This is a genomic window from Brenneria izbisi (assembly GCF_025840185.1).
GTDB lineage: Bacteria > Pseudomonadota > Gammaproteobacteria > Enterobacterales > Enterobacteriaceae > Brenneria > Brenneria izbisi.
On sequence record NZ_JAMPJU010000016.1, the window covers coordinates 1 to 56,395 of the forward strand.

Sequence of the window (56,395 nt, forward strand, 5' to 3'; positions counted from 1 at the left end):
TTATTATTGAGTTCGGTGACCGCCTGAGCGCTCACCTTTAATACGATGGCAGTTACACAGAATTACGGACAGGCTCGTTTTATGCGTTATTACCATCTTTTTTGCGATGGTTTTTATTGCTATTCCGTCCAGCCAATAGCCGAAGAATATCTTCTCATTCGGTGATAACGATATCGTCTTGCCTTTTATTTCCCTGAATGATGACAGGGCAGAGATCACTTTTTTAATCGTGCTCATCGGTGCGTGCTTTGATAACAGCAATACCTTTTTAGCCACCATCACCGGTGCATGTTTGCGGTTGTTGAGAATAATGATGAATGTCCAGTGTTCAGTGGTAATGATGTGGGTTAATAGCGCCATGTCGATACCGTGTTCAATATCAACAACAGTGATGGGTACATTACCGCTATCCCTATTTCCCAGACAGGTAAACGCTGCCTTGGTGAAAGGGCAGCGGCTGAATATTTCAATGCTCATGACGATAGTGATTCAGTAGAAAAATAGCAAAGTGGTACTCCTGACGGCGCATCATCCCTGTAACAGCTTTAATACGTTTCCTGACTGCTGATTGGCTTGGGACAAGACGGCCATCGATGCCTGCTGTAGGATCTGGGATTTTGTCATTGCGGAAACCTCAATGGCGTAATCCGCATCCAATATGCGTGAGCGGGCGGTAGCGGTGGCAACCTTCTCCTGTGACAGTACGGTAGTGATGGATTCAAATCGGTTCATCTGGCTGCCGTATCCACTGCGGTAACCGTCCAGTTTTTTCAGCGCATCATCGAACGTAGCTAATGCCGCACAGGCCTGTTCAGGTGTACCCAGCGTGACAGCGGAAAGCCCCAATGACTGGCTGTCTGCGGGCGTTGGGCTGATGGTGACCGTTTGCAATTCATCACCAAAATTCGCCCCGACGACAAACGTCGTTTCTTTGCTGATCGGCACTGAGGGCGGCAACGGCGGGGCTGGCTCTGTCGGTGTGGGAAGTTCATCCCAGCTTGCGTTGCTAGTAAACACACCGCTGCCAACCACAATGACAATCAGATCTTCCGTCACCTCATCAATGTGAATTTTTTCCAGCCAGTTTGCTGCGCCCACATTCCCATCGTTAAATCCCCCGGTGTTGGCATCTTCAAAGCGGTCACCATCACCACTGTAGGTGATGGTCATGCCCTGATAAGTGGTCTGCGCCCCTGTGTTTATATTGTATTCCCCGGCTTGAAGCAGTGAATCTGCCGAGTAGGTAGCGCTAGATAAAAAACCGTTATTTTGCGTAATCACGTTGGTATTCATGGCGCTTTCATCCGTTACGCCATTTTTTGACCAGACGATATCGGCATCTGTGCCTTCTGCGGGCGTACCGGCAAGGTGTTTACCGTCCCGTGTAAAGAGCTGGATATCGTCATCGGCACCTAATGAGTCGATGGTAATAGTGATATTTTTTGCGCCAGCAGGAATGTAAGCCAGCGAAACCACACCTGAAGGGAATTGATACTGGGTATTGGCATCGGGAAATTTTTCAGCCAGCGGCAGGGTATCGCCCAGCTTGACCGGCTGAGGACCCGGCTCAGTGGGTGCCAACGGGTAGCGACCAAAGATTTGTGTCGAGGAAGCGATGAGGTCGATTTCTTCCCTAATCTGCTGATATTCACCATTCAGGCTGGTCTGATCGGTATCGGACAGCGTGCCGTTTGCCGCCTGCACCGCGAGTTGCCTGGCGCGTTGTATCAGGTTATTGATGGCATTTAGCCCGCTCTCGGCCGTTTGCATCAGGCTGAGACCGTCTTTCATGCCGTTGGTGATGACGCTGTTGGCATTCAGATTGGTGGTCATCCGATTGGCAATAGCCTGATCGGCGGCATCATCCTTCGCGCCATTGATGCGCATACCCGATGAAAGCCGTTCAATCGCCTGGCTCAATTGGGTAGCCGATTTACCCTGTTGATTCAATATCGTTAAATAATTTTTATTAAGCGAAACCATGGCGCACCTCAGAGAGCGACTGGGTTACTTTCTTACCGTCGACCAGAACGGTATGGCGAATTGCTATTGTGTACATGTGATCTTTTATATTTTTTGGTTGTGATATCTTGAATAATCTATATTTCAACCTTCACGCGACATTCTGTGTCGTTTTATCTGAAAGTATCGTCATAATGATATTCAGTGTGTATTTATCAAGGATTAGCCTTTTTCATTATTTAATTGCCTGCAAACTGACAAATTTAACGCCACAAATTCTTCCCATGAATAAAGGTGGATATAGTTGAGTTGATATTGTAAATCCACTCGGCAAATCGCCGGGCGTTGGTGGTAAATACGGCATCCTTTACTCTCTGGGTCATAATGTCGGCAAGTCCCGTCTCCCCGATCGAGATAACGGGTTTCCTGTGCCAGATTAACGCGCTGGCAGCACAGCCCGCACTGCGTGCAGGGAAAGGCGTTCTCGTTACAGTGCGTCATCATTTCACCGGTCAGGCTCGCTTATTACCGCGAGCCTTTTGTGAGTATTAGGCTGCCGGTGTATCCAGAGTCGATTTTTTTCCGCTGGCAACGGCTGAAATATCCAAAACACGTTTTTCTGTAGAGAGCACCAGATTACCGTCCTGATCGAGGATAGGCGTATCAATCATGGCCTTAACTAGCTGGGCATATTTGACTGAGAGGAAAACGGCCTCCTTACTTTCCTGAGGAAATAAGGGGAAATCTTCTCCGTGAATGGCAATGGCTTCTTTCATCTGACGCACGGCACCGCGCAGGCGGCCACTGGCTAGGCTGAACGTTTTGTTTGCCAGCGTCGTGACTTGCTCAATGGCCTGGAGTTTTTCCACTATCACTATACCCTGAGCGTTAATGGTTCTTGCTTGCTCCATATTGCTGTATGCGTTGTTTAACGCTTCTTCAGCTTTATTCCCCAGAATATGGCCGAAAATTGCCAGCGCCGGACCGGCGACAATTCCACCCAGCACCATCATGCCGCCCGCCATACCGTAACCACCCGTGGCCAGCGTGCCGCCGCCTAGCCATGCCAGGGTCGCATTGGTTGCTGCGGCACCTGAAAGAGAGGATATGGCGGTGCCGGTGCTGGCCGTTGCCAGCAGCATTGTGCCGTTGTAGGCACCGAAAGCGAGCGCTGCACCGCTGCCCATACCGGCACCAAGACCCAGACCGGCATCTTTGAGCATCTGATAGTCCTGCTGCAAGGCTGTCAGCGTTGTGGTTGAAAAATCACCGGCATTCAGCTTTTCCAATTCCGGACTTTCGACCAGATTGACATTCTTTAAGCGGCCAAAGGTTTCGATAAAGTCGCTAATCGCGCCATTAAATGCTCGCAATTTGCGCTGACCATAATCTTCGATGGCGTGGTTGGTAGATTGGCGGTGGCTATTAACGTTCTGGTTGGTCTCGTCCACTATAGTTTGGGCGCTGCCGTTAATATTTTTAGCATTCAGGTGATCTTTAACACCGATGGCACCTTTAGCGACACCGTATAAACCCGCCGCTGCGGCTACGGTACCAACAATAATTGGAATGGGCATAATCTATCTCCTTTATTCAAGAACGAGGGCAAGGGTTTTACTTATTTCACTATTCAGTGCTTCGGCACGCTCCAACAGGTCTTTAAAGATAAAATCCTGTAGTTGATAGTGCAGTTGGATTTCCTTAAGCAATAACCATTCAATATTGGAAATATGGCCATCGCGCAGTGCGATCAAAATAAGTTGCAGAAGAATGATTTTCGGAATACTGGGATCGTCAGATCGTTTATCTTTAAGCAATGTTTTTAAAACCGCGCTGGCGGCTTGCACTCGGGTTTCCACCGCGTCTATTTTAAGCAGCGGAAAATTTTTCAGCTTTTCGGTGAGCTTGCTTTCGATTAACGCAGTAGGCGCCCCCATTATCGGTAATTCGAATGTTTTGATGGATTGTTCCAGTTCGGACAACAATTCTTTTTCCAACGCCCCGAGCTGAATAGACAGAGCATTAAGATTGTAATCGGTTCTCAACTCATCCGTGGTTTTACCGTCCCACAGCAACGGCTTATCAGAAAGCGCCAACAGTGTGGCGAGATCAAGGAGAAGCGTTTTTTCACTATCCGGCAATAATTTAATGAGCATATGTATCCTGATTTTTCTCTTACAGCGTCAAAGGGCGGTCTGAGTCCATAAATGCCTCGAACTCCGATATCGTATGAAATTGCAGTTGTTTACCTAACAGCGTGGCATAGTCATTAATGGCAAGCGTCAGGCTATCAATGTCATGAGCGCCAGTTGCGACGGCTTTAAACAGATGTTCTGTCTCTCGGTGTAATTGCGGCATTTCCCGGTGGGTAAACTCATCCAGCATGGCTTGTTCTTCCGCTATACGGGCACGAGCAACGGTTTGGATGGCACGGATATGTTGTAATCTTTCTCGTGAAAGCGCGACTCCCCGCGCTGCGTCCAACGCGCTTTGGTAGAACAGGGAAGAAAGCGTGTAGCCAATCATCCCGCCGATAGCCGCACCGACAACAGGAATAGGAATGGCGAGTTGTCCAAGCGCGGCCATCATGCCGCTGGAAAGCATGCCTGCCCCTTTTTCCCCGACTTCGTTGAGGAATTCAACTTCGCTGATTTCGTCGTTGACGTAGCGTTTGACGGAAATACCGAGAGACAAGCAAATATTGACGGCCAGTGCCGGGACGCTGGTGCCTGCAAGGGCGCGTAATGTTTGTTTTTCGGATTGTTGCAGGCTGGCTTTAAGGGCTGAGCCCGCAAAGGCGGTGCTGTAGCCCAGTGCCGCCGCCTTGGTGGTATCGCTGGCCACAGCCTGCACGGCATCACCCAACGATTTATCGCGTTGCGCCACGTTGAATGCGTTGGTTAATAACGAGATGGCTACCCCAATCGCTGCACCATATTTGGCACCTTCGATACCGGCCCGGTGGCAGGTGCGTGCAATATCCATTGCAGTAGCCAGTTTAGGGTGTTGACGGTAATAAATAGCTTGTTCGGTGGTCAGGCCGCTGTCAGATACATTGTCGGCAAGCTGGTCGTAGTTATCGGCTTCGCGGCGGAGTTTTGCAGCAACATCCTGCTTACCGCGTGCTTCAACTTCATTGGCCTGATCGCAAAGCTCCTGGGATTTCTGACGGCAAAATATCTCTGCACCTTCAAATTGTTCTGACGGTAGCTCAAGTTTGACGCCACGATAACGTGCGAATTTTCCGTCTTCTTCTGCAATTTTGCTGAAGAGTTTATTGCGGTTACCGACAAATTTCATCTGTCTTTGTGAGCCGTCAATAATCGTGCCGTCGAGTAGCTGTACGCGATCCACAACGTTATGATTTTTGCCATATTCCGGCAGATCGTCGCTGCGTACTGTACGCACGGAATGACGATGAATAATGGCTTCAGTATTGTCGCGGCTGGTTGCTGCGATCTCTGCGGAGAAGCCTGCCTGTTGTTTGATATTTTGTGCGGCATAATCGGGATGGACTTTGTGTTTCGCCACATCAGCCAGACCTTTAGCAAACCGTTGACCGGTCTCATTATCGATGCCGCGATACCCTTTCAGATACTCGGCGCTGGCGCTGCCAAAGCGCTGCACCACTTCGTCACTCGCCAGTGCGGTTGCGGTGCGAAAATTATCCTGCTGTATTTCGTCGTTGCGATGATGACTGTCATCGTCCCTGAAGGAAGATGGCGTGTCGCTATCACTGTTGTTCATAACAACCTCCGAAGTAGATGGGTTTACTGACTCTTTTGTTCATGCACCGCATGCCTGTTCTTTATACATTTGCCTCAGCCTCTCTACCCTTTTCTTAATCTCCTGCGCCCACACATCGGGTTCATACACCCGGATGTTGTCGTTCAGTCCAAAGATCCACCACAGTGTTTCTTGATCCTGCGGGACGCGGGCGTGAAGTCGATACCAGTCGCTGTCCGGCACTGGCTCCAGGCTTTGCTGGTGGCTAAGTGGCGTTTCTCGTAACAGCCAGGCGGTTTGCGGATGGATATCGGCAACCAACTCCACCTCTTGTTCACGCTGTCGCGAGGAGAACGCACCGGACTTGATGTAACGGTCTATATCAAAACCGTCCTGCTGGCTGGCAGGCTCTTCCAGCAACGTGGCCTGCTGGATGCGATGCAAGGCAAAATGGCGTAAATCGTTATAACCATCGACGGTGCCAATCAGGTAACTTACGGAGTGTCGTGCCACCAATCCGGCAGGGTGGATGCGTAAACGTTTGGACTCGCCTTTGCTGCGGCTGAGATAAACAATCTGTAGCTGGCGCTGCTCCATCAGTACGGTGGACACCTGCTCCCAAACCTCTGCATTCACGTCGGCGGGATGCAGCGTTTTGCCATTAGGTAATGCACGCACGCGCTCTGCCCACAGCGCCAGATTGTTATGTGTCATCCCCTGTAACCGCTGCTGAGCCATGGAAAAATGGGGCTTCAGCCGCGATAACACACTGGGTGGCAACAGTTTTTCCAGATAGTTCTCCGCAAAGACGAAAGCCAGCGCGGTAGGCGTATCCAGTGTCGGTAAATCGAACTGCGGCGTATCCTTGAGAAAACTCCAATGATAAGGACGTCGGTTTTCGTCACACAGCAGCGGGAAATACAGGCTGATGCCGACAAGATCCCGCTGTAACGTACGTAAGTCGACTTCAAACTGTTGTTCTTTAATCTTTTCCAGTAATTCGAGAGTAGAGATGCTTTTCGGCTCACGAGGGATCAGGCGAAGAAGCGTCAAGTGTCTGAATAATCTGTCTTTGGGATCGGACATCGTGTCCCTCTCAATCGGCCTGATAATATTTACTGTGTGTTTACGCTTTAACCGCGTCTGCGTAGTCGCTACGGGCGCGTTCGCGCTCCAATTCCTTTTTCAATTCATCGGTGGCATAGCGGTTTTTTATTATTACTGCGCCAACAACCAGACCAATTGAGAAATAGATAAGTTCTTTCATACGGGATTCCTTTGTATAGCGATAAATAATGTCTTCAACGCTATATTCCGGTCATCGCGCGACATTCCGTGTCGCTTAACGCTATTTTTTTATTTTATCTGTTGCCGTATTGCTGACAGGATCCCATCCGCTTTTTAACAGCGAACGGTAAGACGGTATTTTGATAAAAGCTATTATCGGCTAATTGAAATGATTTTTGTGATCGTTTATACAGATCAATTTTATTATATTGATCGGTTATAACGATTGAACGTGATTTTGAATGTTGCCTGTAATAGACGCCAAGTAGAACTAACGGTAAGCCAACCAGTTACTGAAACAGGAAAAGAACACATAATCCTCAATATGCGTAAACACAATCGGGTGGTTCTTCTTCCAGTGATGAATGTAATCGTCGATGCCGGAGGAGGGTTTATTCGTCAGTTGAGGCAGATCATCCAGGCTGCTCCCATCAAGCAGGTTATACCAGCAGATTAATGTCAGTAGCTCTGTTACACCGGGTTCGAGGCAAGACTGTATTAACTGCCTCAGAGCATGGCTGAACTCATACAGCTTCAGTCGCTTGCTTTCGCTCAGTATGTAGTGGCACACTGAATTTGGCCACCTGTATAGCGGTGATATCATTGCCTCATAGTCAAAAACAGGTGACATTATACCGGACGTAACAGCCGTAATTTTAGCCCCGAGTTTCGCCTTGAAGCTGCCCAGCTTGTTCTTGATCAGAACTACACCGTCGCCGCTGCTGCCACGGCAATGAATGTCGGTAAATCCACGATGGATAAGTGGGTCCGGCCGTTGAAAGAAGAGCGAGCGGGAAAATCACCTACAGCATCGCCGATGACACCTGAGCAAATTGAAATACGCAAACTGAAAAAGAGACTGCAACGCGTTGAAATGGAAAGAGATATATTAAAAAAGGCTACCGCGCTCTTGATGCCAGATTCCCTGAACAGTTCTCATGAGTTGAGAAACTCAGGGCGCGGTTTCCTGTTGCCGTCATGTGCAATGTGTTTGGGGTTCATCGTAGTAGTTATAAATACTGGCGGCAGCCAAAGAAACCTGATGCTACAAGGGTGGAATTACTCAGCCTTGTTCGTGAAAGTTATCGCGAGAGTAATGGTTCTGCAGGCGCACGTCATATCACTGCCATGGTCACCACGAAAGGCGTAAAACTGAGCCGCTGGCGGGCAACAAAGTTGATGAAAGAGCTCAATCTCATCAGCTGTCAGCAACCCGGCGATCGATATAAGAAGGCGTCTAAGGAACATGTTGAGCTCCCCAACTACCTGGAACGCCAGTTTGCTGTAACAGAGCCCAATCAGGTGTGGTGCGGAGACGTCACGTATATCTGGACAGGTAAACGTTGGGCTTATTTAGCTGTCGTGCTTGATCTGTTTTCCCGTAAACCGGTTGGCTGGGCGATGTCATTTTTCCCGGACTCTGCACTGACAGGGAAAGCGCTGTCCATGGCCTGGGAAACGCGAGGGAAACCAGCTAACTTGCTGTATCACTCGGATCAAGGTAGCCACTATACCAGCAGGAATTTCAGGCAGTTACTGTGGAGATATCAGAGAAAGCAAAGCCTGAGTCGTCGGGGAAATTGTTGGGATACTCAGTTTACTATACTCCTGAATACCGGATCGGACTGACCCGTGCTGGGATTGGCTGAACTGCCTTTGTGTTGACCTGTCGTCCGATTCAGGTATTTCCCGTGCATAGCCGGGCCCAGAGTTTGTGACCTGATAGGAGCCTTGTGCTGCAACTTGAGTGTCCTGTCCTGCAATGGGGATGGCTATTCCATGCTGACAGGGGTAAGCCATGAAAAATCATCCTTCATTCAATGACTCTGTAATTTTAGGTGTCGATACGCATCTGGATATTCACGTTGATGCGGTTCTCAGCTACGACGGAAAGTTGCTCGGAACGAAAGTTATACAGACTAACAAGGCCGGCTATGAGGAACTGTTCGACTGGGTACTCTCTTTTGGCTCGGTGGAGCGTGCAGGAATAGAAGGAACCGGCACTTATGGCGCAGGACTGACCCGCTTTCTCATTAAAAAAGGGCTCGACGTCCTTGAAATCAATCGGCCTGACCGTTCTAAACGCCGTCTGGAGGGAAAATCTGATCCTCTTGATGCAGCGAATGCCGCCAGAACAGTCCTTTCCGGGCGTGCCAAAGCCGTTCCCAAATTGCAATCCGGTGCCTGCGAAGCGTTGCGGATCATCAGTGTTGCACGCCGTAGTGCTGTTAAGGCGAAAACTCAGGCAATCAATCAGCTGCGCGCACTATTGGTAAGCGCCCCTCAAGATATACGTGACAGGCTGTGGAAATCAAAACCACACGAATGCGTTACTGCATGTATGAGTTATGAATCTGCTAAAAGATCTCCACTACTCCTGGCTCTTAGTTGCACACTTCAAAGTCTAGCTAAACGATGGATATCACTTGCGGAAGAACTCTCGCAACTGGATGAGTTATTAGATAATTTAACTCGTGAATATGCCGGAAGTTTACGAAGACAGTTTGGGGTTGGTCCCCAAACCGCGGCCATCTTGCTGGCGGTAGCAAGTGATAATCCTGAGCGGTTAAAAAACGAAGCTGCACTTGCGTCACTTTGCGGTGTAAATCCGTTGCCGGCATCCTCAGGTAAAACCATCAGGCATCGCCTGAATCGCGGTGGTTCACGTGAGGCGAATAATGCGCTGTGGACAATCGCCTTGGTACGCATGAGAAGCGCTCCGCGCACCAAAGTCTATGTGCAGCGTCGAACAGGGGAAGGACTGTCGACAAAAGAGATTTTACGTTGCCTTAAACGCTACATCGTTCGAGAGCTTTATCCGCTTATTTTAACTGATTTGGGGCGAGTCCAACTTCGGCCGTTGACATAGGAGCGTCAACAGTCCAATGGAACGGTTTTTCAGAAGCCAGAAAACAGAGTGGGTGCCGGATAATGGATATGCTAATTTTAGCGAGGCCAGCACAGCGATAACGAATTACATAACAGGATATTACAGCCAGCTCAGACCTCATCAATACAACGGTGGTTTGACGCCGAATGAATCAGAACGATTGTTCTGGGAAAACGCTAAAGCCGTGGCCAGTTTTTGTTGACCACTACAGGTCGCATATCCTCCAGTGAGCTATGCGGGCGTACCTCGTTATATTCTGTGCGCCAGTCTTCTGCTAGTACGCGTACTTCAGACAACGTCCTGAACAGGTAATCCCCCCGAAAAAGCGGAGTGTTCATAAGTAGAATTTTCTCGTAATCTGAACGCAGGAGATTCGCTATGAAAAAATCACGCTTTACCGACAGTCAGATCATCGCCATCCTCAAACAGGCCGAAGCAGGAACGCCTGTGCCTGAACTGTGCCGCGAGCATGGCATCAGCAGCGCCAGTTTTTATAAGTGGCGGGCTAAATTCGGCGGAATGGATGCGTCCCTTATGACTCGCCTGAAAGAACTGGAAGATGAGAACCGCCGCCTCAAAAAGATGTATGCGGAAGAACGGCTTAAGGCTGAAATCATTCAGGAAGCCATGCAAAAAAAGTGGTAAAGCCATCTCAGCGTCGGCAGATGGCAAAAGCGGCAGTGGAAAACAGGCACATCAGTATTCGTTTTGCCTGTCAGATATTTTCGGTCAGTGAAAGTTGTTACCGCTATGTGCCAAAATTTGATGAGGAAAATCAGCAAATTGCCGACTGGTTATTGCGCATTACCGATAGTCAGCGAAACTGGGGTTTTGGCCTGTGCTATCTGTACCGCCGCAATGTAAAGGGCTTCGGCTGGAACCCTAAAAGGGTATACCGGATTTACTGTGAGCTTTCGTTAAATATACGCATTAAGCCGAAAAAAAGATTGAAACGGGAAGAGCCGGCGCCGTCGAAGGTACCGGAACAAAGCAATGAAAGCGGGTCGATGGACTTTATGCATGACCAGCTAGCAGATGGCCGCTCAATCCGGTTATTGAACATCATTGATGATTTTAACCGTGAGGCACTGGCAATAGAAGTGGACTTCTCGTTACCGTCGGTTCGGGTAAAGCAAACACTGGAGCGTCTGATTGAGTGGCGAGGGAAACCGGTTTCAATACGTTGTGACAATGGTCCGGAATATACGAGTAGCGAGTTGATGCAATGGGCTAAAAACAACGACATTGAACTAAATTTTATCTAGCCGGGTAAACCGCAGCAAAATGCCTATATCGAGCGTTATAACCGGACAGTGCGTTATGACTGGCTGGGGCAATATATATTTTCTTCACTGGACGAATTACAACGGTACGCAACAAAATGGCAGTGGTTTTATAATCATGAAAGGCCGAATATGGCGTTGGGCGGATATACCCCCAAACAGCATGTGTTACGTGCTGCATAACTCTACTTATGGCATCCGTTAAAAATGGGGGGATTACCAGCGGACCAGCTACTGAAATAGACAAAGAACACATAATCCTCAATTTGTGAAAACAGAATAGGGTGATGCTTCCTCCAGTGCTGAATGAAGTCATCGATACCATCTTGCCGCTTTCCCTGCCGGACAGAGAATGTCATTCGCGCCATCTCCGTTAATCAGGCCATGCCAGCAGATTAATGCCAGTTGTTCTGTTACACCGGGGACGATGCAGGATAGTGTCAACTGACGATTTGCGAAATGGCAGGGAATACGCCGCTACGTTATGACGACAGTTTAATCGGGCTTGGCGTTATTGCCTTTAACGGCTGTCGCGCAGTTCAACAGGCGGGTGATGCATTTTTGCTGTGCCGTTTACGCCAGGCTTTAAATCACGCACGATGCCTGACATATGGTCATCCCTATGGCTTTCTGGTCAGGGTGGTTTTGCTACTGGCGGATCATCACTGCCCGAATACATGGAGGATCGACATGGATGTACCGTTCGACCAGTGGCAACAGTCGGTGGATTGGATTGCACAATATCTCGAACTGACAATTCTGTTGCCCGATCACATTGAGAAGGCAATGTAGCGGGAAATGTCATGATACATACAACCTATTCGTAAATCTGGTGTATTAATTCGCGAAATAGATAGCTTCTCTTTCCATACTTATTCGCCGCCATTGATTTAAACTGAATGGAACAAGCCCGTTGTGCAATGTCTTGAGACGCCGATAGACAAGGTTAAGCGAGGACCGGGCGTGTTGATGAATAAATATTATGGCTGCGGGTGGTTAGCTGATTCGGCGACATAAAAATTTGTTTTTTATTACGCCATCGAAGAAACGGCCTTTTGATACCACTGCTTCAGAAATGAACTTCCCATAAATGCGCTCAGAAACACCAATATATTGATAGATTTCTTTATTATGAAATTCTATTTCAAGGGTACGAGCCTTTGAGTCATAGCCAATCGAACGAATCCTTGATGATGAAACGGGTTGCCGCTGCAATGATTGTCCCTCCATTGAGTTAATTAAACACCGTATGAGACTATATAGGATTTTAAGCATGCTGTGTTATTAATGATCATGCTTATGTGTTGGTATGTGTACCAGAAGTTTTGGCTTGTGGGTGAATAAAACTGATAGCCGCCGCGTATTTCTGGTGTGAGTTTGAGCAAATTTGAACCAGGCCGCGGACGCGGCCATTTGAGAGGGAACTGGTTTTTCAGCAAACTATCATTCTGATGCGCACTCAATCCGGTTTCGACCACTGGCTTTAGCTTTATAAAGTGCGTCATCGGCGGATTTAATCAGGTACTCATAATCAGGATGCCCATTGTAGACTGCAATGCCTGCGCTGATTGTGGTTGTTATGGTTTCGCCACTTTGCAGATGGATTTTGTGATCCTGAATTTTTTTCCTAAGCCTGTCGATCAGCGCGTAAGCCATCGCTTTTGGTGTTTCTACCAATACCACCATGAATTCCTCCCCCCCGTAGCGAAAGATATAATCACTGTTTCTGGTATTTCCGTACAGAATTTCTGCGATGCTTTTCAATACGCTATCGCCGATGGTATGGCCATAGGTGTCATTGATTACCTTGAAGTGGTCAATATCAAGCATCGCAACCGTCAGCGCTGAATTTGAGTGCATTGCCAGTGAGGTTTCATGTCGCAGAATTGTTGGTAGAAAACGGCGATTCAATAATAATGTCAGCGTATCCTTGCCGCTTTCCAGTTTCTGTATATCGTCAAATAATGATCCAAGCAACGTTTTGATTTTATAGATTTTACTTCTCACCGTTTTTAGTAAAGGCGAGTAGTCGCCTGGCGATAGCGGACGGGCTTTGCTGAAATGACTAATATAGTGATCGGTTTCAACAATCAACTCGCCAATGACTCTGATCCCCTGCGCATTGCTGAAACTGGATTTTCCTTTATGGTTGAACCATAAACCAAACTCCGATCCGCTTAGCTCGGAAATGTTGGTCAAAGGGACGCCCGTGGCAACGCTGAAAATGAACGCATTTTCCCAATTTAGCAATGCGGCATTTTGGCGCTCTCTCTCCATGCCCGCATTTTCCAGAATAGAAAACAATCGGTAGGACTCTTCATTTTTAGCCGCCCGACCGTATGACAGAGAATAGGTTCTGCTCATGATCTCGATTGCAATATCTATCGATATTGAAACAAAACGCATGGCTTCAAAACAGGATGGATTGTTACCCTCTTCTGGCAATATGTCTTGGGACAGTTTCCATTTTAAACGCCGCGCTCCTCGCGCGACCAATTCGACAGGAATGCCAATCCGTGCATGGATTTGCCCGATTTTTTTCTGATGTTCAACGAGTGTGGGCAGATGTTCTCCGGTGTTGGACAGAATGCTGGCGATCCAATTACGCATTGAACCGTAAAGGCGGTCGTAGACTTGCTGACGAGAGAGAAAGAAAGCCGCTTCTTTATCTTGCAGCATGTAAGAATAGAAGGCCCCCGCGAGGCTGGCGGATTTTTCCTCAGCCAGTTTTTGCAGCAGATTAAAAGCGTCAGATGAGGTGTTAGCCAGCAGTTCTTGCCACTCTGATGTTATCACCTGATTGTAAGTCGTTTCGCTATTCTCTATTCGGTTATTTGAATCCAGGGGCTCGTTCAATATGTAATCTCTTTATGCGAGTACGCGTTACGCACTTGTATTAAAACTAAAAACAATTAGTTTAACGTAATTGGTCGCTTTAGGTTGGGAGAGTTTGTCTAATAATCGTTGGTAGAGGGTGGGTAAACCTAACGGGGTTATTCGGAAAGAATGAGGGCGGCGTTTGTCCTTTGATGCGGTTTTTTGAGAAAAGATAATGAAAGTCAATGAGTTGGTAACGGTAAAAACAGATGGCGAAGTCAGACGTGAAGGGGTGATCCTGGCGATTGAAGAGTTTCAGGAAGGAACCATGTATTTAGTATCGCTTAAGGATTATCCTGCTGGTATTTGGTTCTTCAATGAAGTGGAGAGTAAAGACGGAACATTTGTCGAGCCAGTCAATCCTGTTAAAAAATAACCGCTTGCAGGTATTGGTTTCATCCGATGTGGCCAATACCTGTGGCGGTTGATGCTATCTTACTGAATTAAAACGTTTCCCAGTCATTATTACCTTATTTGGCGCCTTGATCCGATAGCGTCAGGGAGACATTTGATTTTGCGGTTAACATTGATTGGGCTGTGGGAGCCATGGCGTACCGTTGAGATTGTTGGCTGGATAACTGAAATGTTGCTACCGCCCGAGTCAACACGGCAGCTTGTTCTTCCAGCGATGCGGCAGCAGCGCTAGCTTGCTGGACTAGCGCGGCATTCTGTTGCGTCACGCTGTCCATTTCGGCGATCGCCTGACCAACCTGAGAGATACCTCGACTTTGCTCATCGGATGCCGAGGCAATTTCTCCCATAATATCGGTAACGTTGGTGACGGCATTCACAATTTCCCGCATTGTCTGGCCCGCATTATCAACCAATACCGAACCACTGTTAACTAAATTGACGGACTCCGAGATAAGCGTTTCTATCTCTTTCGCTGCCTGGGCGCTACGTTGCGCCAAATTGCGGACTTCACCGGCAACGACGGCGAAACCTCTGCCTTGTTCACCCGCTCTGGCGGCTTCTACTGCGGCGTTCAGCGCCAGAATATTGGTCTGGAACGCGATGCTGTTAATCACGCTGGTGATTTCAGATATCTTTCTGGAGCTACCCGAAATGTTATTCATGGTGTTGACCACATGGGCAACAATATCGCCACCTTGCCTGGCTTTACCTGATGCATTCGCCGCAAGCTGACTGGCGTGGTGGGCGTTCTCCGAGTTTTGCTTCACTGTCGCCGTCAACTGTTCCATGCTCGCCGCTGTTTGTCCCAGCGCGGCGGCTTGTTGCTCTGTACGTGAAGATAAATCGGTATTGCCAGAGGTAATTTCTGTTGAGCCCTGATAGATGGAATCTGCGCTTTCCCTGACGGTGGTGACGGTGGTTACCAGCGAAGCCTGCATTTGTTGAACATTCTGGCCCAGCGTACCGATTTCATTTCTGCCATATTTGTCAGGTGTCTGAGTGAGGTCGCCTTGCGCGATTCGTTGAATCCGACTGACTAAGTCATTTATTGGTTTAATGAGCACGCGTCTAAGAAGCATGAAGGTCAGAAGAGCTAATACAGCAGCAATACCGAAGCTGCCCCCCATCAAGGTATACCCTAACAGGGAGTTGGCTTGCGCCGTATTATTCAGATCGTTTGCGCGTTGTGTTCGATAAGCCATCGCCTCCAGCAACGGCTTGTTGTAGGTCAGATCCAAGAGGCGGGTCTCTTCCGATTCCAGCGTAATCACTTCTTCAAACAGCCCCTCTTTTGCGGATTCAAGCATTTGCATGATGCCTTGATTGACATAGGCATCGTAGGTTTTGCGCAAGTCGGCATCTAACGCGGATTCCTGGGGCGTTTTAACCGGGCGTTGCTCATAAATCAGAAAAGATTGCTTTGATTGCTCCACACTGCGTAGAGCCTGCTTCAGGTTGTTATTAAAAACATCCGAATCACCAATACGCGCAGCAGCAGCGGCTTGTATCAATAATAAACGTGCGGTTCGGAGATGGCTGGAGCTATCCGATATCCCCATTCGGATATCAATCTCTTGAGTAACATCCGCCAGCGACTGATTGCTGCGTTGTAAAAAATAACTGGACGTCCCTATGGATAAGGCAAATAGCAGCATGATGCCGCCTAAAATAATGACGAATAAAGGAACAAGCCGTAAGTCACTCAACAAGCCAGTGTTACCCTGCTGTTCAGACCTTGATGTTATTTTCATATCCATTCGCTCATATTCAGGAGAATAATTATGTTTACCGTACCGCCGGCAGGCGATATTGGTGTCCTGGTTTAAAAATCATCACAGATGACATGTCATTATCTAAAACGCTAACCAGAATACAATCGGCATATCCTGGTAAACCTTAAAGCTATTCAGCGAGATCTCGATCACGTTTTTAAATGTTTAAAACACCAATAAAATTTAACTGTTGTTAAAATATACAAAGCGAAGGTCGTTAGATGAGAGTAAAAAAGAATAACGGTTGATTGATATCATCTTTTTTATCTCTCTAATTTTGAAAAATAGAATTATCCTGGTGATAGGGAATTCATTTTCATTGTAAGAATGATCTGCCTTTATTTGGGTGTGTCTGGTGTTAATAGATAGCATCTGAAGATTGCCGAACTTAGGCCGCGCGGTGATGACGGTTTACCTGCTGAAATCGGCAAAGCGCCGTGATCGTATCAGGCTATAGCGGTGAAGTGAGTTATCATCAATCTTGAAAGACTACTCTGATTGGGTTATTCGATGCTTTACGTATTACATTTTTTTGAGTGAAAGTTTCTTAGATGGAAATAATTTCTGGTATTCAATTTTTCGACAAGATAATTCCCGACTTGCTATCAATTTATTTCTATATGATAGCCTGTGCATAAATCTAAAGATTATTATACCTGTCATATTTCTGATCGTGGATACAATGACTATGCTCAGGTAGCGGTTATTGTTTAATGGTATTATCCGGGAGAGCATAATTTCTATTCGGCAATCTAATTGGGTAATAGCCCTTTCGCTCTGCATCAGGTAATCATTTCCCTTTTTCTTCATCCGCTGGCTGTGAAGGTCAGTAATGCCGACAGAAAAAGTCGCCTATTTTTTCCGTGCCGCTACCGCTATGGATAACCAAAGGCTTGATATTGTCATTTTTTTGTGATCTTAAATATCGTTTATGTTCGAAAAGGGTAAGACCAGGAGATATTTGGTTAAAAACATTAGTTTTAAGTAAGTAAAGTAATCATTATGTTAGTGCGTGTATTGATGGAGGGGATAAAATTTATTTACCTATCATTTAGATAGCAAGCAAACTGTTCCCGGGATATATTATTTATAACGTTTTTTGTAACGTTTAATACGTTTTTTTGAATAAAAATTGCATATCAAAGAGCTCTTACCAGATGAAAAATTGCACACAATTCTTCCAAAAGCGTGATCAATATCACATAATGGTCAAAATCACTCTTCGCTCGCGTTGTATGTGCTAGGGATTAGGCGGTACAGTTGCGCTGTTTTAGGATTAATCCTATACTTGGTCAGAGGGCAATAAATATGACGTCGTCTGACTAGCAAAAGGCGAATGGATTCGAAGCGATATAGAGAAAGTTGGTAACAGTAAGCAGCATTACTGTTCTAATAAGAAATTAAATTAATGTAAATATAGTAACCGATATCTGGCGCTAAAAGTTTTTTATGCCATCAATGGAGAGTGATTTTTGAACTGGGCGATATGATCTATCACCTAACTTATGTTTTAAACATAGCCTGTCGGGATGGGAAATATGGGTACCTCTGAATTACTCAAACACATTTATGACATTAATCTGTCTTATTTGTTACTGGCTCAACGTTTAATTAATGACGAAAAAGCGTCAGCGATGTTTCGTTTGGGCATTGATGAAACAATGGCCGATGTGCTGATGCAGCTAACTTTGCCGCAGATGGTGAAATTGGCGGAAACCAATCAATTGATATGTCATTTCCGTTTTGATGATCACAATACAATCAAACGCTTGACTCAAGAATCACGGGTGGACGATTTACAACAGATTCATACGGGAATTTTGCTGTCGAGTCACTTATTACAACAGTTAACTTCGAAAGAAGAGAACCTGCCTAAGAAAAGGGCGTAGTAATGGCGGAGAAAAGTATTGTTCAGGAAGCAAAAGACATTCAGTTAGCGATGGAGCTCATTTCTCTTGGGGCTCGTCTACAGATGTTGGAAAGTGAAACGCAGTTAAGCCGTGGACGCTTGATTAAACTGTATAAAGAGCTTAGAGGAAGTCCGCCGCCAAAGGGAATGCTGCCATTTTCAACTGATTGGTTTATGACTTGGGAACAGAATATCCATTCATCAATGTTTTATAACGCCTACAGTTTTTTACAGAAAAGCGGGCAATGTAGCGGTGTTGAAGCAGTCATCAAATCTTATCGCCTTTATTTGGAACAATGTTCACCACGAAGTGACTCTCCGTTACTGGCGTTGACACGAGCATGGACATTGGTTCGCTTTGTCGACAGTGGTATGTTGCAGCTTTCAGGCTGTAACTGCTGTAACGGTATGTTCATTACCCATGCTCATCAGCCTAAAAACAGTTTTGTTTGTAGCTTATGCCAGCCGCCTTCCAGAGCGGTAAAAAGGCGTAAACTTTCACAAAATCTTGCCGATATAATACCTCAACTGCTGGATGAACAGGTAAAACACGCAGTCTAAGCCTAGCCTGTGGTAGCGATTTGTGAATCTATCACTGTTTGTAGTAAGGACAGTGGTAGGTTTCTCCTCATGTATCCCTGGCTGCATACACTGCGCTTTTTCTCACTCTCCGCCCACCCTTTTATTATAAGGATTTATTGTGCTGGTTATATTGGGTTATATCGTAATCGTTGGCTCGGTACTTGGCGGTTATCTCATGGTCGGTGGGGCCCTGGGTGCGCTTTACCAACCATCGGAACTGATCATTATTGGTGGTGCGGCGCTGGGGGCCTTTATCGTCGGCAACAACGGCAAGGCAATCAAAGCGACGGGACGCGCCTTACCAATGCTGTTCAAGAAGTCAAAATATAGCAAAGTACTGTATATGGACCTGATGGCGCTGTTGTTTCGTCTGATGGCCAAGTCCCGGCAGCAAGGCATGTTGTCTCTGGAATTTGATATTGATAATCCTAATGAAAGTGAAATTTTTTCCAGTTATCCCAGCATCCTGAACGATAAAAATCTCGTTGAATTCATTACCGATTATTTGCGTTTGATGGTAAGTGGCAACATGAATGCGTTTGAAATTGAAACGTTAATGGATGAAGAGATTGAAACGGTAGAGCATGAGAGCGAAGTGCCTGCAAACAGTCTTAACCTGATGGGGGATGGACTTCCCGCCTTTGGTATCGTTGCTGCGGTAATGGGCGTCGTGCATTCGTTGGCTTATGTTGATCGTCCCGCTGCCGAGTTGGGAATGATGATCGCGCATGCGATGGTGGGGACATTTTTGGGTATATTACTGGCGTATGGTTTCGTGTCGCCGCTGGCTTCATTATTGCGCCAGAAGAATGCTGAAAAAATCAAGATATTACAATGCATTAAGGTGACATTGCTTTCCAGTCTCAATGGTTATGCTCCGCAGATCGCCGTAGAGTTCGGCCGCAAAACCTTGTACTCCACGGAGCGTCCTTCCTTTACCGAATTGGAAGAGCACATTCGCCGTGTGAAATCACCGGTTCAACAGGCGTCGGATAGTGACGCATGAAACATCAACATCCGATTATTCGCAAAAAGCGTAAGTCTGGACACGGCGCCCATCACGGCGGTTCGTGGAAGATTGCTTATGCTGACTTCATGACCGCGATGATGGCCTTGTTCCTGGTCATGTGGCTGATTGCCATTTCCACGCCATCGCAATTGGCGCAGATTGCCGAATACTTTCGTACACCATTAAAAGTTGCATTAACGTCAGGGTCTAAATCAAGCGAAAGCTCAAGCCCGATCCCTGGGGGCGGGAATGATCCGACCCAGCAGGAAGGCGAAGTGAGAAAGATCATTAAAATGGATACAGAAGGCAGATTGGATGAGGAGCGTCTGAAAAAGTTACGGGAAAGGCTCGATCAGCTTATTGAGGCCGATCCCCGCTTGCGGGCGTTACGTCCACATCTGTTGATTGAAATGATTGATGAAGGTTTACGTATTCAAATCATTGATAGCCAGAATCGCCCGATGTTTCAAACCGGCAGTGCGCAGGTCGAGCCTTATATGCGGGATATCCTGCGTGCCATCGCCCCGATTTTGAATGATATCCCGAATAAATTGAGCATTTCCGGTCATACGGATGATGTTCAGTACGCGATGGGCGAGCGCGGTTACAGTAACTGGGAACTGTCCGCCGATCGTGCGAACTCCTCGCGTAGAGAATTGATAACCGGTGGCTTGGCGGAAGGAAAAGTGCTTCGTGTCGTTGGTATGGCGGCAACGATGAATTTGAAACATTCTGTCACTGGCAATGATGCGGTCAACCGGCGTATCAGTTTGTTAGTGCTTAATAAAGAAGCGCAAAAGAGTATCGAAGACGAAAATGCCGAGAGCGTATCGACTAATATCGATGGGGCGGAGGATTTACAAAATTTGGAGTTGGAAAAAGCTAAACCTACCACTCCGCCTGCCGAAAACAGTAATAATATGAGTGGTAGTGGTGAAGAAATTCCGCCGCAACCCGATAACGGAGTTGCTGCTCCAGAGCGTCAACAGCCGACTACTGCGTTGCCTGCTGCGCCGGATAGCCAGGCGACGCCTTCACAATAAGCCGCGATTCACAGTAGAGGTGACCACGTGAGCATGGATATGAGTGCTTTCTATCAAACATTCTTTGATGAAGCAGACGAATTACTGGCGGATATGGAACAGCATCTGTTGCTGTTGGATCCTCAGACACCAGATACGGAACAAATGAATGCCATTTTTCGTGCCGCCCACTCGATAAAAGGGGGCGCAGGGACATTTGGTTTTACTGTTTTACAGGAAACGACTCACCTTTTAGAAAACCTACTTGATGGTGCGCGGCGCGGCGAAATGCGCCTTAGCACCGATATCATTAACCTGTTTCTGGAAACAAAAGACATTATGCAGGATCAGTTGGACGCTTATAAAACCGCACAGGAACCCAACGCCGAGAGCTTTGAGTATATCTGTCAGGCTCTGCGCCAACTGGCATTAGAGTCCCAGGCTGAAAACGGTGCGGCCCAAGACCAGGCTGCGGCTCAAACTGAGCAGGGGGCCGCATCCTCTAAGCAGGTGGCTTCTGCGGGAAAAGGTGAGATGCGAATTGAACTCACCGGACTGAAATCTCAGGAAATTCCGCAGATGCTTGAAGAATTGGGCAATCTGGGGACGGTGAAAGATCCCCATCAGACGGAAACCAGCGTTGAAGTTACTCTGGTTACATCTGAAAGCGAGGATGATATCAGCGCGGTGCTGTGTTTTGTGCTTGAACCGGAGCAGATCCATTTTCATCCTGTTGAAGAAAGTCAGCCTGCCGCTCCCGCGGTCAACGTTTCACCACAGCCTGATGTGCCGGTGGCAGCGGTTCCGGCGCCAGAAAAACCGGCGGCTACACCAGCAGCGGCGCCAAAAGCGCATGCCGCGCCAGGGGCCCCCAAGAAAAGCAAAACAGGTGATACCAGCATTCGCGTAGCGGTAGAAAAGGTGGATCAGTTAATCAATCTGGTTGGCGAACTGGTTATTACTCAGTCTATGTTGGCGCAACGCTCCAGCGAGCTTGATCCCGTTGCCCACGGCGACTTGCTGAATAGCATGGGGCAGTTGGAACGTAATGCCCGCGATCTGCAAGAGTCGGTGATGTCGATTCGTATGATGCCAATGGAATATGTGTTCAGCCGATTCCCTCGTTTGGTTCGCGATCTGGCGGCCAAGCTGGATAAGCAAGTCGAACTTACGCTGTCGGGAAGTTCAACCGAACTGGATAAGAGCCTGATCGAACGCATTATTGACCCACTCACGCACCTGGTTCGTAACAGTCTGGATCATGGCATCGAGTCGCCTGAAAAGCGAATTGCAGTAGGTAAACCCGCGGTAGGTAATTTGACGTTATCTGCTGAACATCAGGGTGGCAATATCTGCATCGAAGTTGTGGATGATGGCGCTGGTCTTAATCGCGAAAGAATTTTAGCCAAAGCGCTTTCCCAAGGGCTTGCGGTAAGCGACAGCATGTCTGATGAAGAAGTCGGCATGTTGATTTTTGCGCCGGGCTTTTCAACCGCAGAAAAAGTGACGGATGTTTCCGGTCGCGGCGTTGGCATGGATGTGGTTAAACGTAACATTCAGGAAATGGGCGGTCACGTCGAAATTCATTTCCAGGCCGGTAAAGGCACGACTATCAGGATCCTGTTGCCGTTAACACTGGCCATCCTCGATGGTATGTCCGTCAAGGTGAATAACGAAGTGTTTATCCTGCCGCTCAATGCCGTAATGGAATCATTACAGCCACAGGCGGAAGATTTGTATCCCTTGGCTGGTGGTGAGCGAGTACTCCAGGTGCGTGGCGAATATTTACCACTGGTTGAGTTGTATCATATTTTTGATGTTGACGGCGCCAAAACCGATGCGACTCAAGGCATCGTTGTTATTTTACAAAGCGCGGGACGTCGCTATGCCTTGCTGGTGGATCAATTGATTGGGCAGCATCAGGTGGTCGTCAAGAATTTAGAAAGTAACTATCGCAAGGTGCCAGGTGTTTCAGCCGCGACTATTTTGGGCGATGGTAGTGTTGCGCTGATCGTGGATGTTTCAGCGTTGCAGGCGCTTAATCGAGAGAAGCGTGTGGTTGAAACTGCTGCTTAATAACAAAACAGATAATTGAAAGGGTGAAAAACATGACTGGACTTGCAAGCGTCACGAAACTAACCGGTGAGACTGTAGGACAGGAGTTCTTAATTTTTACACTGGGTGACGAAGAATACGGTGTTGATATTTTAAAAGTGCAGGAAATACGCGGCTATGATCAGGTAACGCGTATTGCTAATACGCCTGGTTTTATCAAAGGGGTAACCAATCTGCGCGGTGTCATTGTGCCGATCGTTGATCTGCGAATTAAATTTGCTCAACAAGAAGTTGATTATGATGACAACACGGTCGTTATCGTCCTGAATCTTGGACAGCGAGTTGTTGGGATCGTCGTCGATGGTGTATCTGACGTGCTGTCATTGACCGCAGATCAAATCCGTCCGGCGCCTGAGTTCGCCGTTACCTTGTCCACGGAATATCTGACGGGATTAGGTTCTCTGGGTGAAAGGATGCTGATTCTGGTCGATATCGAGAAACTTCTCAGCAGTGAAGAAATGGCATTAGTGGATAGTGTCGCGAAAATTTGATTATCGTTTGCGTATTTTGTTGGGTCACATGGTGGCCCAACAGCTGTTTTTAGTCCTGGCTGTGTTTTCTAATTAAAAAATTTATAAATATATTCAATAGGATACCGATATTATTGGTGGTTTTTTTTTCAAAGGGAATGATATGTTTAACCGTATGAAAGTTGTTACTGGTTTGATGCTTGTTTTGGTGTTATTTGGGGCTCTCCAGCTTGTTTCCGGGGGATTATTCTTCAATACGTTAAAAAACGATAAAGACATTTTTACTTCGATAAGAATTCTTAATCAGAAAAAATCTGAATTGGATTCTGCGTGGTCATATTTGCTGCAAACACGTAATACGCTTAATCGGGCAGGTAGCCGTTTTGCGCTGGATCCTACTGGTAACAGTGGCGCGGGAAGCTCGGGAAATGATCTCCTGGTTTCCGCAACAAAGCAACTTGCGGTTGCAAACGAATATTTTACTAAATACGAGGGAATACCGCTAAACAGTAGGCAGAATGCGGACGCCGCTAACACGGTAAAAGAAAACTATGTTGACTTGAACGCTGCGCTGACAGAATTGATCCTGTTCTTAAAAACGGGTGAATTGAATAAATTTCTCTCTCAGCCTACCCAAAGCTTCCAGGATAATTTTGAAAAAGCGTATTACGCTTATAAGGTTGATAGCGAAGATCTGTACAATGCGGACGTCGCCAGAAGTAATGCGGCCTATAATTCAGCCTTATGGGTGTTGGGATCGGTAATCGTTATTGTTATCGCGCTGGCAATTGCCGTTTGGTTTGGTATCCAGAAACTGCTGATTACTCCGCTGAACAATATTGTCGAGCATATCCGGCATATCGCCAAAGGCGATCTGAGCAAGCGTATTGATTTCAGTAGCAGAAATGAAATGGGCATATTGGCGGACAGCATTCGCCATATGCAGAACGAATTTACCACAACGGTAAGTGCGGTAAGACTGGGTGCTGATGCCATCTATACCGGGGCGACGGAAATTAGCGCGGGGAACAACGATCTTTCCTCTCGCACTGAACAGCAGGCTTCAGCGCTGGAAGAGACCGCGGCAAGTATGGAACAACTGACCGCCACGGTGAAGCAGAATGCGGAGAATGCGCGTCAGGCCAGTCAGTTGGCGTTAAACGCCTCCGAGACGGCGCAGCGCGGTGGCAAGGTTGTCGATAATGTTGTGAAAACGATGCAAAATATCGCAGGAAGTTCACAAAAGATTGCTGATATTACCAGCGTGATTGACGGTATCGCTTTCCAGACCAATATATTGGCGCTGAATGCCGCAGTTGAGGCCGCCAGAGCAGGGGAACAAGGCCGTGGTTTTGCCGTTGTTGCCGGCGAAGTTCGCAATTTGGCGCAACGCAGCGCCCAGGCAGCGAAAGAAATTAAAAGTTTAATTGAAGATTCTGTCAGCCGGGTCGATGAAGGATCTGTATTAGTTGAAAGCGCTGGCGAGACAATGGGCGAAATTGTCAGCGCTGTGACTCGGGTAACTGACATCATGGGTGAGATCGCATCAGCTTCTGATGAGCAAAGTAAAGGCATTGATCAGGTTGGTCAGGCTATAACTGAAATGGATCAGGTAACCCAGCAGAACGCCGCGTTGGTTGAAGAGTCGGCATCAGCGGCGATTGCGCTGGAAGAGCAGGTCCGTATCCTGAATCAGGCGGTGGCGGTATTCCGTCTTTCTGAAGATGCTGGTGCATATAACAGAGGGGCGGGCGTACCAACAGTAAATAGTCAGAAGCCGGCTTTGCTGGCGTCTTCTGCCCAGGCGACTAAAAAAGTAAAAGAGGGTTCCTCAACTGACAATTGGGAAACATTCTAAGCAACTGGCGCAAGTCCATGCCGCGTTGAATTAAATGAACGCGTCATTATTCTGCTCATCAGAAACAAAGCTTTATTCTGATGAGCAGACTCAAATGTCTTTGGTATGTGTTGAATGCACGGCTAGACGTCAAATAGATGCTTAGTTTGCAGCATAGATTAAAGACATTATGGATAAAATTTATCATTCACACTGGAGAGGTTTGATGTTCAGTGTGGAAGGGAGTTCTGAATATGTAGTTGGTCAAAATCGAGCGATTGCCCGGTTTGACTAACTAATCGCTAAGGTGTGACCAATACGCTGTCGGATGCCTGATTTTAAAGTAGCAACACTGATCATCCGGCAAATGATAGAAAGAAAACCTGCAACAGCTGTAAGGGAACGTTCAGATTGGAAAAAACCATAGCAAAAATTGATATTCGAGCGGTTTGATATGAAAAGTACACCATCGCAAAATCGCCCTGAGTCTGCCTCTATTCTGACGCAGATGGTTGACAGGCTACCGCTGTCGGATGTGCATTTCCGACGGATTAGCCAATTGATATATCAGCGCGCCGGTATCGTACTGGCCGATCATAAGAGGGAGATGGTTTACAACCGCTTGGTCAGACGTTTGCGTTTGCTCGGCATAAACGATTTTGGTCAATATCTGGCATTGCTGGAATCTGATCATAACAGTGCGGAGTGGCAGGCGTTTATCAATGCACTAACAACCAACCTGACCGCTTTTTTTCGCGAGGCGCACCATTTTCCTATTCTGGCCGAACATGTCCGCCAGCGTCCCAATGGCTATACCATCTGGAGTACCGCGGCATCGACAGGTGAAGAACCCTATTCGCTGGCGATGACGCTAGCGGAGGCGCTTGGCAATAAAGCCAGCGGCTGTCAGGTTTGGGCGAGCGACATAGATACTCAGGTTTTGGAGAAAGCGACCGCTGGCATATACCGTCAGGAAGAACTGCGTTCCCTTTCTCCCCAGCAATTACAGCGGTTTTTTTTACGCGGTACAGGCCCGCACAGCGGGCTTGTCCGTGTCCGCCCGGAACTGGCATCGATGGTACATTTTCAGCAATTAAATTTGTTGGCTCCCGAATGGTCGATACCTGGACCGTTCGATGCGATTTTCTGTCGTAACGTGATGATTTATTTCGATAAAGAGACGCAGGAGCGCATTTTGCGCCGCTTTGTTCCGATGCTTAAACCAGGCGGATTGCTATTTGCCGGACATTCAGAGAATTTCAGCCAGATCAGCCGGGAATTTTATTTGCGTGGGCAAACTGTTTACGGACTGGCGAAGGAAAGATAATGAGTAAAATTAAAGTATTATGTGTCGATGATTCTGCCCTTATGCGTCAGATCATGACTGAAATAATTAACAGCCATCCAGATATGGAAGTGGTTGCAACCGCGCCAGACCCATTAGTTGCCCGTGACTTGATTAAAAAATTTAATCCTCAGGTTTTAACGCTGGATGTTGAAATGCCGCGTATGGATGGATTGGATTTTTTGGAAAAATTAATGCGTCTGCGACCGATGCCGGTGGTGATGGTGTCTTCTCTGACAGGTAAGGGCTCGGAAATTACATTGCGGGCATTGGAACTGGGCGCGATTGATTTCGTCACCAAACCGCAGTTGGGCATTCGTGAAGGCATGCTGGCATACAGCGAACTGATTGCAGAAAAGATACGTATGGCGGCAAAAGCCCGGTTGCCACAGCGTAGCTCGCTGGCTGAGCCAGCCAAAATCATCCAACATATGCCGTTGCTGAGCAGTGAGAAATTGATCGCTATCGGTGCATCGACAGGTGGAACGGAGGCGATACGTCACGTTCTGCAACCATTGCCGCCGACAAGTCCGGCGTTGCTGATTACTCAGCACATGCCGCCGGGATTTACCAAATCTTTTGCTGAACGTCTGAATAAATTATGTCAGATCACGGTGAAAGAAGCTGAGGATGGGGAACGTGTATTGCCGGGCCATGCTTATATAGCGCCTGGCGCGCGTCATCTTGAATTGGCTCGTAGTGGAGCGAACTATCAGGTGCGTTTAAATGATGGTCCGCCAGTTAACCGCCACCGCCCATCGGTTGATGTGTTATTTCGTTCGGTTGCACAATTCGCCGGACGTAATGCTGTGGGAGTGATCCTGACAGGAATGGGAAATGATGGAGCCGCCGGTATGCTGGAGCTCCATCAAGCCGGTGCTTATACCCTGGCGCAAGACGAAGCAAGTTGCGTGGTGTTTGGTATGCCACGCGAAGCTATCGCGATGGGGGGCGTCGACGAAGTGGTGGATTTACACCAGGTCAGCCAGCGTATGCTGGCGCAAATCTCTGCCGGACAGGCATTACGTATATAATAAGCGGCTCTCGGTGAGCAAATAATATTTTAGGAGTAGGTATGGCCGACAAAGAACTCAGATTTTTAGTAGTGGATGATTTTTCGACGATGCGCCGAATCGTCCGCAATTTACTAAAAGAGTTGGGCTTTAATAACGTGGAAGAGGCGGAGGACGGCGCTGATGCGCTAAATAAACTTCGTGCCAGCACTTTCGATTTCGTCATTTCTGACTGGAATATGCCCAATATGGATGGTCTGGAATTGCTGCAAACCATCCGCGCAGATGGCGCGCTCTCTAAGCTCCCTGTATTGATGGTAACTGCGGAAGCGAAGAAAGAAAACATTATTGCTGCTGCGCAGGCTGGCGCCAGTGGTTATGTAGTTAAACCATTTACTGCTGCTACCCTGGAAGAGAAGCTGAGTAAGATTTTCGAAAAACTGGGTATGTAAGGGGATCTTATGACGCCACATTCGCATCCGATGCCGTCTGTCAGTGATACAGCTTCGGCAACAGAGATTATTTCTCGTATTGGTCAGTTAACCCGTATGCTGCGTGACAGCCTGCGTGAATTAGGGCTGGATAATGCGATCGCCGAAGCCGCGGAAGCCATTCCTGATGCTCGCGATCGCCTTGATTATGTTGTGCAAATGACGGCTCAGGCCGCAGAAAGGGCATTGAGTTGTGTCGAAGCGGCACAACCGCGTCAGAATCAATTGGAGGCTGACGCCAAATCGTTGAAAGTTCGCTGGGATCAGTGGTTTGAAAACCCGATTGAATTGGCTGATGCCCGTGAACTGGTAACGGATACGCGCAGCTATCTTGAGGGCGTTCCCGAACATACCTCATTTACCAACGCGCAACTGCTGGAAATTATGATGGCCCAGGACTTCCAGGATCTTACCGGTCAGGTCATCAAACGCATGATGGATGTTATTCAGGAAATAGAGAAACAACTCCTGATGGTGCTATTGGAAAATATGCCTGAAAAACCTGATGCGCCTAAACGCGCCAACGACAGTCTGTTGAACGGCCCTCAACTGGATAAAAATGCGGCTGGTGTGGTATCGAGTCAGGATCAGGTGGATGATCTTCTGGATAGTCTCGGTTTCTAGTTTTACCAGGGCATTACGAAAGAAAGACGCACCACTTGCTTTCTTGTGTCGTGTTCATGGAACACCACACTGCTCTGGCTATTTATGGTCAATTTTATGACCATAAATAGCCTAAATCAGATTTCCCTTTCTGCTCAGTGACTATCTGTTCTTAATGACTATCCGTTAAAGAAACGCAGGTTTCTCTCGTTGTTCCAGCCATAAAATCCCCCTGTATTTGTCATGCTAGGCAGCAAATCTCTATCCCAAGAGTAATAACAGGAACGTCGTAGTGGCTGAAGATAGTGATCTGGAAAAAACAGAATCCCCCACTCCCCATAAAGAGGAGAAGGCGCGTGAAGAAGGCCAGATCCCCCGTTCCCGTGAATTAACTTCAATTCTGATGATGATGGCGGGATTGGCCATTCTCTGGATGGGCGGACAAACAATGGCTAATCAATTGGCGAGAGTGGTTAGCCTGGGACTATCTTTTGATTACGAAACGATAGGTGACGATAGTCAGATGCTGCGCCACGTCGGGGTGTTATTGCGACAAGCGGTATCAGCGCTGATTCCCATTATGCTGGGATGTATTCTGGTCGCATTATCGGCGCCGATGTTATTGGGCGGGATCTTATTCAGCACCAAGTCGTTAAAAGTCGATTTGAAGAAATTGGATCCAATTTCAGGATTAAAGCGCCTGTTTTCTTCTCAGGCATTGGCGGAACTGTTTAAGGCTATCTTGAAGTCAACAATGGTTGGCATCATAACAGCCTGTTTTTTAATATATAATTGGCCAAAAATGTTGCATTTAATCTCAGAGCCGCCGATAGCGGCACTGGGAAATGCATTAAATCTGGCGGTTTTTTGCGGCTTTCTAGTAATTCTCGGTCTTGTCCCGATGGTGGCTTTCGATGTGTTCTGGCAGATTTGGAGCCACATCAAAAAATTACGCATGACTAAGCAGGAAATCCGCGACGAGCATAAAGAAAATGAAGGCGATCCGCATGTTAAAGGTCGAATTCGTCAGCAGCAGCGAGCAATGGCGCAGCGGCGAATGATGGCGGATGTCCCCAAAGCCGATGTGATTGTCACTAACCCAACCCATTATTCTGTCGCGCTGCAATATGATGAGAAAAAAATGAACGCGCCGAAAGTGTTGGCAAAAGGCGCGGGTGAGATTGCGTTGCGTATTCGTGAGTTAGGCGCGGAACACCGGATCCCTATTCTTGAAGCGCCGCCATTGGCGCGTGCGTTATATCGTCATTCTGAAGTCGGTCATCATATACCGGCTGCTTTGTATGCTGCGGTTGCAGAGGTCTTAGCTTGGGTTTATCAACTGAAACGCTGGAAGCGTGAAGGTGGATTGATTCCGAGAAAACCTAAACATCTACCGGTGCCAGATGCACTGGATTTTGCTAAAGAGAATCTAACTGATGGCTAATCTGGCCTCTATGCTGCGTTTACCGACTAACTTTAAGGGCTCTCAGTGGCAAATTTTGGCCGGACCTGTATTGATCCTGCTGATCTTGTCCATGATGGTGCTGCCGCTGCCGCCTTTTGTTCTGGACTTACTGTTCACGTTTAATATCGCACTCTCCATCATGGTATTGCTGGTGGCAATGTTTACCCAGCGTACTCTGGAATTCGCCGCATTCCCCACCATTCTTCTGTTCTCGACCTTATTGCGTTTGTCGCTTAACGTCGCGTCCACCCGTATTATTTTGCTGGAAGGACATACCGGCACGGCGGCGGCAGGGAAGGTGGTTGAAGCATTTGGTCATTTTCTGGTCGGCGGTAATTTTGCCATCGGTATCGTGGTCTTCATCATTCTGGTTTTGATTAACTTTATGGTTATCACCAAAGGCGCGGGGCGTATTGCTGAAGTGGGCGCGCGCTTTGTACTGGATGGAATGCCGGGTAAACAGATGGCCATTGACGCTGATCTTAACGCCGGATTGATTGGTGAAGAAGAGGCGAAAAAAAGACGTTCGGAAGTCACACAAGAAGCGGATTTTTATGGCTCGATGGACGGCGCCAGCAAATTTGTGCGCGGTGATGCCATCGCCGGTTTGATGATTATGGTGATTAACATCGTCGGCGGGCTGCTGGTCGGCATCATTCAACATGATATGCCGGTTGGACAGGCGGCTGAAAGTTATACGTTGTTGACCATTGGCGATGGCCTGGTGGCTCAGATCCCCGCGCTGGTTATCTCCACCGCCGCCGGTGTGATCGTGACGCGGGTAAGTACCGATCAGGATGTTGGACAGCAAATGGTGACCCAGCTGTTTAATAATCCGCGCGTCATGGTATTGAGCGCCGGAGTTCTGGGGCTGATTGGTTTAGTACCCGGCATGCCTAACTTTGTCTTTCTGCTTTTTACTGCCACATTACTGGGCATGGCCTGGTGGATGCGTGGCGAACAACAGAAAGCGCCAGCCGCGTCCATGGCGCCGGTGATGCCGGAGAAACAGCAGGCTGTTGAAGCCAGCTGGTCTGATGTACAACTGGAAGATCCGCTGGGCATGGAAGTGGGATACCGGCTTATTCCAATGGTTGATGCCCAACAGGATGGCGAGTTGTTGGGACGTATTCGCAGTATCAGGAAAAAATTCGCGCAGGAAATGGGTTATTTGCCCCCGGTGGTGCATATTCGCGACAACCTCGAACTTCAACCTGCCGGCTATCGCATTTTGATGAAAGGGGTGGAAATTGGCCGTGGTGAAGCGCACCCCGGTCGTTGGATGGCAATCAACCCTGGTAATGCGGTAGGCGACTTGCCTGGCGAGGTCACTCAGGATCCTGCCTTTGGTCTGCCTGCGGTTTGGATAGAAAACGCGTTGAAGGAGCAGGCCCAGACCCAGGGATATACCGTCGTAGAAGCGAGTACCGTGGTTGCCACGCATCTTAATCACTTAATCAGCGTGAATGCGAGTGAACTGTTTGGTCGACAGGAAGCTCAACAATTAATGGATCGCGTGACGCAAGAAATGCCCAAATTGGCGGAGGATTTTATTCCGGGTGTCGTGACCCTGACGACTTTGCATAAAGTTTTGCAGAATCTGTTAAGCGAACGTGTCTCTATCCGTGATATGCGCACCATCATCGAAACATTGGCTGAACATGCGCCGGTACAGCCCGATCCCTATGAATTGACAACCGTAGTGCGCGTGGCGTTAGGGCGGGCGATTACCCAGCAGTGGTTCCCAGGCAACGCCGAGTTGCAGGTGATTGGGCTTGAAGGTTCGCTTGAGCGTTTATTATTACAAGCGCTTCAGGGCGGCGGCGGATTGGAACCCGGTCTGGCTGATCGCTTGTTGTCTCAAGCTAAGCAGGCGCTACAGCGCCAGGAAATGTTGGGCGCGCCACCGGTTCTGCTGGTGAACCATGCGTTACGTGGTTTACTGGCTCGTTTTCTGCACCGTAGTTTGCCGAATATTGCGGTGCTTTCTAATCTTGAAATCAGTGATAGTCGGCAAATTCGTATGACGTCAATCATAGGTGAGGCGCAATGACGCTTGCTCTGAGATTTTGTCTGCTTTTCCTTGTCCCTGGTCTGGCTTGCGCCACGCCAGGCGCATGGAATGCGAGTAAAAGCGGAGTAGTGCTGGAGCACCGTGGTGTCGTTGCTGCGTCTGCGGCGTTGTTGCCTTCGCCTAATTTGCAAGCGGGCGGTAAGAGCACCATTTCGGTAGTCTATTGGGAGTATCAGACAACGTCGCCTCAACCGGCGGGGTTGCAAGTCAAGCTTTGTACGCCTCAGCGGTGTGTGGCGTTGGATGGGGGAAGCGGGCGGACGCGAAGCTTTAGTGGGCTGCCAGCCAACAGTGAGTTTCGCTTCATATACTATATTGAGGGCGGCGGCAGGTTGCATCGGGCGTTGAATGTGATAAGCAACAGCCTATCGGTCAACTATAAATGATAGATATTTCTGGTTATTAGGAATAAGAACGAACGCTGGCATCATGAAATATCCGCGTGCTGGTTCTCGGCATTAAATGCTGATTTTTCGACCAGAAATGCTGGTGCCTTTGGCCTGACCGTCCGGGCCGTATAAACCTTGCCCGTGACGTGGCTTTAGTATTTGGAGGGCTTTATCCGTGTGGGCGACGTGCTGGTTTAACAGTAGTCCGTTATGCTGATTCTTATCGCGTAGATTTTTTGTCAGCATCAGGACTTTTTGCCAACGCTCAGCCAATGCGTCAATGCGGTCATAAGGCGCTTGCAGATGGATTGCCAACTCTTCTTCATGGCGGCACTGTTCCAGATATTGCATTGTTGCCAGTAACGAACTTTTCTTCTCCGTGATTTTTTGCAGCGCGCTACTGTTAATGCTTCCGGCACAAAGCTGAGTCTGCTCATCAGACATGACTTTCTGGAGTTCATCCAGGTTGTGCAACAACTGATCCAGAATCGTCTGTAACTTTTCCATTATGATTAATTACTCGCTAAGAAGTCCTGAGTGTCTTTAATTAATCCATCCGCGATTTTTTCGACATCAATTTTCAGTGAACCGTCACGAATAGCCTGTTTCAACGTTTCAACCCGTTTCATATCGATATCATTGGTACCTGGTTGCATCAACTTGGCTTGCGCATCGCTGAGTTTAACCTGGGTGGCGCTGACTTCTGCCTGCGCTTCAGTTTGTTTACGCTGCGGCTTGGCTATCTCGCCAGATTCACGCTGCTGCACCTGACTAACCGGTTTAAGCGGCTGGGTACGATCTATACTCATTATCAGTCCCTCTAATTTTGAGGATAAAATAGGTTAATTATCAAACCGATACATGTAGATATCTGCTACATTCCGGTTGAAAGAAAATATGGCCGTTAACTATCTTGTCTATATCATCGGCAAAGGTCAAAAAACCTTTAATAAATTACGGTAAGATAAGAATAATCCCATCCTCGGAAGCAATGCCGCTTACAATCTGTCCCGATGCCGTTCTGACTCTGACCGACTGACCTATCGCGGCATTATTCATGGCTTTACCCTCGCTATTGACCGTAAAGCCTTCGCCTTGCGCACGGACCTGAACATTTTGACCGGCCTTTATCACCCATGATCTGCGCAACATGGCTGCGGTGATCGGCTGGCCCGGCGTCAGATCGCGTAGCGCGATTGCTCCTTCCGCGTCTTGCAATGTGAGTATGGTACGCGGCGGCAATTGGTCAAGGCGGCCTTTATTCAGACGCAGATCCCCGGCTTCCAGTTTTGCGCCGCGGTTGATGACACGCGAACTGATCACATAGTTCCCGGTTACCTGTACCTCGGTCTGGATGAACCTGCGTTGTTGATCGCACCGCACAGAGACGCTGATATTGCCCCAGGTTCGGGTATGCCCCGGTAAGGATATTTGCGGGTTTTCGCACTGCGGCCATTGTGATTCCGGCGATTTCACCACGACATTGACGCTATGAGAACTTCCCTGATAACGAGCGGAAAAAAATTGATTTATCTGCGCCGAAAGATCGCCTGCCGCAGCATGAGCACTGAGTAATGCAGCCAGACAGATCAGTAGCCCCATGATGCTACTCCGTTTCTTCATCGGCGGTCTCCAGATAACAGTAAATCTGTGCGCTAGTTTAATGGCTAAAGCGCAAGGTTAAGGCAACAAATAGCGCTGCATTTTATGTCTATTCATTCGATGACATCGTCATAATGAGAATTATCCTATCTGCTCTAAATTCTAACTTGCGGAGGGAGCATGCTCGATAAATTAGACGCCTCGTTACGGTTTCAGCAGGAAGCGTTGAACTTGCGTGCCCAGCGGCAGGAAATTCTGGCCGCGAATATAGCGAATGCGGATACACCGGGTTATCAGGCGCGGGATATCGATTTCGCCAGCCAGCTTAATAAAGTGATGGAGCAAGGCCGGACAAGCGGCACGGGTATTGCGCTGAAAACCACGTCGGTTCGGCATATACCTGCGCAGAATATGCAGCCGCCGGAGCTTGACCTGTTATACCGCGTTCCCGATCAGCCCGCGCTGGATGGCAACACTGTCGATATGGACCGCGAACGTACCAATTTTGCCGATAATAGCCTGAAATATCAATCCAGCCTGACTCTTCTGAGCGGTCAGATCAAAGGCATGATGACGGTATTGCAGTCTGGTTCATGATAGTAGCGTGATGAAAGGTAAGGTTTTATGTCGTTATTAAATATATTCGAGATTTCTGGATCCGCACTTTCCGCGCAATCTCAGCGTCTGAACGTCAGCGCCAGTAACCTGGCGAATGCCGACAGCGTCACCGGCCCGGATGGGGAACCTTATCGCGCCAAGCAGGTGGTGTTTGAGGTGAACGCGGCGCCAGGTCAGTCCACCGGCGGCGTGCGTGTCGCCGGCGTGGTTGAAGATCCGTCACCGGAGCGTTTGGTCTATGAACCAGGCAACCCGTTAGCGAATGAGCAAGGCTATGTTCGTATGCCGAATGTCGACCCGGTAGCGGAAATGGTTAACACCATTTCCGCCTCGCGCAGTTATCAGGCAAACGTAGAAGTATTGAACACGACGAAAGCGATGATGTTAAAAACGCTGACGATGGGACAGTAATCGGGGGTTGGCATGTCAATTACCATTAATGATACAAGTTCGGCAACGCAAACGAGCAGCACAGCGTCGACGACTACAGACGGCACTTCCGGTGTCGATCTACAAAACCAATTTCTGACGCTGCTGGTGGCTCAGTTGCAGAATCAGGATCCCACCAACCCGATGGATAACAATCAGTTATTAACTCAGTTGGCGCAAATCAATACCGTCAGCGGTATTGAGAAACTGAACACCACCTTGGGTTCCATTTCCGGTCAGATCAACGACAATCAATCGTTGCAGGCAACAACCCTGATTGGCCGTGGCGTGATGGTGCCTGGAAAAGACGTATTGGTTGGTAATGAAACCACCACGCCTTTCGGATTAGAACTGGAACAAGCCGCGGATACCGTTACGGCGACGATCAGCGACAGCACGGGCAAAGTGGTTCAGACGCTGGATCTGGGCGCCTTGTCCGCCGGCGTACACTCCTTTAACTGGGACGCCAAGATGTCGGACGGTACGGTGGCGCCGGACGGTTCGTACACGGTGGCTATCGCCGCCAGCAGCAATGGCGCGCAACAGGTGGTGCAACCGCTGAATTATGCATTGGTCAATAGCGTGACCAGCAATGATACCGGGGCGCTGCTGGATCTCGGACTGCGCGGTAAAGCTACGCTGGAAGATGTACGGCAGATCCTGTAACCGTCATCCAATTTCGACCATTCCAGCGCTGTTGAGTGACTGGCGTGTTGGTTAATCAATTTATCTGGAGAAAGTAACATGGGTTTTTCACAGGCCGTCAGTGGCTTAAAAGCAGCATCCAATAATCTGGATGTGATCGGCAACAACATCGCTAACTCGGCAACCGTCGGATTCAAGGCCGGTACAATATCTTTTGCTGATATGTTCGCAGGTTCCAAAGTCGGGATGGGAACGCAGGTTGCGGCGGTTATGCAGGATTTCAGTAACGGCACCGTTACCAGCAGTTCGCGCGATCTGGATATCGCCATCAGCGGCAATGGCTTTTTCCGCGTTCAGGATACCAATGGTTCCATCTATTACAGCCGTAACGGTCAGTTTACGCTTGATGGCTCTCGTAATATCGTCAATATGCAAGGCATGCAGTTGACCGGCTATCCGGCCACCGGTACGCCGCCGACCATCCAGCAGGGGGCCGATCCGGTCGCGCTGAGTATCCCTGAGGATGCCATGGCAGCCCAGGCGACCACGGTGGCTTCGATTATCGCCAACCTCAATTCTTCTGATGATGCAATGACCTGGGATGCGGCGAATCCGGCGGATACCTCGAATTACAAAGGGTCTATCACCACTTATGACAGTCTGGGCAACGCCCATGATTTTGCGCTGTATTTTGTTAAGACAGCCGCCAACCAGTGGGATGTCCATGTACAAGATACCAGCGCTGGCACGGCATTCCAGAATTACAGTTTAAGTTTTGATTCGAATGGCGCGTTGACAACCACCACGCCAATTACCATCAATATGGCTTCGTTGAATGGTTCGACGGCCAGCAACTTTACGCTCAACTTTGCCGGCAGTGTGCAACAAAACAGCGACAGCAACACCAAGACCCCGACTCAGAACGGCTATGCGCCTGGCGAGTTGACGGGTTATAGCATCAATGACGACGGCACGGTGGTCGGCACCTATTCCAACCAGAAGCAACAGGTTCTGGGACAGATTGTGCTTGCCAGCTTCGCTAACCCTGAAGGTTTGTCGCCAGAGGGCGATAATGTCTGGTCCGCGACCGATAACTCAGGGCAGGCGGTGGTTAACCTGGCCGGCACCGGCAATGTGGGTAAGCTGATTGGTCAGGCGACGGAAAGCTCCAACGTTGATATGAGTAAAGAACTGGTCGATATGATTGTGGCTCAGCGTAACTATCAGGCTAACTCGCAGACTATCAAAACGCAGGATGCCATTCTGCAAACACTGATTAGCCTGCGTTAATTGTTTTAACGGGGATATTGCATGGATCATGCTATTTATACCGCGATGGGCGCGGCAAGTCAGACGCTGAATCAGCAGGCCGTTACCGCCAGCAACCTGGCTAACGCGTCGACGCCTGGGTTTCGGGCGCAACTTTCGGCTCTGCGCGCAGTACCTGTGAACGGGTTGTCATTACCCACCCGGACACTGGTCGTGGCGTCCACGCCCGGTGCGGATATGACGCAGGGCGTCATGGACTACACAGGGCGTGCGATGGATGTTGCCGTATCGAAAGATGGCTGGCTGGCGGTTCAGGCGGCGGATGGCAGTGAAGCGTATACCCGCAACGGTAATATCGAGATTAACGCCGATGGTCAGTTGATGATCCAGGGAAACCTGGTGCAAGGCGATGGCGGCCCTATTGAGATCCCGCCTCAGGCGCAGATTACCATTGCGCCGGACGGGACGATTTCCGCGTTGAACGCAGGTGATCCGCCAAACACCATCGCGCAGTTAGGCCGGTTGAAACTGGTTCAGGCTACCGGTCAGGAAGTGGCGCGATCTGATGATGGCTTATTCCGGCTTACGCCTGAAGCACAGCAGCAGCGCGGTAATGTACTGCCCAACGATCCTACGGTGCGTGTTATGCCGGGCGTATTGGAAAGCAGTAATGTGAATCCGGTTGATACCATGGTGGATATGATCGCCAACGCCCGACGCTTTGAAATGCAGATGAAAGTGATCAGCAGCGTCGATGATAATGCCCAACGTGCTAATCAGATATTAGCAATGAGTTAAGCGCTAATGAGCGCACAGGAGTGACGAGATGATCCGTTCTTTGTGGATTGCAAAAACTGGTCTGAATGCCCAGCAAACCAATATGGATGTTATTTCCAATAACCTGGCGAACGTCAGTACCAATGGTTTCAAGCGTCAGCGTGCGGTGTTTGAAGATCTGATGTATCAGACTGTTCGTCAGCCCGGCGCCCAGTCATCAGAACAGACCATGTTGCCTTCAGGTTTGCAACTGGGAACCGGTGTTCGCCCGGTATCAACTGAGCGCATACATACTCAAGGGACGTTCTCTGAAACGGGAAACTCGAAGGATGTGGCGATTAAAGGGCAGGGTTTTTTCCAGGTTCAGTTACCGGATGGTACAACCGCGTATACCCGTGACGGGGCTTTTCAGTTGGATGGCAATGGCCAGTTGGTCACGTCCAGCGGTTTTCTGGTGCAACCGGCGATCACGATCCCGGCCAACGCCATCGAAATGACCATTGGCCGCGACGGTATTGTCAGCGTCACCCAGCAGGGACAGACCGCCACGACTCAGGTTGGCCAGTTAACGCTGACGACCTTTATCAATGACAGTGGACTGGAAAGCATCGGCGAGAATTTATATCTGGAAACGGCAAGCTCCGGCGCGCCGAATGAAAGCAACCCCGGTCTGAATGGCGCGGGTTTGTTGTACCAGAAGTATGTGGAAACCTCTAACGTTAACGTGGCTGAAGAGTTGGTATCGATGATCCAGACTCAGCGTGCCTATGAAATCAACAGCAAAGCGATCTCTTCTTCTGATCAGATGTTGCAGAAATTGACTCAGCTGTAATCTATCGTGGTTAAGGAGAATGGCAGAACCTGTAAAAGTCACCTGCGTCAAGATAGGGTGCTGCCGTTGCTCCTGAATAGAGTGAAATATCTTCAATTTAAGGCGATATCCGTAGTGATGATGAATGCAAAGTCGGTTGTTACCCACCAACTCCGCCGACCTCGTCTGTTGGTATTGATCGCGATGTTAACCATCAACGGCTGCGCCTATATTCCACATGATAAAGTTGTAACCGGACCGACCACGGCTCAACCGGCTGCGCCATCGCTGGCCGGTCCGAACGGATCTATTTTTCAGACGGTCCAGCCGATGAACTACGGTTATCAACCGATGTTTGAGGATCGCCGTCCGCGTAACGTCGGCGACACGCTGACTATTGTGTTGCAGGAAAACGTGAGCGCCAGCAAAAGCTCATCCGCGAATGCCAGCCGTAACGGATCGTCAACGTTTGGATTGGCGACGACGCCTCGCTATCTTGAAGGTCCGTTGGGGAACAACCGCGCCGCGTTGGATGCGACAGGAACAAATGATTTCACCGGTCAAGGCGGCGCTAACGCCAACAACACCTTCAGTGGAACGATTACGGTGACGGTGGGGCAGGTGTTGGCCAATGGCAACCTGCATGTTGTCGGTGAAAAGCAGATAGCGATTAATCAGGGAACCGAATTTATTCGTTTCTCTGGTGTGGTGAACCCAAGGACGATCAGTGGAAGCAACTCGGTTCCTTCAACCCAGGTTGCGGATGCACGCATCGAATATGTCGGTAACGGCTATATTAATGAGGCGCAAAACATGGGCTGGTTACAACGGCTCTTCCTTAATCTCTCTCCGTTCTAAGTAAAAGAGGCGTTTGATGCGGATTACTTCATTTTTTACCGTACTGTTTGCTCTGCTGACATTTACGTGTACCTCGGCGTTTGCTGAACGGATCCGCGATCTGGTGAGTGTTCAAGGTGTGCGCGATAACGCATTGATTGGTTACGGGCTGGTTGTCGGGCTTGATGGTTCAGGCGATCAGACAATGCAAACCCCGTTTACCACGCAAAGCCTGAATAATATGCTTTCCCAGATGGGTATCACGGTTCCTACCGGAACCAACATGCAGCTTAAGAACGTCGCCGCAGTGATGGTGACGGCGAAACTCCCGCCTTTTGCCCGCGCCGGGCAAAATATTGATGTCGTGGTTTCTTCTCTGGGTAACGCCAAGAGTTTGCGCGGCGGTACATTGCTGATGACGCCGTTAAAAGGCGTTGATAATCAGGTGTATGCGCTGGCTCAGGGGAATGTGTTGGTTGGCGGCGCTGGCGCGGCGGCTGGCGGCAGCAGCGTACAGGTTAACCAGCTTGCCGGCGGGCGTATCAGCAACGGTGCGATTATTGAACGGGAACTGCCGAGCACCTTCGGTTCTTCGAATATTATCATGCTGCAACTGAACCAGGATGATTTTACCATGGCGCAGCGCATCAGCGACGCCATCAATCGTTCTGGCCGCAGCGGTACCGCAACACCGCTGGATTCGCGTACCGTTCAGGTCATGGCGCCACACGGTAATAGCTCGCAGGTTCGTTTCCTGGCCGATATTCAAAATATTGAAATCAATGTCGGCATACAGGATGCCAAAGTGATTATTAATTCACGGACTGGTTCGGTAGTAATGAACCGTGATGTCATGCTGGATAACTGCGCCGTGGCGCAGGGTAACCTGTCAGTGACGATTAACCAGCAAGCCAACGTTAATCAGCCTGATACGCCTTTCGCCGGGGGACAGACTGTCGTCACCCCGCAGACCGAGATTGCGGTTCAGCAGAGTGGCGGCGCGTTACAGCGCGTTAACGCCAGCGCGAACCTGAACAATGTGGTGCGAACGCTGAATTCACTGGGCGCGACGCCTATGGAGTTGATGTCTATCCTGCAGGCAATGCAAAGTGCGGGCTGCCTGCGCGCCAAGTTGGAAATTATCTGATGAAAGATATACAGATGCAGAGCAATGCGGCTTATGACGCTCAATCGCTCAACGCCCTGAAAAGAGAAGTAGCAGGAAATCCGCAGAGTAAGGCGGGTATTCGGGCGGTTGCTCAACAGATGGAAGGTATTTTTGTCCAGATGATGATGAAAAGTATGCGTGCCGCTTTACCGCAGGATGGCATTTTCAGCAGTGAGCAAACGCGTCTGTATACCTCGATGTATGACCAGCAATTGGCACAGCAATTATCCGGTAAAGGGTTGGGACTGGCGGATGTGATGGTCAAACAACTTTCTGCTGGCAACATGCCGGCGGAGGAGCCTAAAGCGTCGGCGCCATTAACCTTTGATGACATCACCGTGCAGAATATGCCTGCTGCGGCAGTTGAGAAGATTGTGCGCCGCGCCGTGCCCAAGTTGCCGGTTGAGGGGGCGGTGTTACCGTTATCCAGAGATGGCGAGACCTTACCGCTGTCCAGTGACAACTTTGTCGCCAGGCTTTCCGTTCCGGCGCAAATGGCGAGTCAGCAGAGTGGTATTCCTCACCATTTGATCATTGCCCAGGCCGCGCTGGAATCTGGCTGGGGGCGACGTGAAATTCCAACGGAAGATGGCCGTCCTAGTCATAATATTTTTGGCATCAAAGCAGGCAGAAGTTGGGAAGGGCCGGTTACCGAGATAACCACGACGGAATTCGAACAAGGCGTTGCGAAGAAGGTTAAGGCCAGTTTCCGGGTGTACGACTCTTATGTCGAAGCCATCAGCGATTATGTGAAGCTGCTGACGCAGAACCCTCGTTATGCCAATGTCGCCAATGCCGACAACGCTGAGCAAGCCGCTTATGCCTTGCAGGATGCTGGTTACGCTACCGATCCGCAATACGCTAAAAAGTTGGTGAATATGATCCAGCAAATGAAAAATGAAGGTGAGAAAGCAGTTAAAGCTTACACCCATGATTTGGGTCAGTTGTTTTAATTTTTCTTTCAAGTTTTACGTTTCAGGGTCGATAACCTATTCAGGCAAAGCGAGCGGTATTTTTACTTGCAGCATACTAATTAATACGCGCATGGCACGTCGTCCACAACCTGCGCACAAGGAACTTCCACATGTCCAATTTGATTAATACTGCGATGAGTGGTCTGAGTGGCGCGCAGGCGGCACTGAGCACAGTGAGTAATAACATCAGTAATCAGGCTGTGGCAGGGTACAGCCGACAGAATGTGTTGCTTTCACAGGCAGTAAGCACCAGTACTTCAGCTGGTTATATTGGTAATGGTGTTAATGTCGCTGGCATTAACCGCGAATATAATGATTTCATTTCGACGCAACTGCGCGCCGCACAAACGCAGAGCAGTTCAGTCGCGACGTCTTACGAACAACTTTCCAAGATTGACAATCTGTTGGCGGATAGCACGACGAGTCTTTCCGCGACCTTGCAGGACTTTTTTACTAACCTGCAAAACCTGACCAGTAATTCCAGCGATTCATCGACTCGTCAGACGGTGTTGGGCAAAGCCGAAGGTCTGGTTAATCAGTTCAAGGTAACGAATAAATATCTGAGCGATACGGCGCAAGGGCTGAATACCCAGGTTCAGAGTACGGTTGGGCAGATTAACACCTATACCAGTCAGATTGCCGATCTTAACAACCAGATCACCCGTCTGATGGGCGCCAATCAAGGGGCGGCGCCGAATGATTTGCTTGATCAGCGTGATCAACTGGTCAATGAGTTGAACAAGCTGGTCGGTGTTGATGTTACCGTTCAGGATGGCATTGTCTACAACATTGCGCTGAAAAATGGTCAGAATCTGGTGCAGGGAACGCGCACCAATGAACTGGTCGCGGTCAGTTCCAGCAGCGATCCTTCGCGAATTACCGTTGGCTATAACGACAGGATTGCCGGACTAAGCGAAATTAAGGAAAGTTCAATCACCGGCGGTTCTCTCAGCGGCTTACTTTCTTTCCGCTCCGACACGTTGGATGATGTCAGTAACCAATTGGGCCAAATGGCGTTAGCCTTTGCCGATGCGTTTAATACCCAGCATAAAGAAGGGTACGATCTCAACGGTGTCAAAGGCGAAGACTTCTTCACGTTCGGTTCGCCTACGGTGTTGAAAAACACCAATAATACGGGTAGTGCGGAACTGAACGCCACCTATACCGCCACTAATGAAGTTAAAGCTTCAGATTATACGCTTAAATATGATGGGGCTAACTGGCAGGTCACCCGCTTGTCCGACAATGCAAAATTCACCGCGGAGGTGGATTCATCCGATGGCAGTCTGAATTTTGATGGACTGAAGCTGGCCATTTCGGGAACGCCTGTAGCGAATGATACGTTTACGCTGAAGCCTGTCGCGAATGTTATCGCGGATATGTCGGTTGCGATTACTGATTCGAGCAATATCGCCGCGGCTTCCGTCAAGCTGGATGAAAACGGCGATACGGTACTGGATGACAGCGGGAACCCGGTATTCGGCGGCGTGAGCGATAATACCAACGCCAAGGCGTTACTGGCCTTGCAAAGTGAAAAAGTCGTTGAAGGTAAATCCACCATTACCGGCGCTTACGCCAGCCTGGTCAGTACGGTAGGCAACCAGACTAATACGATGAAAATCAACAGTACGTCGCAAGCGAGTGTTGTTACTCAGCTTACCGCGGAACAGCAGTCTGTGTCTGGCGTCAATCTGGATGAAGAATATGGTGAGCTGATGCGTTACCAACAGTATTACCAGGCAAATGCCGCAGTTATTCAGACAGCATCGACCATCTTTGATGCATTGCTATCCATTCGTAGTTAATCTCACCGTTTAGAAAGAGGAATTTATACCATGCGTCTGAGTACCAGCATGATATACCAGCAGAATATGCAGGGTATTTTGAACGGACAGGTGAACTGGCAAAAAACGGGAGAACAGCTTTCTTCTGGAAAACGTGTTGTCAACCCATCGGATGATCCGATCGCTGCCGCACAGGTCGTAATGTTGAGTCAGGCTCAGTCTGAAAACAGTCAATATACTCTGGCGCGTACTTTTGCCACGCAGAGCATGTCGTTGGAGGAGTCGATACTGTCGAAGGTGGCTGACACCGTTATCGCGGCGAGCACCCAGGTTATCAGCGGCGGCGGTGTCAAAAGCGACGATGATCGCCAGTCGGTAGCGACAGAGTTGCGCGGCATAAAGGCGCAACTACTGAATATGGCCAATAGCACAGATGGTAATGGCAACTATATTTTTGCTGGTTATGCAACAGACAGCGCGCCTTATGTTGAAGGCACTGACGGTGTGGAATATGTCGGCGGATACCAGCCTATTTCGCAACAAGTTGACTCGTCGCGCTCAATGACCGTAAGCCACATTGGTTCTGCGGTATTTAACGCAAGTACCGGCGATGCGCAAAAAGAGCCCGACGGCAGTATTCAGTCGGATTTATTTGAGACGCTGGATATTGCAATAGCAGCCCTTGAAACCCCCCTGTCTGGCGCGGATGATGCTGCGAAAGCGGATGTCGCCGCCGCAATGGAAAAAGCGAGCCGTGGCTTAACCAATTCATTAAACAATGTGTCTTCTGTGCGGGCTGAATTGGGCGTGCAGCTTAATGAAATAGATAATCTGGATGCAATTGGCGCGGATCGAGACGTCACAAATAAACAGACGCTGAGCCAGTTACAGGATACGGACTGGTATGATGCTATCTCATCTTATACGATGCAGCAGGCTTCATTACAGGCGGCTTATACCACTTTTCAGAATATGCAGGGCATGTCCCTGTTCCAACTTAAATAGCGCTGGAATTAGTCCCCTGTGATTGTTTAATCAGGGGCTCAAGTTTGAATACGCTTAAACCGGGCGTATTCTTTAGGCGTGTCACCTGTTTGCATCATATTGTTAAGGTGACATGCCGTTTTTTATCCTGCCTGCAAATTATCTTTATTTCCCTCCTTATCTCCCCGTCATTAAATACTCACTGAACGACTATTTTCAGGAACCGGGCAACTGAGTCAGGATATCGGCCAGCAAGTTGAAGAACTCACTGAAGAGATGCTCCGCAAAGGGGGCAAGTAGTGGGATTAAAAAGCCGACGGTCATGATACCGATGGTTAACGTAACCGGGAAACCGACAACGAAAATAGATAGCTGCGGTGCGACGCGGTTCAATAATCCTAATGACAGGTTGATGGTCAATAATAGCGTGACGATAGGGAGGGCCAACATAAGTCCGTTGAGGAAAATTAATCCTCCGGCGCGTGCGATGGCTAAAAAAGCGTAACTGTTAATTGGATTGGCGCTGACCGGTAAAGTATAAAAACTATCCGCCAGCAGGGATAGTAACCATAAATGTCCATCAAAAGAGAGAAACAGCAACATCGCCAGGATATTGAGAAAGCGTGCAAGCACCGGCATATTAGGGCCACCGGCCGGATCGAAAAAGGTGGCAAACGCCAGGCCCATTTGCAACCCGATCATCTCTCCCGCATGACGAATGGCGGCAAACGCCAACTGCATGGAAATACCTAATGCGATACCGATCAGGATCTGTTGGATCAAAAGCCAGACGCCGGCTACAGAAAAAATAGGGGTTGAATTCAACGGTAGATAGGGCGCGACCAGCATCGTGATAAATAGCGCCAGACCAATTTTTACCCGACTAGTAATCGCCCGTTCGTTAAAGACCGGCGCCGTGCTGATGAGGGCGAGAATTCTGACAAAAGGCCATAGAAATTGATTGACCCAATTAATCATCTCCCCGCTGCTAAACGTCAGCATGGTTAACCAATAATCTGTGGAAGCTGGCCGAACAGCGTGCGCATATAATCCAGCATCAGGTTTAACATCCAGGGACCGGCGATAACCAGGGTAAAAAATACGGTCAGGATTTTCGGAATGAATGACAACGTCATTTCGTTAACCTGCGTCGCGGCTTGCAATAAGCTGATAATTAATCCACTTAACAGAGCGGCTAATAATGGAGGCGCCGCCAGCGCCAGCGCAACTTTCATTGCTTCGTAGCCCAGCGCCATAACTGATTCTGGCGTCATATCGGTATTCCTCTGTGAAGCACGATAAATATCACTGACTGTATACTAAAAAACGCGTAAAGCCGGACGGAACGCGCGCTAGCTATAAAAACTTTGGGCCAGCGAGCCGAGCAATAATTGCCAGCCATCAACCAATACAAACAACATAAGCTTGAACGGTAACGATATCGTGGCTGGCGGCACCATCATCATCCCTAATGCCATCAGGACGCTTGCCACCACCAAATCAATGATCAGGAAAGGAATAAATACGGTAAAGCCGATTTGAAAGGCTGTCTTTAGCTCGCTGGTCACAAAGGCTGGCAGGAGCACGCGCATAGGAACCGCTTCCGGGCCTTGAATTTCGGGTATTTCGGCAAGTCGGGTAAATAGCGCCAGATCGGTTTCTCGTGTCTGGCGCAGCATAAATTCACGTAATGGCTCAGATCCCCGCTCGATAGCCACTTCCATGCTGATTTGATCCTGACTGAAAGGCAGATACGCTTCTTCGTACACCCGGTTTAATACCGGCGACATGATGAAGAAGGTGAGAAACAGTGTTAATCCCAGCAATACCTGGTTCGGGGGAGCCGTTGGCGTACCCAGCGCGTTACGCAATAAACTGAGCACGATGATGATGCGGGTAAAACTGGTCATCATCAGTAACGCAGCCGGTAGAAAGGTCAGCGACGTCAGGAAAACCAGAGTCTGAACCGATAATGTCCAGCTTTGACCACCATTTGGCAGTGGTTGAGTGACGATGCCGGGCAACTGAGCCGATACCGATGGCGCCAGCAATAGTAAGCCGAGCACAACAACATAGCGCAGGAAGCGAAGACGAGTAAGGGCGAACGACAGGCTAGGCAGGAGACTCATTCCGATTTTTCCGGGCGCTTTAAAACTTTCTTTAACAGTTGATTAAAGTCCACAGGTTTGGCAACTGTGGTTGATGAACTGTCGTTAATTGGCTGCGCAGGAAGCGTATGCAATGCCGTAATCTGTTGTGCCGTGACGCCCAGAACCAGCCAGGTATTGTCAACTTCGACAATCACTACCCGCTCCCGCTGTCCCACGGGACAGTTTGATACCACTTTTAATAGCTTATTCTGCTTGATCTGTGGTGCAAAACCGAGTTTTCGCACCAGCCAGGCAATAAAAAGAATCAATAACAGAATACCGCCAAGCACGCTACTTACCTGGGTTAATAGCATGCCGCCGGTAATCGGCGGGTCAGCCGCCAGTGTTGAAGCCTGACCCGTGGTTGTGGTGGTTGTCGTGGAAGAGGGAGTCGTTGGCATCAGCGCCCCAGACGACGCATGCGTTCGGACGGGGTAATAATATCGGTGATGCGTACGCCATATTTATCGGCAACCACCACGACTTCGCCCTGAGCGATCAGATAGCCGTTGATCAAAATATCCAGCGGTTCGCCGGCAAGTCCGTCCAATGCAACGACGGAGCCTTGCGACAGGCGCAACAACTCTTTGATCGTCATCTTGGTGCGGCCCAGTTCCACGGTCAGTTTCACAGGAATATCAAGAATTAAGTCAATATCCTGTAACGAGCCTGCGGCATCTGCGCCATCAAGACTCTTAAATACACCTTCCGTGGTGGCGGCGCTTTTTTCCGCGGTCTGTTGCTCGTTAAATGCATCAGCCCACAGATCGTCCACTGATTCCTTGTCGTCGGACGGTTTCTTGCTGTCACTCATTGGGCTGTTCCTCATTATCCAGAGAATTCAAAATAGGGTTTATCAAGTGTTCAACACGTAGGGCATATTGCCCATTCAGTGTCCCGTACTGGCTGGTAAGAACCGGTACGCCATCAACATGAGCAATCAGCCGGTCAGGTTTATCGATCGGTAAAACATCACCCGGCTTTAATTTCAATACTTTAGATAACCGTAAAGGGATATCAACAAAATTTGCCACTAACTCAAGTTCGGAATGTTGAACTTGTTTGGCCAGGGTTTCACGCCAGTTTTGATCTTCCTGTCGGGAGTTCTCCAACGGCGGGTTGGCTAACAACTCGCGCAGGGGTTCGATCATGGAGAAGGGGATACAGATATTAAACTCACCGGTCAGTGAACCAATCTCAACATGGAATGGCGTGGTCACCACAATATCATTGGGGGAAGTGGTGATATTGGTGAACTTAACCTGCATTTCTGAACGAACGTACTCAACGTCTAACTTGTAGATCGCATTCCATGCGTCGCTATAGGCTTCCAGCGCCAGTTTCAGCATACGTTTGACGACCCGCTGTTCAGTGTGCGTGAACTCCCGGCCTTCGACTTTAGTGGGAAATCTGCCATCGCCGCCAAAAAGGTTATCGACGGCGATAAAAACCAGACTGGGTGAAAACACGAAGAGCGCCGTGCCGCGCAGTGGCTTCAAATGCACCAGATTCAGGTTGGTCGGAACAGGCAGGTTTCTCGCAAACTCATGGTAGGGCTGGATTTTAATCGGTCCTACCGTGATGTCAGGACTACGGCGCAAAAGGTTAAATAGCCCCATACGAAACTGACGACCAAAGCGCTCATTGATAATTTCAAGTGCATGCAAACGTTCACGAATAACACGACGTTGCGTATTGGGATCGTATGGCTTAACGTCGCCATCGGTTTTCGCTGATGCATTGGCATCGTCGGCGCTATCAGCACTGTCGCCATTTAAGAGTGCGTCAATTTCCGCTTGTGAAAGAATGCTATCGCCCATAATCAATTACCGCAGTATAAAAGCAGTGAACAAAACATCGGTAATTATTTGCTCCGGTTGACCAGGAACCAACGGCGGACTTAACGCTTGTTTGATTTGTGCCACCAATTTTTGTTTTCCCTGCTCATTGGCAAGTTCAAGGGCATCCTGGCGGGACAGTAGCAGCAATAAACGGCTGCGTACTTCCGGCAGATAGTTGGTCAGGCGAGCGCGGGTTTCTTCATCCTGTAAGCGTAATGTGAAACCAACATACAATACACGGTCAGGATCGTTGTCTGCGTTAACCAGATTGACAGTAAACGTGTCCAATGGCATGAAAACAGGCTCTGGCGGAGGAGGTGCTTTTTGCTCTGCGGTAGCGGCGTTTTGCTGATTCAACATCCACCAAGCGACACCCGCCGCGCCAATGGCGGCGAGGGCGACAATAATCAGTAATATTAGCCAAATAGAGCGCTTTCGTCCTGAACGGACTTGCATATCAGACATAGCCAAAGATAATTCCTGTCATTTATTAATATTTATTGCGGAGTTACGCCAACAATAAACAAATGCATAATGTTAATGATTATCCCGTCTATTCAATCGTTCAATACAGAGAATAGACCAGGAAAACCGCGTTAACTTATTCGTTTACTTCAACATCAGGCGAAAATATCAACGCCATTGACTGAAGAGGCCATTGATTGCAAATGCGCAGGGACTTCAAGTGCATCACCCGCATTTTCGGACGTATTGCCAAACTGCTGTCGGTAAGAGGCGCTGTTGCCGCTGGTGTCGCCATGACTGGCCGTCTGTTGCTGTGTTTGCTGCCAGGCGGAAGCATCGCTTCCCACGCTGCTTTGCCCAAGGTTTATCCCGCTCTCCGCCATGGCATTACGTAAATGAGGCAATGCCGCTTCCAATGCGGAGCGAACCTGGCTATTCGCCGATACCAAATGAATCTGCGCCTGATTATCATCAATTTTCAGACTGATTTGGATTGAGCCTAACTCCTGAGGATTAAGGCGTAACTCTGCGCTTTGTTGTCCGTTACGGCTGAACATCATGATTTGCTGGCCTAAGGCATCCTGCCATTGTGGAGAGCCAAACGGCGCGTTCAACTGAGTATTGACCGGTGTCTGTGGCGCGGCGGGGGCGCTGGATAATGTGGATTGAACATTCGAAGCGAGAGAGACATGGGCTGTTTGCAAGCTATTATTGCCCGCTGTCGGCGCTGACTCCTGATTGCCATTTTCGTTACTTATTTGTGCGGTTATCGCTGAAAATTTGGCAAGATCATCAGTAGTGTCGCCCGCAACTGATTGCTGAGTGGCGTGTTTCGCGCCAGAGGCTGTGGCGGACGAGGTTGAGCCAGAAGCGCCTAACAGTTGGGATAACGTGTCTTTAACATCACCAGCGGCGTCATCCGTACTGGATAACGTTGTTAAGTCCTGACGTTTGCTTCCCGCAAGTTCTGACAGGTTAAACCCTTTGCCTGAAATAGCGCCATCCACGACGACGCTGGTTCCTGATACCGTTGGCAACATGGCGAATAATGCTTGCATCGCTGTTGTCGTATCAGTAACGCTTTTTTCTTCATCTTTTTTGACGGCTGATTTTTCTACGTTATCTGAGGGAAGAGCATGTTCTGCCGTCTGTTTACCTGATGGCGTCAGCGCGCCGGATAATGAGCGAAAGGAAGCAAGAACAGCATTCAAATCATCGCCATCCAACGCGCTGATATCTTTGCGCAACGCGTTCAGCAATGTTTCTTTATCCGTCTCGCCGCCACCAATGGCGATAGCGGGATCGCCCGATGAGTCCGGGGCCAGCGATAAATGCTTGCTCAGTAGTTCCACAAAATCTTTCGGCAACGTCCCCTGGCTCAACAGAAAGTCTACTGAACTGCTGGCATCGCCAGTGCTTGTCGTGATAGGTAATGCAGACAGTATCATTGTTCTGTTTTCCTCAGTGAAGCCCGCTGGGCGAATTCATCCATCAGTTTTTGTTCTATACGGTTATTTTTGACCAATTGCCTGGTCGTTTCCCGGTCTTGCAACTTTTCGAAGGCGTTCAAGCGCTGCTGCTTTTCCTGCCAGGTCTTCATCGCCAGATCCAGACGCGAAGTCCACTGCAAAAGCTGTTGCCTGTGTTGGTCAATCGCGTTATCCAACGTTTGAATAAATTGCTGATAATTCTGCCAGCTATTATTAGCCATACCATCGGTCATGGTGGTATTTAATTTTTGACGATAGTCATCCTGATAGTTTAACAGCATATTCAACTGCTGTTCAGCTTGCTGAAATGCTTTACGCACCTGACCGAGTTGTCCAGCGGCTTTTTCAACCTCTTTTTGCGCCAGTTCACGTAATGTGACCAAAGGTGACTGAGTCTTCATCTATTCTCCTGCCCGTTACGAGGGAAGATCGTGTTTAAAGCCAGGCAAGCCTCTTCATAGCTGCTCCGTTCAAACATTCCCTGTTGCAGAAAAGCCTCTAACTGCGGATACAGACGAATTGCCTTATCTAACATCAGATCGCTACCTGCGGCATAGGCGCCAACACTGACCAAATCCCGGTTACGTTGGTAGCTGGATAATAATTGTTTGAATTGCCGCACTGCGGCGTATTGATCTTCATCAATCAATGCCGTCATCGCACGACTAATTGAAGCTTCAATATCAATGGCCGGGTAATGTCCCGATTCGGCCAATTGGCGCGATAGAACAATATGTCCATCCAGAATGGCGCGCGCCGAGTCTGCAATGGGATCTTGCTGATCGTCGCCTTCCGTCAGTACGGTATAGAAAGCGGTAATCGATCCGCCGCCATGAATGCCATTCCCTGCGCGTTCCACCAACGCCGGCAATTTGGCGAAAACTGAAGGCGGATAACCTTTGGTTGCGGGCGGCTCACCGATGGCCAGGGCAATTTCACGCTGGGCCATGGCATAGCGAGTCAGGGAGTCCATGATTAGCAGGACATGATGACCCCGGTCACGAAAATCTTCTGCAATACGGGTTGCATAAGCCGCGCCCTGCATTCTTAATAATGGAGATACATCGGCTGGCGCGGCAATGACAACCGAACGCGCCCGGCCTTCAGCGCCGAGAATATTTTCAATAAAATCTTTAACTTCGCGGCCACGTTCACCAATCAGGCCGACGACGATGACATCCGCCTGCGTATAGCGGGCCATCATCCCCAGCAGAACGCTTTTCCCTACGCCTGAACCGGCAAACAACCCCATACGTTGTCCACGGCCAACGGTCAGAAGCGCGTTAATGGCACGCACCCCCACATCCAGTACGTTTTCTATCGGCGTCCGCTGTAATGGATTGAACGGGGCGGTAATCAGCGCCGCGCGATAACCGGTATCGGGTGAAGGCAGGCCGTCTAATGGCTTGCCGCCGCCATCCAGCACGCGACCCAGAAGCTCTGGTCCCAACGGCAATTGTTTGCCCTGGGTGCTGCCTTCCTGCCCGGCGCGCGCATAGACTCTGGCGCCTGGCGTGATCCCCTCAACCTCTTCCAATGGCATGAGAAAGAGTTTTTGACCATTAAAGCCAACAACCTCACTTTCAACTTCCGTCACCTGATTTCCGTTTTGGCGCTCGATAAGACAGGTTGCGCCTAATGGCATATGCAATCCCGTAGCTTCCAAAACCAAACCTGTTGCCCTGGTCAAACGGCCATAGCGACGCACCAGGGGCGTATCCGTGATACGCTCTTCAAATGCGTCCAGAGAGGATAGCCAATGGCCAAGGCGAGATGTAATCATAGCTCTCCCGGCGCCGCCAGGCGGCAGAGTTCATGCCAACGCGTCGCGAGGCTGGCGTCAAGATCGCCTTCTTCCGCACTGACTTTGCAACCACCGGGATGAAGCTGATTATCGGCCAGTAACCGCCAACCATGCAGGCTGAGCGTCGGACCCAGATGTTGTTCGACGCGCTCCAAATCAGAAGGGTGCACACGTAACTGTGTTTTCCCGGAAAACATCGGTTCCTGTTGGATTAATTGCTGAATCTGACCGAGCAGCGCCGTGCCGTCGCAGACCGGCGGTTGTCCGATAATCTGTTTGGCGGCGGTCAATGCCAGTTGCATCAGACGAGCCGGTATCACGCTATCCAGCGAATCCAGCGTCTGCTGGAATTCCGTCACCATCTGCTGCATCTGTTCAATCATTGGTTGCTGTTGCTGCAACGCAGCTTGCATGCCTGCTTGTTGGCCTTTGCTCAACCCTTCCTGATAACCGGCGTCATAACCTTGTTGATGACCTTGCGCAAACCCGCTCTCACGTGCTTGTTGTTGCGTCTTCTCCCGAAGCGTCATCAATTCGTCTTCCAATGACGGCGCTTCCGCCTCGCCAATATTTTCGGGCGCTGACGTTTCCGGTTCGTCCGCCACGGTTGCAAACGTGGTCGGGGAGGCCAGGTCGTTCAGTTGCCAGGGTTGCCAGGCAAGATTGTTAGAGGCATCAGACATAAGCATCCTCGCCGCCGCCAATAATCATTTCTCCGCTGTCCGCCAGACGACGGACGATGAGCAAAATCGCTTTTTGTTCGTTTTCGACTTGAGACATACGTACCGGACCGCGTGTCGCCAGGTCGTCGCGCAAAATTTCCGCCGCACGTTGGGACATATTGCGCAGGAATTTTTCGCGTAACGGTTCTTCGGCGCCTTTCAACGCCAGCAGCAGCGACTCGGATTCCACTTCCTGAAGCAGACGCTGAATACTGCGATCGTCCACATCCACCAGGTTTTCGAACAGGAACATTTCGTCGATGATCTTCTGCGCCAGTTCGCCATCGAATTCGCGCACCGCTTCAATGACGGCCTCTTCCTGCTGTGTTTTCATCAGGTTGATGATTTCAGCAGCAGTACGGATACCACCCATTTTGCTGCGTTTGAGATTTTGTCCATCCAGCAAGCCGTTGAGAACATCGGTCAATTCGGCCAACGCCGATGGCTGTACGCCGCCGAAGGTGGCGATACGCAGCATGACGTCATTACGTAAACGCTCGTCGAACAACGCCAGGATGTCGGCGGCCTGCGCCCGTTTCAGGTGCACCAATATGGTGGCGATAATCTGTGGATGCTCGTCGCGAATAAGGTCGGCGGCGGTCTGCGGCTCCATAAAGTTCAGGGTTTCCATGCCACTGGAAGTTTCGCGGCTTTCCAGAATATCTTCCAGCAGGCTGGATGCGCGCTCTTCGCCGAGCGCTTTCACCAGCACCGAGCGCAGGTAATCACCAGCATTGACGCTGAGGGCCGCATATTGCTCTGAGTCCGCTTCAAACTCTTTAAGTATTTCAATCAATTGCTGCTGCGATACCTGGCGCAGGTTAGCCATGGCGGAGCTGAGATGCTGCACCTCTTTGGTAGAAAGGTGAGTAAAAACCTCCGCTGCCCGATCCTCGCCGATGGTCATCAATAAGATGGCGCTTTTTTCTGTTCCAGTCAGGTTCATAGTTCAGTACTCATCCATTGACGAATGACCAATGCGACCACGCGCGGGTCGTTTTCCGCCAGTTCACGTATCCGGTTGCTCTGCATTTCAGCGCTGACCCGTTGCTGAGATTTACGTTGTTGTTCGGCTTCAGACGCGCTGAGGTTCACAACAACATCATCATCACTGCCTTTATTCAGGCTGGCCGTAGCCGCCAATGCCGCTTCCTGTTGCTGGGTTTTTCTCTGCAACTGAGGACGAACGAGTTTACGCCATAGGATCCAGGCGACGATCAACACCAGCAACCAGCGGCCCGCTTTTATCAACAAATCGAAAAACGCCTGTTGCTGCCAGAAGGGGAGTTCGCCTGTGCCTTCAGTGGATTCCATAAATGGCGTATTGACCACGTTTAGTGAATCACCACGTTCAGTAGAGAATCCCATTGCTTCGCGAGCCACGGTTTCAATCTGTTTAATTTGATCTTCAGTCAGCGGAACGGGCTTGCCGTCTTCACCCGGCGGTAAATAATTGACGATGATCGCCGCAGACAAACGTTTTACGCCACCCGTGCTGTGTCTGGTGTGCAGGATGGTTTTGTCTACTTCGTAGTTGGTCGTGGCATCGTCACGGATGTTGGATGTCTGAATAGCGGTATTCGCATTGGCGTTTGCCTGCGTGCCCGCCGCATTATTATTGGGTTGACCGGCCTGATTCTGATTATTGGCATTGGCATTGTTATTCGGCTGCGCTTCAATCGGCGCATTAGGGGCAGGCGCTGGCTGATTGGACAATGCGCCAGGCACGCCGCCGACATTCGGGCCGCCTCGTTGCTCACTCCGGCTGGTTTGTTGAGAACGTACCGCCGCCTTGTCTGGCGGCTGGTTGGGCTGATACTGCTCATCGGTTTGCTCACGCGCCGAAAAATCAATTTGCGCGGTAACCTGAGCATGTACATTTCCCATGCCGACGATAGGCGCAATGATGGCCTCAATACGTCGTTGATACATGGCCTCAACTTCATTGCTGTATTTGAGTTGGGCGGCATTCAGATCACGACCGCTTCCACCTGCCTGCGTCAGCAAGCGACCAGTTTGGTCAACGACGGTCACGTTGTCAGGGGGTAAACCTGAAACGCTGCTTGACACCATGTAAACAATGGAATTGATTTGTCCTTCATCCAGAGCGCGGCCCGCCTGTAACGCCAATGTGACGGAAGCGGAAGGGGATTTTTGCTCACGCACAAAGAGAGACGGTTTTGGGATCGCTAAATGCACCCGCGCACTTTGCACCGGGCCTAAAGTTTCAATGGTTCTTGACAGTTCGCCTTCGAGCGCGCGTTGATAATTAATTTGCTCACTGAACTGACTAATGCCGAATTTTTCCTGATCGAGCAATTCAAAACCAACTGCGCCGCCTTTTGGCAAGCCCAGCTGGGCAAGGCGTAAACGTGTCTCGTAAACGTTCTCCGCGGGGATCATTATCGCGCCGCCGCTGTCGGCAAAACGGTAAGGAATGTTAAGCTTGGTCAGTTCACTGACGATTGCCCCACCATCACGATCATTGATATTGCTATAAAGTACACGGTAATCCGGGCCTCTGGCCCATAATGCCAAAGCGACGACAATGGCAATGGTTGCCGCAGCCGCGATCAATAGAGGAATTTTAGGGTTGGCGCGTAATCGGTTGAGTATTTCGCCAAAACTGTTCTTACCGGTAGCAGCGCCGGTTAACGAGGCGTTCATACTCGATCTCTGCTTGATTGTTGAACGATAGACTTAACGTTGTGACGTGACAAAACAGAACTCCCTCATTGCGCAATCAATAAAACATTCGCCCGTATTTATCGGCATGTCATTATTTTACGTAAACGAAAAATCGATGGGTCGATAAGGTGACATTTTTAACGCTAATTACGCCATTTAGTTGCGCCTGGCTATGGTAGGGTTATTGCCGTGTAATAGCATGCTGTGGCGTTGTTGTTGTGAGTCAGGTTGTTGTGACCAAGGGTTATGACGAATAAGTGAGGTGTTATGTCAGTTCAAGGTATTGAAGGCGTATTACAGCAGATGCAGGTTACCGCGCTGCAAGCTTCTAATAATACACCCAGCGCCAGACCGACTATCGAGCCGGGGTTTGCGAGCGAATTGAAATCCGCTATCGATAAGATCAGCGACACGCAACAGTCGGCGCGGACGCAGGCCCAAAATTTCACGATGGGCGTTCCCGGCGTCGCGTTGAATGATGTGATGGTGGATCTGCAAAAATCATCCATTTCTATGCAAATGGGGATTCAGGTCAGAAACAAGCTGGTGTCTGCCTATCAGGAAGTGATGAATATGTCGGTGTGATGTGCCGCCGACGTCTATATATCGACTTATACCGGTAAATTTATTCCGTTACTGTCATTATTCGTCATTTTTCGCAGATGGACGATGCCCGTTTGGGACAGTAAAAACGAAAAGTCAGTGGCTGATAATCGCCCCTGGCTTTTCGTGTAATAAACAGGGAGTAAACAACCGCTGCTCAATAAAGGGTTATCGGTACGGATTAATTACCATTTGTACC

General features: G+C 49.2%; 58 protein-coding genes and 4 pseudogenes (1 of these 62 cut by a window edge). 32 read left to right on the top strand and 30 right to left on the bottom strand.

Features of this window, described 5'->3' with window-relative positions; translation table 11 throughout:
• Nucleotides 1-3 precede the first annotated feature (3 nt).
• From NC856_RS15935 to NC856_RS15975, 9 genes are all read right to left on the bottom strand, one after another.
• Nucleotides 4-477 (bottom strand): transcriptional regulator, encoded by a 474-nt coding sequence (locus NC856_RS15935; protein WP_264091440.1) that lies wholly within the window; start codon nt 475-477, stop codon nt 4-6.
• 51 nt (nt 478-528) lie between these two features.
• Nucleotides 529-1,983, bottom strand: coding sequence for a flagellin N-terminal helical domain-containing protein (locus NC856_RS15940; protein WP_264091441.1), 1,455 nt, complete (start codon nt 1,981-1,983; stop codon nt 529-531).
• Nucleotides 1,984-2,184: 201 nt separating this feature from the next.
• Nucleotides 2,185-2,466: a YkgJ family cysteine cluster protein gene (locus NC856_RS15945; RefSeq protein WP_318841936.1), complete on the bottom strand. Its 282-nt coding sequence runs from the start codon at nt 2,464-2,466 to the stop codon at nt 2,185-2,187.
• Between the two features lie 44 nt (nt 2,467-2,510).
• A complete protein-coding gene (locus tag NC856_RS15950; protein WP_264091443.1) occupies nt 2,511-3,539 on the bottom strand; it encodes a hypothetical protein in 1,029 nt (342 codons plus the stop codon).
• 12 nt (nt 3,540-3,551) lie between these two features.
• On the bottom strand, nt 3,552-4,118 hold the full coding sequence (locus NC856_RS15955) for a hypothetical protein (RefSeq protein WP_264091444.1): 567 nt from the start codon (nt 4,116-4,118) through the stop codon (nt 3,552-3,554).
• Between the two features lie 19 nt (nt 4,119-4,137).
• Entirely contained in the window at nt 4,138-5,709 is a 1,572-nt protein-coding gene (locus NC856_RS15960) for a hypothetical protein (RefSeq protein ID WP_264091445.1), read from the bottom strand.
• A 39-nt stretch (nt 5,710-5,748) separates the two neighbouring features.
• On the bottom strand, nt 5,749-6,774 hold the full coding sequence (locus NC856_RS15965) for a helix-turn-helix transcriptional regulator (RefSeq protein ID WP_264091446.1): 1,026 nt from the start codon (nt 6,772-6,774) through the stop codon (nt 5,749-5,751).
• A gap of 40 nt (nt 6,775-6,814) precedes the next feature.
• Nucleotides 6,815-6,955, bottom strand: coding sequence for a hypothetical protein (locus NC856_RS15970; protein WP_264091447.1), 141 nt, complete (start codon nt 6,953-6,955; stop codon nt 6,815-6,817).
• A 291-nt stretch (nt 6,956-7,246) separates the two neighbouring features.
• The gene (locus NC856_RS15975) at nt 7,247-7,546 is read right to left on the bottom strand and encodes a hypothetical protein (RefSeq protein WP_264091448.1); all 300 of its coding nucleotides are present in this window, start codon (nt 7,544-7,546) and stop codon (nt 7,247-7,249) included.
• A gap of 78 nt (nt 7,547-7,624) precedes the next feature.
• Between NC856_RS15975 and NC856_RS15980 the strand changes: the two are divergent.
• The 3 genes and pseudogenes from NC856_RS15980 to NC856_RS15990 all read left to right on the top strand — a co-directional run.
• Nucleotides 7,625-8,565, top strand: a pseudogene (locus NC856_RS15980) (IS3 family transposase); the annotation flags it as partial.
• Between the two features lie 208 nt (nt 8,566-8,773).
• Nucleotides 8,774-9,844 carry an IS110 family RNA-guided transposase gene (locus NC856_RS15985; RefSeq protein ID WP_264091449.1) on the top strand — a complete coding sequence of 357 codons (1,071 nt, stop codon included), beginning with the start codon at nt 8,774-8,776 and terminating at the stop codon, nt 9,842-9,844.
• A 7-nt stretch (nt 9,845-9,851) separates the two neighbouring features.
• Nucleotides 9,852-10,067, top strand: a pseudogene (locus tag NC856_RS15990) (IS3 family transposase); the annotation flags it as partial.
• Here the strand turns inward: NC856_RS15990 and NC856_RS15995 are convergent.
• Nucleotides 10,042-10,176, bottom strand: a pseudogene (locus NC856_RS15995) (integrase core domain-containing protein); the annotation flags it as partial. The pseudogenes NC856_RS15990 and NC856_RS15995 overlap by 26 nt on opposite strands.
• A 67-nt stretch (nt 10,177-10,243) precedes the next feature.
• Here NC856_RS15995 and NC856_RS16000 point away from each other — a divergent pair.
• Both NC856_RS16000 and NC856_RS16005 read left to right on the top strand, forming a co-directional pair.
• Nucleotides 10,244-11,331, top strand: a pseudogene (locus NC856_RS16000) (IS3 family transposase).
• 276 nt (nt 11,332-11,607) lie between these two features.
• Nucleotides 11,608-11,940, top strand: coding sequence for a hypothetical protein (locus NC856_RS16005; protein WP_264091450.1), 333 nt, complete (start codon nt 11,608-11,610; stop codon nt 11,938-11,940).
• A 204-nt stretch (nt 11,941-12,144) separates the two neighbouring features.
• On the opposite strand, the gene NC856_RS16010 is transcribed toward NC856_RS16005, so the two are convergent.
• Nucleotides 12,145-12,363 carry a KTSC domain-containing protein gene (locus NC856_RS16010; RefSeq protein ID WP_264091451.1) on the bottom strand — a complete coding sequence of 73 codons (219 nt, stop codon included), beginning with the start codon at nt 12,361-12,363 and terminating at the stop codon, nt 12,145-12,147.
• A gap of 228 nt (nt 12,364-12,591) precedes the next feature.
• The gene (locus NC856_RS16015; protein WP_264091495.1) at nt 12,592-13,944 is read right to left on the bottom strand and encodes a diguanylate cyclase; all 1,353 of its coding nucleotides are present in this window, start codon (nt 13,942-13,944) and stop codon (nt 12,592-12,594) included.
• 256 nt (nt 13,945-14,200) lie between these two features.
• Here NC856_RS16015 and dsrB point away from each other — a divergent pair, with 256 nt between their 5' ends.
• Nucleotides 14,201-14,401: a protein DsrB gene (gene dsrB / locus NC856_RS16020; RefSeq protein WP_264091452.1), complete on the top strand. Its 201-nt coding sequence runs from the start codon at nt 14,201-14,203 to the stop codon at nt 14,399-14,401.
• A 94-nt stretch (nt 14,402-14,495) separates the two neighbouring features.
• Here the strand turns inward: dsrB and NC856_RS16025 are convergent, their stop codons facing one another.
• A complete protein-coding gene (locus tag NC856_RS16025) occupies nt 14,496-16,196 on the bottom strand; it encodes a methyl-accepting chemotaxis protein (protein WP_264091453.1) in 1,701 nt (566 codons plus the stop codon).
• A gap of 1,553 nt (nt 16,197-17,749) precedes the next feature.
• Between NC856_RS16025 and flhD the strand changes: the two genes are divergently transcribed.
• The 14 genes from flhD (at nt 17,750) to NC856_RS16095 (ending at nt 32,532) form a co-directional block, all read left to right on the top strand.
• Nucleotides 17,750-18,100, top strand: coding sequence for a flagellar transcriptional regulator FlhD (gene flhD, locus NC856_RS16030; RefSeq protein WP_113866772.1), 351 nt, complete (start codon nt 17,750-17,752; stop codon nt 18,098-18,100).
• Nucleotides 18,101-18,102: 2 nt separating this feature from the next.
• Nucleotides 18,103-18,681, top strand: a complete 579-nt coding sequence (flhC, locus tag NC856_RS16035; RefSeq protein ID WP_264091454.1) for a flagellar transcriptional regulator FlhC — start codon at nt 18,103-18,105, stop codon at nt 18,679-18,681.
• A gap of 139 nt (nt 18,682-18,820) precedes the next feature.
• Complete coding sequence (gene motA, locus NC856_RS16040; protein ID WP_264091455.1) at nt 18,821-19,708, top strand: flagellar motor stator protein MotA; 888 nt, start codon at nt 18,821-18,823, stop codon at nt 19,706-19,708.
• Nucleotides 19,705-20,754 carry a flagellar motor protein MotB gene (gene motB / locus NC856_RS16045; protein ID WP_264091456.1) on the top strand — a complete coding sequence of 350 codons (1,050 nt, stop codon included), beginning with the start codon at nt 19,705-19,707 and terminating at the stop codon, nt 20,752-20,754. Before motA ends, motB begins: the two co-directional genes overlap by 4 nt.
• A 39-nt stretch (nt 20,755-20,793) precedes the next feature.
• Entirely contained in the window at nt 20,794-22,809 is a 2,016-nt protein-coding gene (gene cheA / locus NC856_RS16050; protein WP_264091457.1) for a chemotaxis protein CheA, read from the top strand.
• Nucleotides 22,810-22,841: 32 nt separating this feature from the next.
• Nucleotides 22,842-23,339: a chemotaxis protein CheW gene (cheW, locus tag NC856_RS16055; protein WP_264091458.1), complete on the top strand. Its 498-nt coding sequence runs from the start codon at nt 22,842-22,844 to the stop codon at nt 23,337-23,339.
• A 142-nt stretch (nt 23,340-23,481) separates the two neighbouring features.
• Nucleotides 23,482-25,176 carry a methyl-accepting chemotaxis protein gene (locus NC856_RS16060; protein ID WP_264091459.1) on the top strand — a complete coding sequence of 565 codons (1,695 nt, stop codon included), beginning with the start codon at nt 23,482-23,484 and terminating at the stop codon, nt 25,174-25,176.
• A 433-nt stretch (nt 25,177-25,609) separates the two neighbouring features.
• Entirely contained in the window at nt 25,610-26,482 is an 873-nt protein-coding gene (gene cheR, locus NC856_RS16065) for a protein-glutamate O-methyltransferase CheR (protein ID WP_264091460.1), read from the top strand.
• Nucleotides 26,482-27,534 (top strand): protein-glutamate methylesterase/protein-glutamine glutaminase, encoded by a 1,053-nt coding sequence (locus NC856_RS16070; RefSeq protein WP_264091461.1) that lies wholly within the window; start codon nt 26,482-26,484, stop codon nt 27,532-27,534. Before cheR ends, NC856_RS16070 begins: the two co-directional genes overlap by 1 nt.
• Before the next feature lie 41 nt (nt 27,535-27,575).
• Complete coding sequence (gene cheY / locus NC856_RS16075; RefSeq protein WP_113866752.1) at nt 27,576-27,965, top strand: chemotaxis response regulator CheY; 390 nt, start codon at nt 27,576-27,578, stop codon at nt 27,963-27,965.
• A gap of 9 nt (nt 27,966-27,974) precedes the next feature.
• Nucleotides 27,975-28,628, top strand: coding sequence for a protein phosphatase CheZ (gene cheZ / locus NC856_RS16080; RefSeq protein ID WP_264091462.1), 654 nt, complete (start codon nt 27,975-27,977; stop codon nt 28,626-28,628).
• 271 nt (nt 28,629-28,899) lie between these two features.
• Nucleotides 28,900-30,051 (top strand): flagellar biosynthesis protein FlhB, encoded by a 1,152-nt coding sequence (flhB, locus tag NC856_RS16085; RefSeq protein ID WP_264091463.1) that lies wholly within the window; start codon nt 28,900-28,902, stop codon nt 30,049-30,051.
• Entirely contained in the window at nt 30,044-32,125 is a 2,082-nt protein-coding gene (gene flhA / locus NC856_RS16090; RefSeq protein ID WP_264091464.1) for a flagellar biosynthesis protein FlhA, read from the top strand. The genes flhB and flhA overlap by 8 nt, the downstream gene beginning before the upstream one ends.
• Nucleotides 32,122-32,532, top strand: coding sequence for a flagellar protein FlhE (locus tag NC856_RS16095; RefSeq protein WP_264091465.1), 411 nt, complete (start codon nt 32,122-32,124; stop codon nt 32,530-32,532). Before flhA ends, NC856_RS16095 begins: the two co-directional genes overlap by 4 nt.
• A gap of 72 nt (nt 32,533-32,604) precedes the next feature.
• Here the strand turns inward: NC856_RS16095 and flgN are convergent, their stop codons facing one another.
• The 3 genes from flgN to flgA all read right to left on the bottom strand — a co-directional run bounded on the left by flgN (nt 32,605) and on the right by flgA (nt 34,137).
• Entirely contained in the window at nt 32,605-33,042 is a 438-nt protein-coding gene (gene flgN / locus NC856_RS16100) for a flagellar export chaperone FlgN (protein WP_264091466.1), read from the bottom strand.
• A gap of 5 nt (nt 33,043-33,047) precedes the next feature.
• Nucleotides 33,048-33,344: a flagellar biosynthesis anti-sigma factor FlgM gene (flgM, locus tag NC856_RS16105; protein WP_264091467.1), complete on the bottom strand. Its 297-nt coding sequence runs from the start codon at nt 33,342-33,344 to the stop codon at nt 33,048-33,050.
• Nucleotides 33,345-33,489: 145 nt separating this feature from the next.
• Entirely contained in the window at nt 33,490-34,137 is a 648-nt protein-coding gene (gene flgA / locus NC856_RS16110) for a flagellar basal body P-ring formation chaperone FlgA (RefSeq protein WP_264091496.1), read from the bottom strand.
• Between the two features lie 180 nt (nt 34,138-34,317).
• Between flgA and flgB the strand changes: the two genes are divergently transcribed.
• The 11 genes from flgB (at nt 34,318) to flgL (ending at nt 44,454) form a co-directional block, all read left to right on the top strand.
• Complete coding sequence (gene flgB / locus NC856_RS16115) at nt 34,318-34,734, top strand: flagellar basal body rod protein FlgB (protein WP_113866736.1); 417 nt, start codon at nt 34,318-34,320, stop codon at nt 34,732-34,734.
• 27 nt (nt 34,735-34,761) lie between these two features.
• The gene (gene flgC, locus NC856_RS16120) at nt 34,762-35,166 is read left to right on the top strand and encodes a flagellar basal body rod protein FlgC (RefSeq protein WP_264091469.1); all 405 of its coding nucleotides are present in this window, start codon (nt 34,762-34,764) and stop codon (nt 35,164-35,166) included.
• A 12-nt stretch (nt 35,167-35,178) separates the two neighbouring features.
• Complete coding sequence (gene flgD / locus NC856_RS16125) at nt 35,179-35,850, top strand: flagellar hook assembly protein FlgD (RefSeq protein WP_264091470.1); 672 nt, start codon at nt 35,179-35,181, stop codon at nt 35,848-35,850.
• A gap of 78 nt (nt 35,851-35,928) precedes the next feature.
• A complete protein-coding gene (gene flgE / locus NC856_RS16130) occupies nt 35,929-37,119 on the top strand; it encodes a flagellar hook protein FlgE (protein WP_264091471.1) in 1,191 nt (396 codons plus the stop codon).
• 21 nt (nt 37,120-37,140) lie between these two features.
• On the top strand, nt 37,141-37,896 hold the full coding sequence (locus NC856_RS16135; protein WP_264091472.1) for a flagellar basal body rod protein FlgF: 756 nt from the start codon (nt 37,141-37,143) through the stop codon (nt 37,894-37,896).
• Between the two features lie 28 nt (nt 37,897-37,924).
• Nucleotides 37,925-38,707 carry a flagellar basal-body rod protein FlgG gene (flgG, locus tag NC856_RS16140; protein WP_264091473.1) on the top strand — a complete coding sequence of 261 codons (783 nt, stop codon included), beginning with the start codon at nt 37,925-37,927 and terminating at the stop codon, nt 38,705-38,707.
• A gap of 120 nt (nt 38,708-38,827) precedes the next feature.
• Nucleotides 38,828-39,544 (top strand): flagellar basal body L-ring protein FlgH, encoded by a 717-nt coding sequence (flgH, locus tag NC856_RS16145; RefSeq protein WP_264091497.1) that lies wholly within the window; start codon nt 38,828-38,830, stop codon nt 39,542-39,544.
• 16 nt (nt 39,545-39,560) lie between these two features.
• Nucleotides 39,561-40,670 carry a flagellar basal body P-ring protein FlgI gene (locus NC856_RS16150; protein WP_264091474.1) on the top strand — a complete coding sequence of 370 codons (1,110 nt, stop codon included), beginning with the start codon at nt 39,561-39,563 and terminating at the stop codon, nt 40,668-40,670.
• Entirely contained in the window at nt 40,670-41,644 is a 975-nt protein-coding gene (gene flgJ / locus NC856_RS16155) for a flagellar assembly peptidoglycan hydrolase FlgJ (protein ID WP_264091475.1), read from the top strand. The genes NC856_RS16150 and flgJ overlap by 1 nt, the downstream gene beginning before the upstream one ends.
• 131 nt (nt 41,645-41,775) lie before the next feature.
• Nucleotides 41,776-43,470, top strand: a complete 1,695-nt coding sequence (flgK, locus tag NC856_RS16160) for a flagellar hook-associated protein FlgK (RefSeq protein WP_264091476.1) — start codon at nt 41,776-41,778, stop codon at nt 43,468-43,470.
• Between the two features lie 30 nt (nt 43,471-43,500).
• Nucleotides 43,501-44,454 (top strand): flagellar hook-associated protein FlgL, encoded by a 954-nt coding sequence (gene flgL, locus NC856_RS16165; RefSeq protein WP_264091477.1) that lies wholly within the window; start codon nt 43,501-43,503, stop codon nt 44,452-44,454.
• A 195-nt stretch (nt 44,455-44,649) separates the two neighbouring features.
• Here flgL and fliR read toward each other — a convergent pair whose 3' ends face one another.
• From fliR to fliF, 13 genes are all read right to left on the bottom strand, one after another.
• Nucleotides 44,650-45,435 carry a flagellar biosynthetic protein FliR gene (fliR, locus tag NC856_RS16170; protein WP_264091478.1) on the bottom strand — a complete coding sequence of 262 codons (786 nt, stop codon included), beginning with the start codon at nt 45,433-45,435 and terminating at the stop codon, nt 44,650-44,652.
• A 2-nt stretch (nt 45,436-45,437) separates the two neighbouring features.
• Nucleotides 45,438-45,707 carry a flagellar biosynthesis protein FliQ gene (fliQ, locus tag NC856_RS16175; RefSeq protein WP_113866712.1) on the bottom strand — a complete coding sequence of 90 codons (270 nt, stop codon included), beginning with the start codon at nt 45,705-45,707 and terminating at the stop codon, nt 45,438-45,440.
• A 78-nt stretch (nt 45,708-45,785) separates the two neighbouring features.
• A complete protein-coding gene (gene fliP, locus NC856_RS16180; RefSeq protein WP_264091479.1) occupies nt 45,786-46,562 on the bottom strand; it encodes a flagellar type III secretion system pore protein FliP in 777 nt (258 codons plus the stop codon).
• Nucleotides 46,559-46,984: a flagellar biosynthetic protein FliO gene (gene fliO / locus NC856_RS16185; protein ID WP_264091480.1), complete on the bottom strand. Its 426-nt coding sequence runs from the start codon at nt 46,982-46,984 to the stop codon at nt 46,559-46,561. The genes fliP and fliO overlap by 4 nt, the downstream gene beginning before the upstream one ends.
• On the bottom strand, nt 46,984-47,397 hold the full coding sequence (gene fliN / locus NC856_RS16190; protein ID WP_264091481.1) for a flagellar motor switch protein FliN: 414 nt from the start codon (nt 47,395-47,397) through the stop codon (nt 46,984-46,986). Before fliN ends, fliO begins: the two co-directional genes overlap by 1 nt.
• Nucleotides 47,390-48,403, bottom strand: a complete 1,014-nt coding sequence (gene fliM / locus NC856_RS16195; RefSeq protein WP_264091482.1) for a flagellar motor switch protein FliM — start codon at nt 48,401-48,403, stop codon at nt 47,390-47,392. Before fliM ends, fliN begins: the two co-directional genes overlap by 8 nt.
• Nucleotides 48,404-48,409: 6 nt before the next feature.
• Nucleotides 48,410-48,889, bottom strand: coding sequence for a flagellar basal body-associated protein FliL (gene fliL / locus NC856_RS16200; RefSeq protein WP_264091483.1), 480 nt, complete (start codon nt 48,887-48,889; stop codon nt 48,410-48,412).
• A gap of 155 nt (nt 48,890-49,044) precedes the next feature.
• A complete protein-coding gene (locus NC856_RS16205; protein ID WP_264091484.1) occupies nt 49,045-50,337 on the bottom strand; it encodes a flagellar hook-length control protein FliK in 1,293 nt (430 codons plus the stop codon).
• Complete coding sequence (gene fliJ, locus NC856_RS16210) at nt 50,334-50,780, bottom strand: flagellar export protein FliJ (RefSeq protein ID WP_264091485.1); 447 nt, start codon at nt 50,778-50,780, stop codon at nt 50,334-50,336. The genes NC856_RS16205 and fliJ overlap by 4 nt, the downstream gene beginning before the upstream one ends.
• A complete protein-coding gene (gene fliI / locus NC856_RS16215) occupies nt 50,777-52,159 on the bottom strand; it encodes a flagellar protein export ATPase FliI (RefSeq protein WP_264091498.1) in 1,383 nt (460 codons plus the stop codon). The genes fliJ and fliI overlap by 4 nt, the downstream gene beginning before the upstream one ends.
• Nucleotides 52,159-52,866, bottom strand: a complete 708-nt coding sequence (gene fliH / locus NC856_RS16220; RefSeq protein WP_264091486.1) for a flagellar assembly protein FliH — start codon at nt 52,864-52,866, stop codon at nt 52,159-52,161. The genes fliI and fliH overlap by 1 nt, the downstream gene beginning before the upstream one ends.
• A complete protein-coding gene (fliG, locus tag NC856_RS16225) occupies nt 52,859-53,851 on the bottom strand; it encodes a flagellar motor switch protein FliG (protein ID WP_113866698.1) in 993 nt (330 codons plus the stop codon). Before fliG ends, fliH begins: the two co-directional genes overlap by 8 nt.
• On the bottom strand, nt 53,848-55,572 hold the full coding sequence (gene fliF, locus NC856_RS16230; protein ID WP_264091487.1) for a flagellar basal-body MS-ring/collar protein FliF: 1,725 nt from the start codon (nt 55,570-55,572) through the stop codon (nt 53,848-53,850). The genes fliG and fliF overlap by 4 nt, the downstream gene beginning before the upstream one ends.
• A 288-nt stretch (nt 55,573-55,860) precedes the next feature.
• On the opposite strand from fliF, the gene fliE reads away from it, so the two are divergent.
• Nucleotides 55,861-56,178, top strand: coding sequence for a flagellar hook-basal body complex protein FliE (fliE, locus tag NC856_RS16235; protein WP_264091488.1), 318 nt, complete (start codon nt 55,861-55,863; stop codon nt 56,176-56,178).
• A gap of 199 nt (nt 56,179-56,377) precedes the next feature.
• Here fliE and fliT read toward each other — a convergent pair whose 3' ends face one another.
• Nucleotides 56,378-56,395 carry the final stretch of a flagella biosynthesis regulatory protein FliT gene (gene fliT, locus NC856_RS16240; protein ID WP_264091489.1) on the bottom strand. It continues 351 nt past the right edge of the window, so only the last 18 of its 369 coding nucleotides appear in the window; the start codon falls outside the window, past its right edge; the stop codon is at nt 56,378-56,380.

What these genes read in the sequence shown, in the direction of transcription:
- NC856_RS15940 (WP_264091441.1), bottom strand. Translation starts at nt 1,983, where the DNA reads ATGGTTTCGCTTAATAAAAATTATTTAACGATATTGAATCAACAGGGT.
- flhA (WP_264091464.1), top strand. Translation starts at nt 30,044, where the DNA reads ATGGCTAATCTGGCCTCTATGCTGCGTTTACCGACTAACTTTAAGGGC.
- fliE (WP_264091488.1), top strand. Translation starts at nt 55,861, where the DNA reads ATGTCAGTTCAAGGTATTGAAGGCGTATTACAGCAGATGCAGGTTACC.
- NC856_RS15955 (WP_264091444.1), bottom strand. Translation starts at nt 4,118, where the DNA reads ATGCTCATTAAATTATTGCCGGATAGTGAAAAAACGCTTCTCCTTGAT.
- NC856_RS16005 (WP_264091450.1), top strand. Translation starts at nt 11,608, where the DNA reads ATGGCAGGGAATACGCCGCTACGTTATGACGACAGTTTAATCGGGCTT.
- cheR (WP_264091460.1), top strand. Translation starts at nt 25,610, where the DNA reads ATGAAAAGTACACCATCGCAAAATCGCCCTGAGTCTGCCTCTATTCTG.
- flgB (WP_113866736.1), top strand. Translation starts at nt 34,318, where the DNA reads ATGCTCGATAAATTAGACGCCTCGTTACGGTTTCAGCAGGAAGCGTTG.
- flgK (WP_264091476.1), top strand. Translation starts at nt 41,776, where the DNA reads ATGTCCAATTTGATTAATACTGCGATGAGTGGTCTGAGTGGCGCGCAG.
- flgH (WP_264091497.1), top strand. Translation starts at nt 38,828, where the DNA reads ATGAATGCAAAGTCGGTTGTTACCCACCAACTCCGCCGACCTCGTCTG.
- fliJ (WP_264091485.1), bottom strand. Translation starts at nt 50,780, where the DNA reads ATGAAGACTCAGTCACCTTTGGTCACATTACGTGAACTGGCGCAAAAA.
- fliG (WP_113866698.1), bottom strand. Translation starts at nt 53,851, where the DNA reads ATGAACCTGACTGGAACAGAAAAAAGCGCCATCTTATTGATGACCATC.
- NC856_RS16025 (WP_264091453.1), bottom strand. Translation starts at nt 16,196, where the DNA reads ATGGATATGAAAATAACATCAAGGTCTGAACAGCAGGGTAACACTGGC.
- NC856_RS16070 (WP_264091461.1), top strand. Translation starts at nt 26,482, where the DNA reads ATGAGTAAAATTAAAGTATTATGTGTCGATGATTCTGCCCTTATGCGT.
- fliF (WP_264091487.1), bottom strand. Translation starts at nt 55,572, where the DNA reads ATGAACGCCTCGTTAACCGGCGCTGCTACCGGTAAGAACAGTTTTGGC.
- NC856_RS16135 (WP_264091472.1), top strand. Translation starts at nt 37,141, where the DNA reads ATGGATCATGCTATTTATACCGCGATGGGCGCGGCAAGTCAGACGCTG.
- NC856_RS16150 (WP_264091474.1), top strand. Translation starts at nt 39,561, where the DNA reads ATGCGGATTACTTCATTTTTTACCGTACTGTTTGCTCTGCTGACATTT.
- NC856_RS16095 (WP_264091465.1), top strand. Translation starts at nt 32,122, where the DNA reads ATGACGCTTGCTCTGAGATTTTGTCTGCTTTTCCTTGTCCCTGGTCTG.
- flgL (WP_264091477.1), top strand. Translation starts at nt 43,501, where the DNA reads ATGCGTCTGAGTACCAGCATGATATACCAGCAGAATATGCAGGGTATT.
- NC856_RS16205 (WP_264091484.1), bottom strand. Translation starts at nt 50,337, where the DNA reads ATGATACTGTCTGCATTACCTATCACGACAAGCACTGGCGATGCCAGC.
- cheW (WP_264091458.1), top strand. Translation starts at nt 22,842, where the DNA reads ATGACTGGACTTGCAAGCGTCACGAAACTAACCGGTGAGACTGTAGGA.
- NC856_RS15950 (WP_264091443.1), bottom strand. Translation starts at nt 3,539, where the DNA reads ATGCCCATTCCAATTATTGTTGGTACCGTAGCCGCAGCGGCGGGTTTA.
- flgM (WP_264091467.1), bottom strand. Translation starts at nt 33,344, where the DNA reads ATGAGTATAGATCGTACCCAGCCGCTTAAACCGGTTAGTCAGGTGCAG.
- cheA (WP_264091457.1), top strand. Translation starts at nt 20,794, where the DNA reads ATGAGTGCTTTCTATCAAACATTCTTTGATGAAGCAGACGAATTACTG.
- NC856_RS16060 (WP_264091459.1), top strand. Translation starts at nt 23,482, where the DNA reads ATGTTTAACCGTATGAAAGTTGTTACTGGTTTGATGCTTGTTTTGGTG.
- fliR (WP_264091478.1), bottom strand. Translation starts at nt 45,435, where the DNA reads ATGCTGACGTTTAGCAGCGGGGAGATGATTAATTGGGTCAATCAATTT.
- NC856_RS15935 (WP_264091440.1), bottom strand. Translation starts at nt 477, where the DNA reads ATGAGCATTGAAATATTCAGCCGCTGCCCTTTCACCAAGGCAGCGTTT.
- motB (WP_264091456.1), top strand. Translation starts at nt 19,705, where the DNA reads ATGAAACATCAACATCCGATTATTCGCAAAAAGCGTAAGTCTGGACAC.
- fliO (WP_264091480.1), bottom strand. Translation starts at nt 46,984, where the DNA reads ATGCCAACGACTCCCTCTTCCACGACAACCACCACAACCACGGGTCAG.
- flgE (WP_264091471.1), top strand. Translation starts at nt 35,929, where the DNA reads ATGGGTTTTTCACAGGCCGTCAGTGGCTTAAAAGCAGCATCCAATAAT.
- fliN (WP_264091481.1), bottom strand. Translation starts at nt 47,397, where the DNA reads ATGAGTGACAGCAAGAAACCGTCCGACGACAAGGAATCAGTGGACGAT.
- NC856_RS15970 (WP_264091447.1), bottom strand. Translation starts at nt 6,955, where the DNA reads ATGAAAGAACTTATCTATTTCTCAATTGGTCTGGTTGTTGGCGCAGTA.
- fliM (WP_264091482.1), bottom strand. Translation starts at nt 48,403, where the DNA reads ATGGGCGATAGCATTCTTTCACAAGCGGAAATTGACGCACTCTTAAAT.
- fliL (WP_264091483.1), bottom strand. Translation starts at nt 48,889, where the DNA reads ATGTCTGATATGCAAGTCCGTTCAGGACGAAAGCGCTCTATTTGGCTA.
- flgA (WP_264091496.1), bottom strand. Translation starts at nt 34,137, where the DNA reads ATGGGGCTACTGATCTGTCTGGCTGCATTACTCAGTGCTCATGCTGCG.
- cheZ (WP_264091462.1), top strand. Translation starts at nt 27,975, where the DNA reads ATGACGCCACATTCGCATCCGATGCCGTCTGTCAGTGATACAGCTTCG.
- flgJ (WP_264091475.1), top strand. Translation starts at nt 40,670, where the DNA reads ATGAAAGATATACAGATGCAGAGCAATGCGGCTTATGACGCTCAATCG.
- flgC (WP_264091469.1), top strand. Translation starts at nt 34,762, where the DNA reads ATGTCGTTATTAAATATATTCGAGATTTCTGGATCCGCACTTTCCGCG.
- fliQ (WP_113866712.1), bottom strand. Translation starts at nt 45,707, where the DNA reads ATGACGCCAGAATCAGTTATGGCGCTGGGCTACGAAGCAATGAAAGTT.
- flgG (WP_264091473.1), top strand. Translation starts at nt 37,925, where the DNA reads ATGATCCGTTCTTTGTGGATTGCAAAAACTGGTCTGAATGCCCAGCAA.
- NC856_RS15965 (WP_264091446.1), bottom strand. Translation starts at nt 6,774, where the DNA reads ATGTCCGATCCCAAAGACAGATTATTCAGACACTTGACGCTTCTTCGC.
- fliH (WP_264091486.1), bottom strand. Translation starts at nt 52,866, where the DNA reads ATGTCTGATGCCTCTAACAATCTTGCCTGGCAACCCTGGCAACTGAAC.
- NC856_RS15945 (WP_318841936.1), bottom strand. Translation starts at nt 2,466, where the DNA reads ATGATGACGCACTGTAACGAGAACGCCTTTCCCTGCACGCAGTGCGGG.
- NC856_RS15985 (WP_264091449.1), top strand. Translation starts at nt 8,774, where the DNA reads ATGAAAAATCATCCTTCATTCAATGACTCTGTAATTTTAGGTGTCGAT.
- flgD (WP_264091470.1), top strand. Translation starts at nt 35,179, where the DNA reads ATGTCAATTACCATTAATGATACAAGTTCGGCAACGCAAACGAGCAGC.
- NC856_RS15960 (WP_264091445.1), bottom strand. Translation starts at nt 5,709, where the DNA reads ATGAACAACAGTGATAGCGACACGCCATCTTCCTTCAGGGACGATGAC.
- cheY (WP_113866752.1), top strand. Translation starts at nt 27,576, where the DNA reads ATGGCCGACAAAGAACTCAGATTTTTAGTAGTGGATGATTTTTCGACG.
- flhD (WP_113866772.1), top strand. Translation starts at nt 17,750, where the DNA reads ATGGGTACCTCTGAATTACTCAAACACATTTATGACATTAATCTGTCT.
- fliP (WP_264091479.1), bottom strand. Translation starts at nt 46,562, where the DNA reads ATGAGTCTCCTGCCTAGCCTGTCGTTCGCCCTTACTCGTCTTCGCTTC.
- flhC (WP_264091454.1), top strand. Translation starts at nt 18,103, where the DNA reads ATGGCGGAGAAAAGTATTGTTCAGGAAGCAAAAGACATTCAGTTAGCG.
- flgN (WP_264091466.1), bottom strand. Translation starts at nt 33,042, where the DNA reads ATGGAAAAGTTACAGACGATTCTGGATCAGTTGTTGCACAACCTGGAT.
- dsrB (WP_264091452.1), top strand. Translation starts at nt 14,201, where the DNA reads ATGAAAGTCAATGAGTTGGTAACGGTAAAAACAGATGGCGAAGTCAGA.